Source organism: Endothiovibrio diazotrophicus (genome assembly GCF_054657215.1).
On sequence record NZ_BAAHXB010000015.1, the window covers coordinates 1 to 57114 of the forward strand.

General features: G+C 67.4%; 48 protein-coding genes. 36 read left to right on the forward strand and 12 right to left on the reverse strand.

Features of this window, described 5'->3' with window-relative positions; translation table 11 throughout:
* Nucleotides 1-229: 229 nt before the first annotated feature.
* The 13 genes from ACYQ2W_RS06165 (at nt 230) to ACYQ2W_RS06225 (ending at nt 16205) form a co-directional block, all read left to right on the forward strand.
* Nucleotides 230-1435 (forward strand): DegT/DnrJ/EryC1/StrS family aminotransferase, encoded by a 1206-nt coding sequence (locus ACYQ2W_RS06165; RefSeq protein ID WP_459864308.1) that lies wholly within the window; start codon nt 230-232, stop codon nt 1433-1435.
* Nucleotides 1436-1452: 17 nt separating this feature from the next.
* Nucleotides 1453-2190, forward strand: coding sequence for a polysaccharide deacetylase family protein (locus tag ACYQ2W_RS06170; RefSeq protein ID WP_459864310.1), 738 nt, complete (start codon nt 1453-1455; stop codon nt 2188-2190).
* A gap of 34 nt (nt 2191-2224) precedes the next feature.
* Nucleotides 2225-3397 (forward strand): glycosyltransferase family 2 protein, encoded by a 1173-nt coding sequence (locus ACYQ2W_RS06175; RefSeq protein WP_459864312.1) that lies wholly within the window; start codon nt 2225-2227, stop codon nt 3395-3397.
* 89 nt (nt 3398-3486) lie between these two features.
* Entirely contained in the window at nt 3487-5385 is a 1899-nt protein-coding gene (locus ACYQ2W_RS06180) for a hypothetical protein (RefSeq protein ID WP_459864314.1), read from the forward strand.
* A 30-nt stretch (nt 5386-5415) separates the two neighbouring features.
* Complete coding sequence (rfbG, locus tag ACYQ2W_RS06185) at nt 5416-6516, forward strand: CDP-glucose 4,6-dehydratase (RefSeq protein WP_459864316.1); 1101 nt, start codon at nt 5416-5418, stop codon at nt 6514-6516.
* Nucleotides 6504-6977 (forward strand): hypothetical protein, encoded by a 474-nt coding sequence (locus ACYQ2W_RS06190; RefSeq protein WP_459864318.1) that lies wholly within the window; start codon nt 6504-6506, stop codon nt 6975-6977. Before rfbG ends, ACYQ2W_RS06190 begins: the two co-directional genes overlap by 13 nt.
* Entirely contained in the window at nt 6970-7920 is a 951-nt protein-coding gene (locus ACYQ2W_RS06195) for an SDR family oxidoreductase (protein ID WP_459864320.1), read from the forward strand. Before ACYQ2W_RS06190 ends, ACYQ2W_RS06195 begins: the two co-directional genes overlap by 8 nt.
* 152 nt (nt 7921-8072) lie before the next feature.
* The gene (locus ACYQ2W_RS06200) at nt 8073-9386 is read left to right on the forward strand and encodes a hypothetical protein (protein ID WP_459864323.1); all 1314 of its coding nucleotides are present in this window, start codon (nt 8073-8075) and stop codon (nt 9384-9386) included.
* A complete protein-coding gene (locus ACYQ2W_RS06205) occupies nt 9383-10765 on the forward strand; it encodes an O-antigen ligase family protein (RefSeq protein ID WP_459864325.1) in 1383 nt (460 codons plus the stop codon). Before ACYQ2W_RS06200 ends, ACYQ2W_RS06205 begins: the two co-directional genes overlap by 4 nt.
* Before the next feature lie 118 nt (nt 10766-10883).
* Nucleotides 10884-11897, forward strand: a complete 1014-nt coding sequence (locus ACYQ2W_RS06210; protein WP_459864327.1) for a lipid II:glycine glycyltransferase FemX — start codon at nt 10884-10886, stop codon at nt 11895-11897.
* A gap of 97 nt (nt 11898-11994) precedes the next feature.
* A complete protein-coding gene (locus ACYQ2W_RS06215) occupies nt 11995-13035 on the forward strand; it encodes an SDR family NAD(P)-dependent oxidoreductase (RefSeq protein ID WP_459864328.1) in 1041 nt (346 codons plus the stop codon).
* The gene (locus tag ACYQ2W_RS06220) at nt 13032-14180 is read left to right on the forward strand and encodes an NAD-dependent epimerase/dehydratase family protein (RefSeq protein ID WP_459864329.1); all 1149 of its coding nucleotides are present in this window, start codon (nt 13032-13034) and stop codon (nt 14178-14180) included. Before ACYQ2W_RS06215 ends, ACYQ2W_RS06220 begins: the two co-directional genes overlap by 4 nt.
* Before the next feature lie 60 nt (nt 14181-14240).
* The gene (locus tag ACYQ2W_RS06225; RefSeq protein ID WP_459864331.1) at nt 14241-16205 is read left to right on the forward strand and encodes a polysaccharide biosynthesis protein; all 1965 of its coding nucleotides are present in this window, start codon (nt 14241-14243) and stop codon (nt 16203-16205) included.
* A gap of 168 nt (nt 16206-16373) precedes the next feature.
* On the opposite strand, the gene ACYQ2W_RS06230 is transcribed toward ACYQ2W_RS06225, so the two are convergent.
* Nucleotides 16374-17459, reverse strand: a complete 1086-nt coding sequence (locus ACYQ2W_RS06230; protein WP_459864333.1) for a glycosyltransferase — start codon at nt 17457-17459, stop codon at nt 16374-16376.
* On the reverse strand, nt 17438-18682 hold the full coding sequence (locus tag ACYQ2W_RS06235; protein ID WP_459864335.1) for an oligosaccharide flippase family protein: 1245 nt from the start codon (nt 18680-18682) through the stop codon (nt 17438-17440). The genes ACYQ2W_RS06230 and ACYQ2W_RS06235 overlap by 22 nt, the downstream gene beginning before the upstream one ends.
* Nucleotides 18683-18884: 202 nt before the next feature.
* Between ACYQ2W_RS06235 and ACYQ2W_RS06240 the strand changes: the two genes are divergently transcribed.
* The 13 genes from ACYQ2W_RS06240 (at nt 18885) to ACYQ2W_RS06300 (ending at nt 33618) form a co-directional block, all read left to right on the forward strand.
* Entirely contained in the window at nt 18885-19595 is a 711-nt protein-coding gene (locus ACYQ2W_RS06240) for a glycosyltransferase family 2 protein (protein ID WP_459864337.1), read from the forward strand.
* Nucleotides 19592-19945 carry a DUF2304 family protein gene (locus ACYQ2W_RS06245; protein WP_459864339.1) on the forward strand — a complete coding sequence of 118 codons (354 nt, stop codon included), beginning with the start codon at nt 19592-19594 and terminating at the stop codon, nt 19943-19945. The genes ACYQ2W_RS06240 and ACYQ2W_RS06245 overlap by 4 nt, the downstream gene beginning before the upstream one ends.
* Before the next feature lie 65 nt (nt 19946-20010).
* Nucleotides 20011-21288, forward strand: a complete 1278-nt coding sequence (gene tviB, locus ACYQ2W_RS06250) for a Vi polysaccharide biosynthesis UDP-N-acetylglucosamine C-6 dehydrogenase TviB (protein WP_459864430.1) — start codon at nt 20011-20013, stop codon at nt 21286-21288.
* 35 nt (nt 21289-21323) lie between these two features.
* Nucleotides 21324-22502: a DegT/DnrJ/EryC1/StrS family aminotransferase gene (locus ACYQ2W_RS06255; RefSeq protein WP_459864341.1), complete on the forward strand. Its 1179-nt coding sequence runs from the start codon at nt 21324-21326 to the stop codon at nt 22500-22502.
* Entirely contained in the window at nt 22499-23119 is a 621-nt protein-coding gene (locus ACYQ2W_RS06260) for a sugar transferase (RefSeq protein ID WP_459864343.1), read from the forward strand. The genes ACYQ2W_RS06255 and ACYQ2W_RS06260 overlap by 4 nt, the downstream gene beginning before the upstream one ends.
* 133 nt (nt 23120-23252) lie before the next feature.
* A complete protein-coding gene (gene accA, locus ACYQ2W_RS06265) occupies nt 23253-24215 on the forward strand; it encodes an acetyl-CoA carboxylase carboxyl transferase subunit alpha (protein ID WP_459864345.1) in 963 nt (320 codons plus the stop codon).
* 110 nt (nt 24216-24325) lie between these two features.
* Nucleotides 24326-25654: a tRNA lysidine(34) synthetase TilS gene (gene tilS / locus ACYQ2W_RS06270; RefSeq protein ID WP_459864347.1), complete on the forward strand. Its 1329-nt coding sequence runs from the start codon at nt 24326-24328 to the stop codon at nt 25652-25654.
* Nucleotides 25655-25906: 252 nt separating this feature from the next.
* Nucleotides 25907-27535 (forward strand): CTP synthase, encoded by a 1629-nt coding sequence (gene pyrG, locus ACYQ2W_RS06275; protein WP_459864349.1) that lies wholly within the window; start codon nt 25907-25909, stop codon nt 27533-27535.
* The gene (gene kdsA / locus ACYQ2W_RS06280; protein WP_459864351.1) at nt 27536-28378 is read left to right on the forward strand and encodes a 3-deoxy-8-phosphooctulonate synthase; all 843 of its coding nucleotides are present in this window, start codon (nt 27536-27538) and stop codon (nt 28376-28378) included.
* 252 nt (nt 28379-28630) lie between these two features.
* The gene (gene eno / locus ACYQ2W_RS06285; protein WP_459864353.1) at nt 28631-29920 is read left to right on the forward strand and encodes a phosphopyruvate hydratase; all 1290 of its coding nucleotides are present in this window, start codon (nt 28631-28633) and stop codon (nt 29918-29920) included.
* Between the two features lie 156 nt (nt 29921-30076).
* Nucleotides 30077-30367 carry a cell division protein FtsB gene (gene ftsB, locus ACYQ2W_RS06290; RefSeq protein WP_459864355.1) on the forward strand — a complete coding sequence of 97 codons (291 nt, stop codon included), beginning with the start codon at nt 30077-30079 and terminating at the stop codon, nt 30365-30367.
* A 200-nt stretch (nt 30368-30567) separates the two neighbouring features.
* Nucleotides 30568-31767, forward strand: coding sequence for a formate-dependent phosphoribosylglycinamide formyltransferase (gene purT, locus ACYQ2W_RS06295; protein WP_459864357.1), 1200 nt, complete (start codon nt 30568-30570; stop codon nt 31765-31767).
* Nucleotides 31768-31788: 21 nt separating this feature from the next.
* Nucleotides 31789-33618 (forward strand): ATP-binding protein, encoded by a 1830-nt coding sequence (locus ACYQ2W_RS06300; protein ID WP_459864359.1) that lies wholly within the window; start codon nt 31789-31791, stop codon nt 33616-33618.
* A 175-nt stretch (nt 33619-33793) separates the two neighbouring features.
* On the opposite strand, the gene ACYQ2W_RS06305 is transcribed toward ACYQ2W_RS06300, so the two are convergent.
* From ACYQ2W_RS06305 to rsxA, 7 genes are all read right to left on the reverse strand, one after another.
* Nucleotides 33794-34054, reverse strand: a complete 261-nt coding sequence (locus ACYQ2W_RS06305) for an RnfH family protein (RefSeq protein ID WP_459864361.1) — start codon at nt 34052-34054, stop codon at nt 33794-33796.
* A gap of 124 nt (nt 34055-34178) precedes the next feature.
* Nucleotides 34179-34886 (reverse strand): electron transport complex subunit E, encoded by a 708-nt coding sequence (locus ACYQ2W_RS06310; protein ID WP_459864363.1) that lies wholly within the window; start codon nt 34884-34886, stop codon nt 34179-34181.
* 133 nt (nt 34887-35019) lie between these two features.
* A complete protein-coding gene (gene rsxG, locus ACYQ2W_RS06315; RefSeq protein ID WP_459864365.1) occupies nt 35020-35655 on the reverse strand; it encodes an electron transport complex subunit RsxG in 636 nt (211 codons plus the stop codon).
* Between the two features lie 15 nt (nt 35656-35670).
* Nucleotides 35671-36744, reverse strand: coding sequence for an RnfABCDGE type electron transport complex subunit D (locus tag ACYQ2W_RS06320; RefSeq protein WP_459864367.1), 1074 nt, complete (start codon nt 36742-36744; stop codon nt 35671-35673).
* Nucleotides 36745-37016: 272 nt separating this feature from the next.
* Entirely contained in the window at nt 37017-38504 is a 1488-nt protein-coding gene (gene rsxC, locus ACYQ2W_RS06325; protein ID WP_459864369.1) for an electron transport complex subunit RsxC, read from the reverse strand.
* 150 nt (nt 38505-38654) lie between these two features.
* Nucleotides 38655-39197: an RnfABCDGE type electron transport complex subunit B gene (locus ACYQ2W_RS06330; protein WP_459864371.1), complete on the reverse strand. Its 543-nt coding sequence runs from the start codon at nt 39195-39197 to the stop codon at nt 38655-38657.
* A gap of 134 nt (nt 39198-39331) precedes the next feature.
* Nucleotides 39332-39907, reverse strand: coding sequence for an electron transport complex subunit RsxA (gene rsxA / locus ACYQ2W_RS06335; protein ID WP_459864373.1), 576 nt, complete (start codon nt 39905-39907; stop codon nt 39332-39334).
* A gap of 525 nt (nt 39908-40432) precedes the next feature.
* Here rsxA and nifL point away from each other — a divergent pair.
* Genes nifL through ACYQ2W_RS06350 form a run of 3 tightly spaced genes read left to right on the forward strand, consistent with a single transcriptional unit; the run spans nt 40433 to nt 43946 of the window.
* Nucleotides 40433-42007: a nitrogen fixation negative regulator NifL gene (nifL, locus tag ACYQ2W_RS06340; protein WP_459864375.1), complete on the forward strand. Its 1575-nt coding sequence runs from the start codon at nt 40433-40435 to the stop codon at nt 42005-42007.
* The gene (nifA, locus tag ACYQ2W_RS06345) at nt 42007-43569 is read left to right on the forward strand and encodes a nif-specific transcriptional activator NifA (RefSeq protein ID WP_459864377.1); all 1563 of its coding nucleotides are present in this window, start codon (nt 42007-42009) and stop codon (nt 43567-43569) included. Before nifL ends, nifA begins: the two co-directional genes overlap by 1 nt.
* Nucleotides 43569-43946: a bacteriohemerythrin gene (locus ACYQ2W_RS06350; RefSeq protein WP_459864379.1), complete on the forward strand. Its 378-nt coding sequence runs from the start codon at nt 43569-43571 to the stop codon at nt 43944-43946. The genes nifA and ACYQ2W_RS06350 overlap by 1 nt, the downstream gene beginning before the upstream one ends.
* 107 nt (nt 43947-44053) lie before the next feature.
* On the opposite strand, the gene ACYQ2W_RS06355 is transcribed toward ACYQ2W_RS06350, so the two are convergent.
* Complete coding sequence (locus tag ACYQ2W_RS06355; RefSeq protein ID WP_459864381.1) at nt 44054-44503, reverse strand: NanQ anomerase/TabA/YiaL family protein; 450 nt, start codon at nt 44501-44503, stop codon at nt 44054-44056.
* Nucleotides 44504-45100: 597 nt separating this feature from the next.
* On the opposite strand from ACYQ2W_RS06355, the gene nifB reads away from it, so the two are divergent.
* The 5 genes from nifB to draG all read left to right on the forward strand — a co-directional run bounded on the left by nifB (nt 45101) and on the right by draG (nt 49135).
* A complete protein-coding gene (nifB, locus tag ACYQ2W_RS06360; RefSeq protein WP_459864383.1) occupies nt 45101-46639 on the forward strand; it encodes a nitrogenase cofactor biosynthesis protein NifB in 1539 nt (512 codons plus the stop codon).
* Between the two features lie 100 nt (nt 46640-46739).
* Nucleotides 46740-47003, forward strand: a complete 264-nt coding sequence (locus ACYQ2W_RS06365) for a 4Fe-4S binding protein (RefSeq protein ID WP_459864385.1) — start codon at nt 46740-46742, stop codon at nt 47001-47003.
* A gap of 145 nt (nt 47004-47148) precedes the next feature.
* On the forward strand, nt 47149-47568 hold the full coding sequence (locus ACYQ2W_RS06370; RefSeq protein ID WP_459864387.1) for an ArsC/Spx/MgsR family protein: 420 nt from the start codon (nt 47149-47151) through the stop codon (nt 47566-47568).
* Between the two features lie 113 nt (nt 47569-47681).
* The gene (locus ACYQ2W_RS06375) at nt 47682-48254 is read left to right on the forward strand and encodes a nitrogen fixation protein NifQ (protein ID WP_459864389.1); all 573 of its coding nucleotides are present in this window, start codon (nt 47682-47684) and stop codon (nt 48252-48254) included.
* Entirely contained in the window at nt 48251-49135 is an 885-nt protein-coding gene (gene draG / locus ACYQ2W_RS06380; RefSeq protein ID WP_459864391.1) for an ADP-ribosyl-[dinitrogen reductase] hydrolase, read from the forward strand. The genes ACYQ2W_RS06375 and draG overlap by 4 nt, the downstream gene beginning before the upstream one ends.
* Before the next feature lie 329 nt (nt 49136-49464).
* Here draG and ACYQ2W_RS06385 read toward each other — a convergent pair whose 3' ends face one another.
* Nucleotides 49465-50784: a sensor domain-containing phosphodiesterase gene (locus tag ACYQ2W_RS06385; RefSeq protein WP_459864393.1), complete on the reverse strand. Its 1320-nt coding sequence runs from the start codon at nt 50782-50784 to the stop codon at nt 49465-49467.
* Nucleotides 50785-50833: 49 nt separating this feature from the next.
* Entirely contained in the window at nt 50834-51688 is an 855-nt protein-coding gene (locus ACYQ2W_RS06390; RefSeq protein WP_459864395.1) for an SIR2 family protein, read from the reverse strand.
* 515 nt (nt 51689-52203) lie between these two features.
* Here ACYQ2W_RS06390 and ACYQ2W_RS06395 point away from each other — a divergent pair.
* A complete protein-coding gene (locus ACYQ2W_RS06395) occupies nt 52204-55689 on the forward strand; it encodes a tetratricopeptide repeat protein (RefSeq protein WP_459864397.1) in 3486 nt (1161 codons plus the stop codon).
* The gene (locus ACYQ2W_RS06400; RefSeq protein ID WP_459864400.1) at nt 55661-56986 is read left to right on the forward strand and encodes a hypothetical protein; all 1326 of its coding nucleotides are present in this window, start codon (nt 55661-55663) and stop codon (nt 56984-56986) included. The genes ACYQ2W_RS06395 and ACYQ2W_RS06400 overlap by 29 nt, the downstream gene beginning before the upstream one ends.
* Nucleotides 56987-57114: the final 128 nt, after the last annotated feature.

Consider the following 57114-nt stretch of genomic DNA (forward strand, 5'->3'; position numbering starts at 1 on the left):
GGGGGATCGAGCTGCGGACGCGGGATTGCGGCCCCGCGAGTCGATCCCCCGTCGTCCGCCAGGCTCCGAGATGCGGTGGATTGGCGGTGTTGCTATCATGCGCCTCCCCCATTTCCCGCTTCATGCCCGCCGTGGGATCACCGCTGGACGGGGTTTGGGGACTCGTCGCCGTGGGGTGGGACGAAGAGGGGCGGATGGCTCAAACGCCGACGACGGAGGGTGCTGGAGTATGTTGACGGCCGGGTGCTACCGCGAGCGCTACCTTCGGGCATTGGGCGAGCGTCTGCCCGGTGCGGCGGAGGTGTTCCTGTTTTACAAGGGGCGCGTGGCGCTCTACGCCGCGTTGCGCGCCATGGGCGTTGGTGCCGGCGACGAGGTGGTGGTTCCCGGCTACACCTGTGTGGTGGTGCCCAACGCGGTGATGTACACCGGCGCGACGCCGGTATACGCGGATGTCTCGCCCGGCTCCTACACCCTCGACGTGGAGCGGCTGCGCGAGGCCATCGGCCCGCGCACCAAGGTGATCGTGGCGCAGAACACCTATGGCCTCAGCCACGGACTGGACGCGGTGGCGGAGCTGGCGCGGGAGCGCGGGGTCTTCCTGGTGGAGGATTGCGCTCACGGTTTCGGCGGCCGTTACCGCGGGCGCGCCAACGGCGCCACCGGGGACGCAGCGATCTTCTCCAGCCAATGGAACAAGCCCTTTTCCACCGGCATCGGCGGATTCCTTGCCGTCAACAACCCGGACCTGGTTCCGGCGGTCCGCGAGGCCTGCGCCTCCCTGGTGGAGCCGTCGCGCTCCGAGCGCTGGATGCTGCGCCTGCTGTTCGGCGTCCGCACCCACCTCGTCGGGGACCGCACCTACTGGGCGGCCCGGCGGATCTACCGCCGCTTGAGTGCCCTCAATCTGGTGGTCGGCTCGTCCAGCGGCGAGGAGTTGGTGTCGCCGGAGCTGCCCGACGGGTATTTCAAGGGGATGAGCGGGTTTCAGGCGCAGGTCGGGCTGCGCGCCGTGCGCGGAGTGGACGAGAACATCGCCCTGAGGAAAGCGAACGGCGTTGCGCTGACCCGCTTTCTGCGTGAGCGGGGCAAGAACCACGTCGGTGACGCATTTTTCGCTGACCACTCCTTTTTGACCTATCCGCTGCTGGTGGAGGAGCGGGAGGCGTTCTTCCGTCTGGCCGAGGAGGCCAGGGTTCCGCTCGGCGACTGGTTCGTCTCACCGCTGCATCCGGTGACCAGCGGGCTCGAACGGTGGGGGTTCGATCCCGCCCGCTGTCCGGTGGGGACTCGGACGGCACGGAAAATGGTCAATCTGCCCACGGATCAGCGCGACTTGTCGCGGCTGCTGGGCTTCCTGGAGCGGCACCTGCACCTGATCACCGACCATGACGGGGAGCTCCGGTGTCGGGCGGATGCGGGGCCGGCGGAATGAAGGGGGGGCGTGGAAGGTTGAACGTCCTGGTCCTGCACCGGGTCGCGCGGGGAGAGCCGCAGGCGTGGGCCGACGTCTCGCTGCCGATGTTCGACGCCCTGCTCGACCACCTGGGAGAGGGGGGACTGGAGGTCACCACCGTCGGCCGCGGTACGGGCGGTTCGCGGCCGGCGATCTGTCTCAGTTTCGACGATGGCTGGCGGAGCGACTACGAACTGGTGTTTCCGCGCCTGCTGGAGCGGGGCGTCCGTGCCACCTTCTTCATCACCACCGACTGGGTGGGGCGGGCGGACCACGTGAGCTGGGCGCAGCTGCGGGAGATGGCGGAGGCGGGCATGGAGATCGGTTCCCACAGCGTGACCCATCCCCACCTCGCCACCCTGCCGAGGGCGGAGGCGGAGCGGGAACTGGTGGACTCCAAGTGCCGCCTCGAACAGGCCCTCGGTTCGGCGGTCACGGCCTTCGCCTATCCGTATGGCGATTGTTCACCGCGTACCCACCGCCAGGCGGGCGCGGCGGGCTATCGCTCGATCTGCACCTCGCGGCCGGGATTCGCGGTGTGGGGCGCGCGTACCTATCCGCGCAACTCCGTCAACCGCCACCACGGCCTGGGCGAGTTGGCCACGCTGGTGGCGCCGCCGGCGGGAGAGCGGTTCCGTCGCCAAGCCCACTACTGGTTCCGCGAGTCGCTCAAGCGCACCCTCGGGCACACCGGTTACGTGTGGCTGCGCGACACCTTGTATCGTCGCGGGTGACGAATCTGCATGGTCCATTTTCGGGAGTTGAGCGATGACGATCGACGGCGTGATGGCCGCCATCCTGTGGGGCGGGGTCTTCCTGATCCTCTACACCTGGGTGATTTTTCCACTGGGCGTCGCGCTGTTGGCCCGCGTTCGCCGGCGGGCGCCGCTGCCGACCGAACCGGAGCGCTGGCCGACCCTTTCGGTGATCATCGCGGCCTACAACGAGGAGGCCTCGATCGCGGCGCGAATCGAGAACCTGCGTGAGCAGGACTACCCAGCCGATCGGATCGAGGTCATCGTCGCTTCGGACGGCTCCGGCGATCGAACGGTGGAGATCGCGCGGGGCTTCCCCGAGGTCAAGGTCTTGGCCTACGAGCGGAATCGCGGCAAGGCCAGCGTCCACAACGACGCGGTGCTCGAGGCGAGCGGCGAGATCCTGGTGTTCAGCGACGCGGAGACGCTGTTCGAGTCCGATTTCCTGCGCCGCGCGGTCAGCCATCTGACCGACCCCGCCTATGGCGGGGGGGCGGGGGACTATACCTTCAGACCGCTCGGTTCGATGGGGGAGAGCGAGAACCTCTACTGGCGCATGGAGAAGGCGATCCGGCGTGCGGAGTATGCCGCCGGTTGTCTGCCGTTTACCTCCGGCGGCTGCTTCCTGATGCGTCGGGAACTCTACATGCCGATTCCGCCCCATTCCGATATCGACAACCTGATGCCGCTCCATATCATCGCCAGCGGAAAGCGGGTGTTCCACGCCAGCGATGCCAAGGCCTACGACGTGACGGTGGCGGATGCCGGGACGCACTTCCGCAAGCGTCTGCGCACCGCCCAGCGCAGCTTTACCGACATGGTTTGGTTCCTCCCCCGGTTGTGGCGCGCCGGGGCGGTCGGGATCATCGGGGTGGTGGTCTCCCACCGTTTCATCCGCTGGTTTACCGGTTGGCTGTGGCTGCTGGTGCTGCTGGCGAATGTCGCCCTGGTGGCAGCGCACTCCGCGGATGGCGGGTTGTGGTCCGTGCTGTTGGCGATGCAGCTGGCCGCACTGACGTTCTGCGGGGTCGGCCGGGTGGTGGAACGCCAGCGGATCGAATGGATTCCCATGTCGGGGCTGGCACGGGCGGCCTACAGCTTCCTGCTGGCCATCACCGCGTTCTCGATCGCGGTGTTGCGGGCCGCCCGTGGCCAGCGTATCGAGCGCTGGACCACGCGTACATGAGTCGGGTGGGCGGTCGGGGACGCGCTCCCGGTGCCGCCCCCCCGGCGGGGGTGTTGGCCGCGATGACGCCGTCGCGCGGGAGACGGGAGGTGGCGCCGGCCGACCGGGTTGGCCCAGGCGGGGTGCTGGTCGCGCTGGTCGCGGTGACGCTGCTCGCCCTGGTGAGCTACGGCATCAGTCTGCGCTACCACCATATCTACAACCTCGAGCCGCTGCTATCGGCCGGCATCGCGTCCGATGACCACCTGGGGGGCGGCAACCCCCTGTCGCTCACCTACTACTACCTGCGCCACCTGTCGCCCCTGCTCGAGGGCGACGTGGCGTTCACCGCGGCCTCGCTGCTCCAGCGGCTGGTTCTGCTGGGGTTGTTGTTCGCGGTGGTCCGCACGCTGCTGCGGCGCAACGACGCCGCCCTCGCGGTCACCCTGCTCTTCTCGCTCTCCTATCACTACTATGCCCACGGGCTGGTCCACCTCGGACTGTGGAGCAAGCCGGTCTTCTTTCCGCTGAGCCTGTCGGCGACGCTGCTGCTCGCCGGAACCTGGGCGCTGCTGCGGCGGAGGTTGGCGATCGCCTACGCCGCGTTGATCCTGGCGATGCAGATGCACCCGCTGAATGGGGTGGGCGCGCTGGCCTATCTCCTGCCGGGGGTGTGGCTCCACGCGTGGTCGGAAGGTGAGCGCCGCTGGTCCCATGCCGCCGGCGGGTTGGCGTTGGCCGGGTCGCTCGGTTATATCGCCGTAATCACCATGGGGCATGATCTGCCGACCATGGGGGCCACCGTAGAGGAGTGGTACCGGTACGCCTTCGCGCTGGATGCCGATGACGTGTCGGCGCTCTGGTCGATCGGTTTCGGCGGTTTCGTCTACCTCCCGGTCGGTGTGATCGCGCTGCGCCTGTCGCTGCGGGAGTGGGCCCGCCGTCAACCGCTCGACTATCTGGTGGTCGGCTCCTTCGCCGCGTTGGCGGCGGTCCTCGCGGTGGAGTCGATGCACGGCTTCGGGCTCTTCGCGGGGAGGTTTTCCGAGCTGTTCATCGGTGTCGAGCCACGCCGGGGGATGTGGGTCTTTGCCCTGTTTTCCCTGGCGCGGATCGCCCGGGCGGTGGTCGAGGCGGGGGACGCGGGGTTGCGCGGGGAGCGCCTGGCGGGGTGGGGGCTGTCGGCCGCTACGGCCGCCTACCTGTTTCCCTCCGGTGTCGTGGCATCGCTGTTCCTGCTGGGGGTGGCGCTGGTGCGGCGCGAGCGCTGGTGGTTCGCCCTGTGGCTCGGTGCGGGGGCGCTCGCCGCCCTGCAATGGCACCTCTTCGGCGGGGACTCCAATACCGTCCGCGCCCTCTGGGGATCGTTGGCGCTGTTCGGGGCGACGCTCGTCCTCTACCGCGTGGTCGCCTCCCGTTGCGGTGATCGTGGCTGGGTGGCGCTGGGTGTGCCGCTGCTGCTGTTCGTTTCGCTGGCGCTGGTCAACGGCGTGCGTTCCGGGCGGCTGGAGGCGAGTTTCACCGATGGCGGACGGGGCCTTGCCTACGTTCAGCAGGTGGCCCGGCAGACCCGGCCGGGGTTGCCCGCCGAGGAGGCCGGCGGCTGCGTCGGCGACGATGCGCGCCGGCATCCGGTGGCGCCGGGCGCCAAGGTGGTGGCTCCCCCCAACAGCGGCTTTCGGGACTTCGATTTCGGCATGGAGGTCTTCATCGACGGGACCGATCACGATTACTCGATCTTTACCAAGCCGAGGTACGAGTACTTGAAGGCCAAACTGAGGGCGCTCTACGGCGCGGAGGCGGTTCGGGAGTTCGTCGAGCTGCGGGCGACGGCGGCGACCAAGGGCGAATGGGTGGGGAGGCTGAACCGGATCCACCACCGCGTCGATCCGTTCGCCGAGGCCGGCCGGCTGCGCTCGCTTGGTGTCGCCTATTGGTTGACCGAACGGCCGTTGGTGGGGCATCCGTCCATCTGCCGGGCGGGAAAATATTTCATTTATCGTCTTTGAGATGGGACGGGCATTCGGGGAAGGTTGCTGATGTTTTCCAATATCTATCGAGGCAAGCGGGTCGTCGTCACCGGGCACACCGGTTTCAAGGGGGGGTGGCTGACCAGTTGGCTGCTCAAGATGGGCGCGGAGGTGATCGGTGTCTCCAAGGATATTCCCACCCAGCCGTCGATGTTTGAGGCGCTGGAGCTGGAGGGGCGCATTCGCCACCACGTCGTCGATATCCGGGAGCTGGAGCCGTTGCGCCGGGTGCTGCAGGAGACGCAGCCCGATTTCGTCTTCCATATGGCCGCCCAGCCGCTGGTCTCCGAGGCGTACCGGGATCCGTTGACCACGGTCGGCACCAACGTCCTGGGCACCGTCAACGTGCTCGAGGCGTTGCGCGCGCTGGAGATGCCCTGCGTGGCGCTGATCATCACCAGCGACAAGTGTTACGAGAACGTGGAGTGGCCGTGGGGCTATCGGGAGACCGACGTCCTGGGGGGGAAGGATGTCTACAGCGGGTCGAAGGCCGCGGCGGAGGTGCTGTTCCGCGCCTACCGCCATTCGTTCTTCCAGGGGGAGCGGGCCGAGGGGGTGCGCCTCGCGTCGGTGCGCGCAGGCAACGTGATCGGGGGGGGGGACTGGGCGGCCGACCGGATCGTTCCCGATTGCGTGCGGGCGTGGAGCGAGGGGCGTCCGGTGGTGATCCGCTCACCCCATACCACCCGCCCCTGGCAGCACGTGCTGGAGCCGCTGAGCGGCTACCTGGCGCTGGCCCAGGCGCTGGCCGCCGATCCGCAACTGCATGGCGAGAGCTTCAATTTCGGCCCCTTGTCGGAACAGAACAAGACGGTGCTGGAGCTCCTTACCGGGCTCGCCGGCCAGTGGGGGTTCGGCGCGGACGAGCCGTTCTACGAATACGCCGGCAACACTTCGTTCCACGAGGCCCAACTGCTCAAGCTCAATTGCGACAAGGCGCTGTTCCACCTCAAGTGGCGGCCGACCCTCGGCTATGACGAGGTGGTGGAGATGGTGGCCGAGTGGTACCTCGCCTTCTATCGCGGGGGCGACGTCTTCGACCTCACCCAGCGTCAACTGGCCCGCTACGAAGAGGCGGCCACGGAGCGGGGGCTGCCGTGGACGGCGTGACCATCGACGGGGTGGTGCTCACGCCGCTGCGCCGCATCGCGGGCGAGGACGGCGGCGTGATGCATGCCATGAAGCGCTCGCAACCGGGTTTCCACGGTTTCGGCGAGGCCTACTTCTCCGAGGTGTTCCGGGGGGCGGTGAAGCCGTGGCGCTGCCATCGTCGAATGACCATGAATCTGGTGGTCGCGAGCGGCGCGGTGCGCTTCTCGCTGTATGACGAACGGGACTCCAGTCCGACCCGGGGGGCGCTCCAACAGGTGTGTCTGTCGCCGGCGAATTACCAGCGTTTGACCGTTCCTCCCGGGGTTTGGGTGTCGTTCCGCGGGGAGGGGGAGGCGCCCAACCTGATTCTCAACATCGCCGACCGGGAGCACGACGACGAGGAGGTCGTGAAGCGCCCGCTCGACACGCGGGAGATTCCGTTCGATTGGCGTTCGCTGGAGGAGGTCGTGGATGGATAGGGTATTGGTGACCGGCGGGTTCGGCTACGTCGGCGGGCGCATCGTCGACCATCTGCGGCGTTGCGGCTTCGATGTGGCGGTAAGCACCCGGCGCCCGCAGGCGGCCGCCCCGGAATGGGCGGCGCGGGTCGCGCTGATCGACCACGCGCAGGTCGTCGCTGCCGGTGGCGCCGGGGCGCTGGCGGGCTTCGCCGCGGTGGTCCATCTGGCGGGGATGAACGAAGTGGACTGCGCCGCGCGGCCCGACCAGGCGCTGCTGGTCAACGGGGTCGACAGCGTGCGCCTGCTGGGCAACGCGGTGGAGGCCGGCGTCCGGCGTTTCCTCTATTTCTCCACGGCCCACGTCTACGGGTCGCCGCTGGCGGGCGTGATCGACGAGGAGCGCCGGGCCGAGCCCCGCCACCCTTACGCCATCAGCCACCGGGTGGTGGAGGACTACCTGTTGGCGAGCGCGGAGCGCGGGTCGATCGACGGCATCGTGCTGCGCTTGTCCAATGCCGTCGGGGCGCCCATGGATCCCGCCGTCAATCGCTGGATGTTGCTGGCCAACGATCTGTGTGCCCAGGCGGTGCGCGGCGACACCCTGGTGTTGAAGAGCGGGGGAGTGCAGGAGCGCGACTTCATTCCCCTCGAAGACGTGGCGCGTGCCGTGGAGCACTTCCTCGCGGACGGGCGCGAGGGGCGCCGGGAGCGGCTGTTCAATCTGGGGGCGGGGCGTTCGTACTCGGTCTATGCATTGGCCGAGCTGGTGCGGGATCGCGCGCAACGCGTGATGGCGCGCCAATTTTCGATTACCCGTCCGGAGCCGAAGGCGGCGGAGGCGACCACGCTTCACTACCGCACCGAACGCCTGCTGGCGGACGGTTTTCGGTACACCGGTTCCTTGGAGCGGGAAATTGATGATACCATCCGGCTCTGCCTCAGGTTTCCCCACCCCGCGTAGGGGGTTTTCCCGGTCGAAAAAACGTCATGTTCCGCTCGCTGGGCGGGGTTCGCCCGTGCGTGGGGAGCACGGCGTTTGGAAGGCGGTCTCCCGGACCGCTGCGGCGCACAGGCCGCCCGTAAGAGGCGGAGAGCGATCCCGATCGGCCGAAGATGCATAAGTATAACCACCGGAAACAGACCTACTTGCTGGCCGCGATCGGTGCGATCCTGGTCTACTCGATTTTCACGCGGCTACTGCGCATCCATATCGGCGACGCGGCCTACGTGCCGGCCCTGCTGATGGCCGCGGCGGCAGCCTTGCCGGTATTGCGCGCGATGCTCGTGCCCCATCAGGTGCGCCTGTTCGGGATGGACCTGCTGATGATCGGATTCGCGTGGGGGGTGGCGATCGCCATGTCCCACGCGGTCTACCGCTCCTCCTTCTATACCGAAACCGGAATCATCCTCCACGTCGGGTTGCCGGTGATGTTCTACGTCCTGGCCCGTGACCTGCGCATCGAGCTACGCTGGTTCCTCATGCTGTTCGCGCTGTTTGGTTTGGTCTACGACCTCTACATGATCGCCGAATTTCTGGCCTACGAGTGGATGCCGGAGACCCGCGTCTTCATCCGCAACTACTTCCAGACGGTGGGCGTGGACGGACAGGAGAGTTGCCGCAGTTTCCCGCTGCTTCCCGGGAACAGCCATTGTCGGGCGTTCGGGCCGCTGTTCGAGCAGTCCGCCTCGGCGGTGCCCTCCGTCTGGTTCTTCTTCTTCTATCTGCTGAGCGGGCGTTTGGGTCTGCCGCTGCCCCGCTGGGCGGTGGCGCTCCTGGCGGGGCTGTCGCTCCTCGCCATCTACGTCGGGCTGTCGAAAACCGCGTTTGCGCTGTTGGCGGTATCGCTGTTGGTCTATGCGCTGCTTTTTGCCCCCGAGGGGCGATGGCGGAAATGGGGCCGTACTGCGATATTGGTGGGGACGGTCGGGGCCGTCGCGGGGTTCGTGAAGTTCTTCCTGTTCGATACCGGGCACGGTTTCAACGTGGCGAAGGCCCACCGCTACCTCGAGGGCTTCTTCCTCTTCCCGCTCCAGGGGATGTACTACAACCTCGTCGGCGGGCTCCCTTCGGCGGTGGTCGGTTGCGGGGTCGGGCTGAGCTGCGCGGAGCTGCGGGCCCCGGAGATCGGAATGCTCAAGAACATGGTGAAGTTCGGCGGCATCACGGTGCTGCTGTTCGAGTTCATGATGTTGAGGGCGATCCACCTCACCTGGCATCGTCTGCCGGCCATGGCCTTTCTCCTGGTCGTGATCCTGCTCTCCCAGATGCACTACCCCGTGGTGTTGAAGTATCCCTCCAGTCTCATCGTCTTCGTGTTGCTGGCGGTGATCGTGCATGCGTTCGAGATGCGTCCCGCGGAGATCGCGGGCAGCGCCCGCGCTGAATCCGGGTCCTCTCCCGGTGGCGTGAAGGAGCAACGGGGGTGACCGACCTGCTGCGCGGATATCGGGGGCAGACGTTCCTGATCGTCCTATTCGTCGCCACGTTCCTGCGCCCGTTCGGCGAGCCGGGCTACGACCCCCTGCTCTCCCTGGGGGTGGTCGCCGCGGTGTTCGCCGCGCTCGCCATGGTGTTCAGGGGCGAGTTGTGGCTCGCTTGGCGCCGACTTCGGGGGCGGCCGTTCGAAACGGCGGCGGCGGCCACCGCGGTAGGGTTTCTCATCAGCGTGGGGGAGGCGGTCCAGCGGGTATCGGTCGAGCCCGGCGGTTCCCTGGTCACCCAGGTCGCCTATCCGGCACTGGTCACGCTGGTCTTCATCGGGTTGCTGCTGGTGATTCGCCGCGTGGGGGTTGGTGGCTGGCCCTGGGCGGTGATGGGGCTGGTGGTTGCGGTCCATCTCTTCGCGCTCTGGCTGCTGCTCGATCCCGCAGGGGCGGACGCGATCTACCACTGGACCCGCGGCGGCGAATGGGCGTATCGCCAGCTTTGGCGCTATCCCTCGGTCTTCTCCAATCCGACGGTATACGGTTCGATCGGTGGGATGCTGCTGCTCTTCTGGGTCGCGTGGCTGTCGGAGCGGTCGGCGCTGCCGATGGCGCCCTGGCGGCGTTGGCGCGACGGGGTGGCGGTGGCGATCGTGGTGGTGGCGAGCGGGATCGGGCTTGCCGTATCCCAGTCGGTGGCGGGGGTGGCCGGCGTGGTGGCCGGCCTGGTGGTGATGGCGGCCTCTTCGCGGCGGGGGCGTAGATGGGTGCTGGCGGTCCTCTTCTGCGGGGTGGTCGCGGTTCACATGTATGCGGCGCTCGACCCCTGGTTCGCCTCCCATGCCGGGCGTACCCTCCCCTATTTGCTCGATTTGCGCCAGTATGTCGCCCCGGAGCGACCGCTGCCCGCGGTCGATCTGCCGGTGGACCCATGGCATGGCCGTCTGCGGATATGGGCGGCGGCGCTCGGCTACGTGCGGGACGCGCCGCTGTTCGGTATCGGGTACGGCCAATTCCGGGTCGAGATGGACGGGCTGCACAACGTTCACAACCTCTATCTGCAGGTACTCGCCGAGGGTGGGCTGGTGATGTTCGTGCCGTTCGTCGCGATGCTGTCGATCATCGGCTGGCGCTTGCGCGGGACCGCGTGGCTGGGGGTCTACGTGGGGGTCCTGGTGACCCACGTCCCCAACAACCTTTTTGACTACTCCCTCCCGTGGGCCGTGAGCGCGGCCTGGGTGGCGGCCCACTTTCGTCCCGCACGGGAGGTGGCTGGGACTGGTGAGGAGGAGGGCGCGGGCGGAGGGGAAGGGTTTGCGGTCGCCCGGCGAACGGAGGTGTCCGGCGATGCGGTGGCGCCGGTGGGGCCGCGGAAGGGCTGAATTTTGGCGTATCGCCGGTTGGCGATGCACGTGTTTGACGCCTCGGGTGGAAAGCTGGCAACAACGGTTTCCGCCTTGAGGCCGGTGGGCGCAAATGGTCGAGGGCGTACGGCGTACTATGGTAACGATCGGCGAGTGCGAACCGGAGGTGGCCGCGCAGTGGCGCGGCGAGCGGCAGGAGCGGCGCCTGTTTCAGGAGTCCTGGTGGATGGAGGCGGTTGCCGAGGGGCGGGGGCTGGCGCTGGGGATGCTGCGCGCCGAGCGCGACGGTGAGGTGCTCGCCTATCTGCCCTACTGGGTCCACACCCGCGGTCCGCTGCGGCGCATGGGGAGTCCCTTGCGCGGGACCTTTACCGCCTTCACCGGGTTTCTCGAACCGTCGGTATTGAGCGGTGTCGATCGGGGTCGGATCGGGACGGCGGTGTTGCGTCATTGGCGCGCCCGGGGGGCCAATTGGGTGGAACTCGGCTTCGAGCGGGAAGAGGAGGCGGTGTCCGAGGCGTTGGTCGCCGCCGGTTGCGAGGTCGATCGTCCGTCGACCTTCGTCCTCGACGTTCCCGGCGGAGAGGAGGAGGCCTGGGAGGTGCTTACCGGGCGGGCGCGCAACATGGTTCGCAAGGCGCGCAAGTGCGGCGTGGAGATCCGACGGCTGGAGGGGACGGCGGCGGAGGTCGCGGCGTTCTACGAGGTGTTGGGTGCCACCTTCGCGAAGTCGGGGAGGACGCCGCCCCATTCGCAGCGCTTTTACGAGGTTCTCGTATCGCGTCTGGTGCCGGGCGGGAGGATGCTGTTTCTCGCCGCGGAGTGTGATGGCGAGACCGTCGCCTACGGCATGTTCCCCTTCAACCCGCGAGAGATCCACTACCTCAGCGGGGCCTCCCTCCCCGCCGCCAACAAGGTTGCGGCCAACAGTCTGATCCAGTGGGAGGCGATCCGTGCCGCGGCCGAGAGGGGGATTGTCCATTACGACTTCGGCGGTTCCGGAATCGCCTCGATCGACAAGTTCAAGATGAGCTTCGGCGGGCGCCCCGCCAGCTACTGCCGCTACGTCTGGATGGGGACGTGGGTGGGGTTGGCGTATCGCGGATACATGAGGTGGCGGCCGGTACTGGACCGCTTCATCAAGCCGTGATCCGCGGTCGGCGTTTCAGGCTGCCCGCCCGTCAAGGGCCATTGGTTCTTTCCGCGTCCCTTACCCACTCCGTTCGAACTGGAGGCATCAGATAGCTATGGCGTTCGCCGATTTTTTCAAAGACAAAAACGTACTGGTCACCGGTGTGGCGGGGACCGTCGGACTGGCCTTGGCGAAGCGGCTGAGTGGTCTCGGGGTGGCGTCGCTCGCCGGCCTGGACAACAACGAGTCGGGCCTGTTCATGGTCCAGCATCTGCTCGGTGACGGTTTTCGCGCGGTGCTCGGCGACATCCGTGACCGCGACCGGTTGACCTCCGCCTTTGCCGGATGCGACGTGGTGTTTCACGCCGCCGCGCTCAAGCACGTGCCGCTGTGCGAGCAGCACCCGCTGGAGGCGGTGCAGACGAATATCCTCGGTACCCAGAATGTGGTTCACGCCGCGATGGCCGCCGAGGTCCCGCGGGTGGTTTATACCTCCACCGACAAGGCGGTCAACCCGCCGAACGTGATGGGTGCGTCGAAATTGATGGGGGAGCACCTGATGAAGGCGGCCAACGTCGCCGCCGCGGGGCAGGTGTTCTCCTCCACCCGTTTCGGCAACGTGCTCGGCTCGCGGGGATCGGTGCTGCCGGTGTTCCATCGCCAGATCCGCAGTGGCGGCCCGCTGACGCTCACCTCGCGGGAGATGACCCGTTTCGTCATGACCCTGGAGAAGTCGGTCGATCTGGTGCTGGAGGCGGCCAACATCGCGCGCGGCGGGGAGACCATGATCACCAAAATGGCGACCGTGCGCATCGCCGATCTGGCCGAGGTGATGATCGAGGCGCTGGCGCCGCGCTATGGTCACCGCCCGGAGTCCATCGAAATCATCGAGAGCGGTCCACGCCCCGGGGAGAAGCTGTACGAGGAGCTGATGAACGTCGAGGAGGTGAGGCGCTCGGTGGAGCTGGAGAACCACTTCGTGGTGTTGCCCGCGCTGACCGATTTCTACGAGGTGCAGGCCTCCGACTATCCGGGGCTGCGTCCCGGGGAACTGGTGCGCCCCTACAATTCGGCCAATGAGGTCCCGATGGGCAAGGCCGAGTTGCGCGAATACCTGGAGAACACCGGATTGCTCGATGGGGAGGAGGTCGCATGAAGGTCCTGATTCTCGGCGGCGACGGCTATCTCGGTTGGCCCACCGCGATGCACCTCTCCGCCGCCGGTCACGACGTGGCGGTGGTGGACAACTATCTGCGCCGGAGCATCTCCCGCGACGAGGACGTGGAGCCGCTGTTCGAGGTGCCCAACCTGCATTGGCGAAGTCGGCGGTGGGAGGAGCTGAGCGGTCGCCACATCGGGGTCCATATCGGTGATCTGCGCCGCTGGGATTTCGTCGCCGAGGTGTTCGCCGAGGTTCGGCCCGACGCGATCGTCCATTACGCGGAGCAGCCGTCGGCGCCCTATTCGATGCTCAACCGTCGCGCCTCGATGCTGACCCTCAGCAACAATCTGGAGGTGACCGCCAATACGATCTTCGCGATGCGGGAGTTCGTGCCGGAGGCCCATCTGGTCAAGTTGGGGACCATGGGGGAGTATGGAACCCCCAACATCGACATCGAGGAGGGGTGGCTCGACGTCGAGCACAACGGTCGGCGGGAGCGTTTTCTCTACCCCCGTCAGGCGGGAAGCCTCTATCACACCACCAAGATCATGGACACCGATCTGCTCTGGTATTACGTCCGGGTGTGGGGGCTGAAGGTGACCGATCTGATGCAGGGGCCGGTCTACGGGATCGACACCGACGAGTGCGCGGGACACGACGAGCTGAGGACCTTCTTCAACTACGACGAGCTGTTCGGGACGGTGGTCAACCGCTTCGTCGTGCAGGCGGTGGCCGGGTATCCGTTGACCGTCTACGGCAAGGGGGGGCAGACCCGCGGTTATCTGAACATCCGCGACACCCTGCAGTGCGTGCGCCTGTCGCTGGAGCGCCCCGCGACCGCCGGTGAGCTGCGCATCTTCAATCAGTTCACCGAAGCGTTCAGTGTCAACCAGTTGGCGGAGATGGTGCGCGGAGCCGGCGCGCGGGTGGGGTTGGCGGTGGACGTCGAGCATCTCGAGAATCCGCGCAAGGAGTTGGAGGAGCATTACTACAATCCGGTGCACACCGGGTTGCTTGAGCTGGGGTTGGAGCCCCATTCGCTGACCGAGGAGGTGCTGGCCGGGATGATTGAGATCGTGACCCGCCACCGTGAGACGATCGACCGGCACAAGATTTTCCGGAATTCCCGATGGGCGTGATGTTCGTGGGGAGGCACAGCGGGGGGAGCGGTTCGGCTCCGGAGCGGGGTGGATGCGTCGATGGTTAATGACTTCGTCAGAAAATATCTGAACATCGGCGGGTTTCCACGTACCGTCAAGCGGCTGATTATGGTCGCCGCCGACCTGTTGCTGATCCCGTTTGCATTGTGGAGCGCGGTGGTGTTGCGACTCGGCGAATTCAGCCCGGATGTGCGTTCGTTCGCCGTGCTTTTCCTGATCGCGCCGGTGGTCACCGTTCCGGTCTTTTCGGCCCTCGGGCTCTATCGGGCGATCGTGCGCTTCATGGGCAGCCAGGCGGTGGCCGCGGTGTTCAAGGGCGCGGCGGTGTCGGCAATGGCGATCGCCTCCATCACGCTGATCCTCGGCGTTCAGGGCGTTCCCCGTTCGGTCTTCTTTATCTATGGTGGGTGCCTGGTGCTCTACGTCGGCGGCAGTCGCTATCTGGTGCGCCGCTATTTCGATCTGCTGCGCACCGCCCCGCTCTCCCGTGTCGGGGTGGCGATCTACGGGGCAGGCCACTCGGGCCGCCAGTTGGCGACCGCCCTGGCCAATGAAAAGGTGTACAAGGTGGCGGCCTTCATCGACGACAACCCCGCGCTGCACGGCAGCTCGATCAACGGCATACGGATCTACCACCCCGCCGAGCTGAAGTCGTTGATCGGTGAGTGGCGGATTCAGCAGGTGCTGCTGGCGATGCCGTCGATCAGTCGGGGGGCGCGCAGGTCGATCGTGGATCGGCTGGAGCCGTTGCCCGTGCTGGTGCGTACCATCCCGGGCGTCGGTGAGCTGATGTCGGGGGAGGTGTCGGTGGAGCAACTGCGCGACGTCGACATCGAGGATCTGTTGGGGCGCGACACGGTCGCCGCGGACAGTGGACTGCCCGGTGCCTTCATCAGCGGCAAGTCGGTGATGGTGAGCGGGGCGGGCGGCTCCATCGGGGCGGAGCTGTGTCGCCAGATCGTGCGCCTCGGTCCCGCCCGCCTGGTACTGATGGAGATATCCGAGTTCGCCCTCTATCAGGTGGAGCGCGAGCTGCTGCAACTGATCGGCGGTGACGGTCTTGACGTGGAGATCGTCCCGCTGCTCGGTACGGTGGTCGACCAGCGCCGGATGGAGGAGGTGATGAGGGTCTTCGAGGTGAGCACGGTCTACCACGCCGCCGCCTACAAGCACGTCCCACTGGTCGAGCACAATGTTATCGAAGGGGTGCGCAACAATATCTTCGGCACCCTCAGCGCGGCGCAGGCGGCGAAGGCGGCCGGGGTGGAGCTGTTTGTCCTGATCTCCACCGACAAGGCGGTGCGTCCCACCAACGTCATGGGGTGCACCAAGCGTTTTGCCGAGCTGATTCTGCAGGGGCTGAGCGAGGAGAGCTCGGGAATGCGCCTGTGCATGGTCCGTTTCGGCAACGTGCTCGGTTCCTCCGGCTCGGTGGTACCGCTGTTTCGCAATCAGATCCGCAGGGGCGGGCCGGTGACGGTTACCCACCCGGAGATCGTCCGCTATTTCATGACCATCGCCGAGGCGGTGGAGCTGGTGCTCCAGGCGGGTTCCATGAGTCAGGGCGGGGAGGTGTTTCTGTTGGATATGGGGGAGCCGGTCAAGATCCTGGATCTGGCGCGCCGCATGATTCACCTGATGGGGTTCGAGGTGCTCGACGAGAGCAATCCGGGGGGGGATATCGCCATCCAGTTCACCGGGTTGCGGCCGGGGGAAAAGCTCTATGAGGAGTTGCTGATCGGCGACAACGTCGCCGGTACGGCGCATCCGAGAATCATGCGCGGGTTGGAGGCGATGATCCCCAACAAGGAACTCAACCGGCGGATCGAGACCTTGCGCGCGATCTGTGAGCGGGGCGATTGCGCCGAGCTGCGGGAGTTTCTGATCGAAACGGTGAGCGGATATACCCCGCGGGGCGACATCCAGGACCTGCTGTGGCAGCGCAAGGGGATCGATCGCGCGGGGATGGCGGCGGAGGAACGGAGTTTGCGGGAGGAGGACTAAGGGCCCGCGAAAGAATAACTTCCTGTTTTGGAACACCGAGCCACTCCGCCCGGCGGCGTTGCGCAAAGGGTTGCATACAACGAGTATGCGCCCCTTTGCGCGCCTTGCCGGACGGACGTCTCGACGCCCCAAAACAGGAAGTTATTCTTTCGCGGGCCCTAAGGGCGATCAGTCCTCGATCACACTGCGCATGCCCGCGAGGAACGCTTCGGTGCGGAACTTTTGCGCCCGCTCCTCGCAGGCGGCCCGCATGGTTCCGGCACGTTCGGCATCGAGTCGGTGCACCGCCTCGGCGATCGCCTCGGGGGTGGGGGGCGCGGGCAGCAGGATGCCGGTCTCGCCGTCGGTAATGGTTTCCCGCAGGCCGCCCTCGTCGACTCCGATGACCGGTTTTCCCGCCGCCATCGACTCCACCGGCGCCATGCCGAAATCCTCCTGCGCAGGGATGTAGATCGTGGCAATGGCGTGACCCACTAGTTGGCGCAGTTGCGGCTCGTCGACCCAGCCGGTGAATTCGATGTTCGGCGCGCCGGCGGCGATGCGTTTCAGCCGCTGCAGCTCCGGCCCCCCCGAGGTGACGATCAGTCGCCTGTCCAGTAGTTCGCGGAACGCGCGGACGATACGATCGACCCGCTTGAGTCCGTCCAGTCTGGCGGTAGAGAGGTAGTAGTCTCCGTTGCCGCCCCAGCTGAAACGCTCGGTATCGCACGGCGGATAGACGACCGTGGAGTTCCGCCCGAGGTAGTGTTCGACGCGCTGCCGAATGTTCTCCGAGTTGACGATGATCCGATCCATTTTCGCGATCGCCGCTTCATAGCGCGGTCGCAGGTAGGCGATCAGTGCGTGGAGCACCGGCCTTTGCCATGCGGGGGTCTGCGCCATGAAATAGTCGCGCTGGTCGTAGATGAAGCGAGGCGGCGTGTGGCAGTAGTGGAGGTTGCGCCCCCGCGGGTGATTCTCCACCGCGAGGGGCGTGACCACACCGCTGTAGATTGCGGTGTCGTAGTTGTCGAGGAACTGGGTCCGACGACGATAGGCGTGCGCCAGGGCGAAACTGCGTAGTCCGGGGTGGTGCAGGCGCACGCCGAGATCGTGGATGGCGAGTCCGTGAAACGCCTCCGGCGGGTAGCTCTCCTCGGTACGGTAGCCGTAGCAGAGGTCCAACCCGAGGCCTTGGGCCATCAGCAGGCAGAGGCGCTCTCCGCCACCGCGGATGGCGAAATAGTCGTGGATCAGGACTCCGTGCGAGGCCACGCGATACTCCGGAAGATGGTTGCGCCTAGGATCGCGAATAATACCAACTCCCTTACCACCAGCCCACCGACTGCGCCCAGTGCCCCCCAGGCGGGGATCAGCGCCAGGTCAACGGCGACGTTGGCCAGGATGGCAATCAGCTGGGCGAAGATGAACGGACGGACCTGCCCCATGGCGACCAGGGCGTGGGCGAACAGTCCGGAGAGCAACAGCATCGGCAGGGACAGGAACAGCCCACGCAACAGCGGGACCGCCGGGGCGTAGGCGCTGCCGTACAGCAGGGTGGTGAGCCAGGGGGCGGCCAGCGCACCGGCGGCGGCGGCGGTCACGCCGCCGGCGGCGAGCAGGCGGGTGGCGCCGGCCACCAGCGGCGAGAGCGACCCGCCCTGGCGGGCGACCTTCACCAGGTTCGGGAACAGCGCGGTGACGTAGGCCGTCGCGACGATGAAACCCCCTTCGGCGAGTCGCCAGGCGGCGGAGAAGTGCCCGACCTCGTCGCTTCCGCGCAGCGCGTCGAGCAGGAACAGGTCGAGGCGGCCGAGGGTGGCGGCAAGCAGCGCGGTCATCCACAGCGGCAGCGCCTCCAGGGCGATCTCCTTTACCCGCCGTGAGGGCGGAGGGGAAAGGCGGGTGGAATGGCGGAGGGCGAGCGCGCTGACGGCGCCGAGGGTGAGCAGGTGGGTCAGGAGGTAGAGCGTGGCCACCGCGGTGAGGCCCCCTCCGTCGCGCACCACGAGCGCGGAGGCGACGAAGAACAGGGTCTTCTGGGCCAGGCCGGCCTTGGCCTCCAGGTCGAGTCGTCCGATCCCGCGCAGCAGCCCGTTGACGAAGCCGGTCGCCGACAGGGCGGTGGCGCCGCAGAGCAGAAGCGCGGTTTCGGCGATGGGGAATCCGAGCAGCGGGGCCGCGGTGAGAAACGACGCCAGCGCGGCGCCACTGGTGAGCAGTTTCAGGCGGATCGCCGCGGCGGTGATGCGCTCCCCATGGCCGGCGACGTGGCGTGTGATCAGTACATCGAGGCCGAAGTCCGCGATGATCCCGTTGATCGCGGCGTAGGCGAAAAGGACGTTGAATTGCCCGAAACGTTCCGGTTCCCAGTAGCGGGCGAGCAGCAGCCACGTGCCCATCAGCAACAGCCCGCCGCCGGCCAGGTGGGCCGCTTGCCAGGTGACCAGTGCCCAGTGGCGGCCGGCGGTGGGGGACGAGTGGGGGGGGTGTTGCATGCCGGGGAAGGAGGGGCGCGGTTTCCGAACTTGGCGAGTCGTGGAATGGCGCGAGGCGATGCCGTTGCTCGCCTCCGCGGTCGCTTGCACAAGCGCGCAAGTATAGCGTAGAGCCGGCTGAGGATACCCCGCTGCCTATCGCGGGGGAGGGAGATTCAGTACAATGGCCCGCCGTTTTTCGGACGCCCCTTCGGTCAGCGCCATGATTGCTTCGCGTGTGGTAGTGATTGTTCCGGCCCACAACGAGCAGGACAGCGTTGCCGGGGTCGTCTCCTCCGTTCGTCGGTGTTACGGATTTCAAGTGGTGGTGGTCGACGACGGGAGTCACGACGCCACCGCCGAGCGCGCCGCCCTCGCGGGCGCACGGGTGATTCGCCACGCGGAGTGCATCGGGGCCTGGGGAGCGATGCAGACCGGGCTGATCCTGGCGGCGCGGGAAGGGTTCGAGCTGGCGATTACCATGGATGCCGACGGACAGCACGACCCGCGGGCGGTGGAGTCTCTGCTCGCGGCCCGGGACGCCTCCTCGGCCGACGTCGTAATCGGCGCCTGCACCGGGCGGGGTGGTTGGGCCCGGCGTCTGGTGTGGATGGCGTTTCGCCGGTTGACCGGGCTGGATGTGCGGGACCTGACGTCCGGCTTCCGCCTGTACGGACGTTCGGCGATTGAGCGGCTGGTGGCGGAGGATGCCGCCTTTCTCCAATACCAGGATGTCGGGGTGCTGATGTTGCTGAGGGCGAGTGGCATGTCGGTGGTGGAAGTGGGGGTGTCGATGTCTCCGAGACTCCACGGGGAATCGAAGATATTCGGCTCCTGGATGGCGGTGGTGGGCTACCTGTCCCACACGCTGCTGCTCAGCGCCTGCAAGTGGGGACGCCAGGGCGGCGATGGACGGGTGGGGGACGGCCGGTGATCGACTACCGCTGGGTGTCGCTGCTGATGGGGCTGATGGTCTCCGGCGTGATCGTGTTCCTGGTGCGCCGCGATCGGCTGCACACGCGTTTCGCCGGGTGGTGGGTGATGATCGCGCTGGTGGTGGCGGCGACCGGGGCGTTTCCCGGAATCGTCGATTGGATCGCCTCCAGGCTCGGTATTCACTACCCGCCGGTGTTGGCGCTGGTGACCGGTATGGGGTTGCTGTTGATCAAGCTGCTGCTGATGGATATCGAACACTCGCGCACGGAGTTGCGGCTGCTCCGGCTGACCCAGCGATTGGCGCTGCTGGAGGAGTCGTGTCGTCGCGGGAAGGGTGGTGACGAGTAGCCGTTCGGTGCCGAATGGCCGGCGGCCGACTCGAAGATGAATTTTTCTCGAATTGGGGGATGCCAGTGTTGAAGGTGGCAAATGCGCGGATCGCGGTGGTCGGTCTGGGGTATGTGGGGCTCCCGCTCGCCCTGGAGTTCGGTCGTCGCTATCCGACGGTGGGTTTCGATATCGATCAGGCGCGCGTCGAGGAGCTGCGGCGGGGGCGGGACAGCACCCTGGAGGCGTCTCCCGAGGAGATGGCCGCCGCGACCCAGCTCGGATATACCGCCGACCTGTCGGCGATCGCCGAGTGCAACGTCTATGTGGTCACGGTACCCACCCCGGTGGACAAGAACCGGCGCCCGGACCTCTCGCCGCTGATCGACGCCAGTCGCGCGGTGGGCGGCGTGCTGCGCCAGGGGGACGTGGTGATCTACGAATCCACCGTCTATCCGGGGGCCACCGAGGAGGAGTGCGTCCCGATTCTGGAGCGGGAGTCGGGGTTGGTGTTCAACCAGGGATTCTTTGTCGGGTACAGCCCCGAGCGGATCAATCCCGGCGACAAGCAGCACCGCCTGACGAACATCGTCAAGGTGACCGCCGGCTCCACCGAGGCGGCGTCGGTGTTCGTCGACGAACTCTATCGCTCGGTGATCACGGCGGGGACGCATCGCGCCAGCTCCATCCGCGTCGCCGAGGCGGCAAAGGTGATCGAGAACACCCAGCGCGACGTCAACATCGCCCTGGTGAACGAGCTCGCACTGCTGTTCGGGCGTTTGGGCATCGATACGCTGGAAGTGCTGGAGGCGGCGGGAACCAAATGGAATTTCCTGCCCTTTCGCCCCGGGCTCGTGGGTGGCCACTGCATCGGTGTCGATCCCTACTACCTCACGCACAAGGCCCAGGAGGTCGGCTACCACCCGGAGATCATCCTCGCCGGTCGTCGGATCAATGACGGCATGGGCGGTGTCGTGGCGGGAGACGTGGTCAAGCTGATGACGCGGCGGGGTATTCGGGTCGCCGGTTCGACGGTGCTGGTACTCGGTTTCTCCTTCAAGGAGGACTGTCCGGACGTACGCAACACGCGGGTGATCGATATCATCGACGAGCTGGGGGAATACGGCGTCACGGTCGAGGTGTGGGATCCGTGGGTCGATCCCGCCGTGGTGGAGCGGGAGTACGGTTTTCTGCCCGTCGAGGCGGCGGCGGTGGGGCGGTACGACGCGGTCGTCGTCGCCGTCGCCCACCGGCAGTTCGTCGAATTGGGTGTCGGCGGTGTGCGTGTCTTCTGTAAGCCCGACTCCGTTATTTACGACGTCAAGGGGCTCTTCCCCGCCGAGACGGTGGATGGCCGCCTGTAGCGTGGGCGAGGGTTGGATAATGGAGTGGCAGGGTGGTGAACGACGTGGATGATCGAGAGTTCCTGGCGTTCGCGCGGCCGTCAATCGGAGAAGAGGAGATCGAGGAGGTCGTCCGGGTGCTGCGTTCCGGCTGGCTCACGACCGGCAAGGTGGCGCGTTCGTTCGAAGAGGCGTTTGCCGAGAAGGTGGGGGCAAAATATGCCGCCGCCGTGAACTCCGCCACGGCCGGCCTCCACCTTTCGCTGGAGGCCTTGGGGGTTGGCGAGGGGGACAAGGTGGTCACCACTCCCTACACCTTCACCGCCACCGCGGAGGTGGTTCATTACCTCGGCGCGGAGGTGGTGTTCGTCGATGTGGACTCCGAGACCTGCCTGATGGATCTCGATCGGGTGGCGGAGATTGCCGACCAGCCGGGGGTTCGGGTCGTCCTTCCGGTCCACTTCGCGGGGCAGACCGTGGATATGGGGGCGCTGTGCTCGATGGCGGCATCCAGCGGTTGGCGGGTGGTGGAGGACGCGGCCCACTCCTTTCCGGCCACTTGCGGCGATCGTCCGGTGGGCAGTATCGGTGATGCGACCGTATTCAGCTTCTACGTGACCAAGACGATCACCACCGGGGAAGGGGGCATGGTCACCTGTGACGATCCGGAGGTGATACGGCGGATCCGTACCATGCGCCTCCATGGGGTGGATCGGGATATCTTCGATCGCTACAGCTCCAGGCGTCCGTCGTGGTACTACGAGGTCGTCGCTCCCGGCTTCAAATACAACATGACCGACATCGCGGCGGCGATCGGTGTCCACCAACTGGCTCGCGCCGACGAGTTTCGACGTCGGCGTGCGGCCATCGCCGAGGCCTACTCCCGGGAGCTGCGCGGGTTGCCGTTGCGCCTCCCGTCGACGCGCGCCGACGGCGACATGCATGCGTGGCACCTCTACGTCGTGCAGTTGGAGCTGGAGCGGCTCGATATCGATCGTGACCGCTTCATCGAACTGATGGTGGAGCACCGAATCGGGGTCAGCGTCCACTTCATTCCCCTCCATCTGCAGACCTATTGGCGTCAGCGGTATGGCTTTACCCCCGACTCGTTTCCCGTCGCCACCGACGTCTACCATCGAGCGGTCAGTCTGCCGATCTATCCGGCGATGGATGATGGTGATGTTGCGCGAGTGATCGAGGCGGTGAGGGATATCCTCGAAGCGCACGGGCGATGAAGCGGTTGTTCGATCTGGTGAGTGCGGTCACCGGACTCGTGATGCTCTTTCCGGTTCTGCTGCTCGTCGCGTTGTGGATCAAGTTGGACTCGCCTGGCCCGGTGTTTTTCCGCCAGTGGCGGGTGGGGCGGCGGGGGCACCCGTTCAGGATCTGGAAATTCCGCACGATGGTCCGCGACGGTGAACGTCAGGGATTGCGGATCACGGTGGGGGGGGATGCCCGTATCACCCGCAGCGGGAGGTTACTGCGAAAGTTCAAGTTTGATGAGTTGCCGCAGTTGCTGAATGTGGTCAGCGGTGACATGAGCTTGGTCGGTCCTCGTCCGGAGGTGGCGGAGTACGTCGCCCACTACCCCGACGATCTGCGGGAGCTGGTCCTTTCGGTGCGTCCGGGAATCACCGACTTGGCGTCGGTCGAATATCGCGACGAGAACGAGCGGCTGGCCCGTGCCGCCGATCCCCATAAGGAGTACATCGAGCAAATCCTGCCGATCAAGCTCGAGTACTATCGGCGGTATGTCGAGGAGCGCTCCTTCTGGCGGGATCTCTGGATCATCGCGCTGACCGTGGGGGCGATCTTCACCGAGCGCAGTGGAGCGGGCGATGGTGGAGAGTGAGCGGTGCCGGTGGTTGCGTGGTGCGGCGTCCCGCTCCCTCCCCGTCGTCGCAGCGCATCGTGGCGCGCGCGCGGGGACACGGCGGCGTGGCCTACGATATACTCCTCCCGGTAATCGTGCGGATTTTTTTCTTATGAGTCTCAGTTTTCTCGAATTCGAAAAGCCCATCGCAGAGCTGGAAGCGAAGATCGAAGAGCTTCGCTATCTGGGCAACGACAACGGCGTCAATATCGCCGAGGAGGTGGCCCACCTGGAGAGCAAGAGCCGGGAGCTCACCGAGCAGCTCTTCACCAACCTCTCCTCCTGGCAGATCTCCCAGTTGGCGCGCCATCCCCAGCGCCCCTACACCCTCGACTATGTCGAGCGTATCTTCACCGGCTTCGAAGAGCTGCACGGCGATCGTGCCTTCGCCGACGATCCGGCCATCGTCGGCGGGGTTGCGCGCCTCGACGGCCGGCCGGTGATGGTGATCGGCCACCAGAAGGGGCGCGACACCAAGGAGAAGCTCAGGCGCAACTTCGGCATGCCCCGTCCCGAGGGGTACCGCAAGGCGTTGCGTCTGATGGAGATGGCCGAGCGCTTCAAGTTGCCGATCCTTACCTTCATCGATACCTCCGGTGCCTACCCCGGGGTCGACGCCGAGGCCCGCGGCCAGTCCGAGGCGATCGCCCGCAACCTGCGGGTGATGGCCGAGCTGAAGGTACCGATCATCTGCACCGTGATCGGTGAGGGAGGGTCTGGCGGGGCGCTGGCGATCGGCGTCGGCGACCGCCTGCTGATGCTGCAGTATTCCACCTATTCGGTGATCTCTCCCGAGGGCTGTGCATCGATCCTGTGGAAGAGTGCGGAGAAGGCCGCCGACGCCGCCGAGGCGCTGGGCATTACCTCGGATCGGCTGAAGGAACTGGGACTGGTCGACGAGGTGATTCCGGAGCCGCTCGGTTCCGCCTATCGCAGCGTCGATGCCATGGCCGCGGCCTTGAAGAGTGCCCTGGTCAGCAATCTGGAGACACTGGAGCGGCTCTCCGCCATCGATCTGGTGGAGAGCCGCTACCAGCGGTTGATGAATTACGGCTCCTTCAAGGAGATCGATTGATCGGAAGCGCGTGGCGCGTCCCGATTGTCGGAGCACCCCGTCGGAGGGACGGCGCCCGCAGTGGGAGGCGGGCAGGAAATGCAGGCTAGGGCGGGTGCGGGAGAGGGGCTGTGAACTTCGAGGTCCCCGCGCTGCTTGATCAGCTTCTTCGGCTACCGCCGGTGCGCCGTTTCGTCGTCGCTTTTAGCGGTGGGCGGGACTCCCACGTCCTGCTCCACGCGATCACCTCCCTCGCTCCCCTTCCCGGCGACGTCTCCGTCGTTGCGGCCCATGTCGACCACACCCTTCACCCCGATTCCAGCCGTTGGTCCGCGCACTGCGAGGCGGTCTGCGGCGAGCTGGGTGTTCCCTGCGAGACGATCCGGGTCGATGCCCGACCGCTGCCGGGAGAGAGTCCGGAGTCGGCGGCGAGGGAGAAACGTTACGGGGTGTTGCGCCGGATCGTGGGGGAGGGGAGTTGTCTGCTCACCGCCCACCACCGCGACGATCAGGCGGAGACTTTTCTGATCCAGCTTTTGCGGGGCGGAGGTCCCCGGGGACTGGCGGCGATGCCGCGGGTTGTTCCCTTCGGCGGTGGCTGGCTGGCCCGCCCGCTGCTTCCCTTTTCCCGTGACGAGCTGGCCGCCTACGCCGAGGAGCACGCCCTTCGCTGGATCGACGACCCCTCCAACTTCGACACCGATTTCGACCGCAATTATCTACGCCACCGCGTGATGCCGTCCATCGCCGAGCGTTGGCGCGGCGCCCCGGAGACCCTGGCCCGCGCCGCCGGTCACAACGCCGAGGCGGCCGAGCTGCTCGCGCAACTGGCGGCGATCGATCTGGCCGGTGTGGCGGGGAGTCGCCCCGACACCCTGTCGGTGAGCGGGTTGCAGGCGTTGGATTCGCCCCGTCGCCGCAATGCGCTCCTGGTCTGGTTCCGTCGCCGCGCCCTGGCGAGCCCCAACGCCCGCCATCTGGAGCGGCTCGAAAACGATGTACTGCTTGCCGCCGTGGGTGCCCAGCCGCTGTTGCGCTGGGCCGACGTCGAGGTGCGCCGCCACCGCGACGACCTCTACGCCGCTGCCCGCTCGCCGGGGATTCCGTTGCCGGAGGTGATCCCATGGTCCGATCTCTCCATCCCGCTGCGGCTTCCCGACGGCCGTTGCCTTCACTTCGCTCCCGGGGGCGAGGGGGATATTCGCCTTGCCGCCTTCGAAGGGGCTCGCGTTTCCCTCCGTTTTCGCCGTGATGGGGAGCGTTGCCGCGTGGCGGGGCGTGCCCACGGCCGGCCGCTGAAGAAGCTCCTCCAGGAGAGCGGCCTCCCCCCCTGGGAGCGTGATCGCCTGCCCCTGCTCTTTCTCGATGACGAGCTCGCCGCGGTGCTTGGTCTGTGGTCCTGTGAACCGTTCGCCGCCCGCCCCGGCGAACCGGCCGTACGGATCGTCGAGGAATCGTAGGGCGGGTCGACAAAGGGGGGCATGCCAGTATCCGTGCCCCTCCCGGCCCTTCGTCGAAGTGTCGCTTCAGCGGCCAAGTGACGTGCCGCCGTTGATGGGTCAACGCATTGAATTGGAAGATAAAATCTGGATTTTCGGCGGCAAGCCGAAAATCCTCCCGATTGCCCTGCAAACCGCCTTTTGCTACCCTTCGCCCGGATTTTCGCGGCTACTCCCGGGCCGTGGACCCTACCCCCCCTCGCGAAGCTCCGCATGACTAGATTCGTCTTCATCACCGGTGGCGTGGTCTCCTCCCTTGGCAAGGGGATCGCCTCGGCCTCGCTGGCCGCGATCCTCGAGGCGCGCGGCCTCAAGGTCACCATGCTCAAGCTCGATCCCTACATCAACGTGGATCCGGGCACCATGAGCCCGTTCCAGCACGGCGAGGTGTTCGTCACCGAGGACGGCGCCGAGACCGACCTCGACCTGGGTCACTACGAGCGGTTCATCCGCACCACGATGACCCGGAAGAACAATTTCACCACCGGCCGGGTCTACGAGAACGTCATCCGCAAGGAGCGTCGCGGCGACTACCTGGGCGGCACGGTGCAGGTGATCCCCCACATCACCGACGAGATCAAACGCTCCATCTGGGAGGGAGCGGGCGATGCCGACGTGGCGATGGTGGAGATCGGCGGCACCGTCGGCGACATCGAGTCGCTCCCGTTCCTGGAGGCGATCCGCCAGATGGGGGTCGAACTGGGCCACGAGCGGGCGCTGTTCATGCACCTCACCCTGGTCCCCTTCATCAAGACCTCCGGCGAGATCAAGACCAAGCCGACCCAGCACTCGGTGAAGGAGCTGCGCTCCATCGGCATCCAGCCGGACATCCTGTTCTGTCGGGTGGAGGAGGAGATCCCCGAGGACGCCAAGCGCAAGATCGCGCTGTTCACCAACGTCGAACCGAAGGCGGTCATCTCGGGGGTCGATGTCGACACCATTTATAAGATTCCGCTGCTGCTGCATGAGCAGAAGCTGGACGAGATCGTCTGCGGCAAACTGAAGCTGGAGACCAAACCCGCCGACCTCTCCGAGTGGCAGCGGGTGGTGGATGGCATCCGCAACACCGATCTGGAAGTGACCGTTGCCATGGTCGGCAAGTACATCGACCTTACCGAGTCCTACAAATCGCTCAACGAGGCGCTGATCCACGCAGGGTTGCACACCGGCACCCAGGTGAAGATCGCCTACATCGATTCCGAGGAGCTGGAGCGGGAAGGCACCGCGTCGTTGGCGGGGATGGATGCGATCCTCGTTCCCGGCGGTTTTGGCTCCCGTGGCGTGGAGGGCAAGATCAAGGCGGTGCGTTACGCCCGCGAGAACCGGGTCCCCTATCTTGGTATCTGCCTCGGTATGCAGGTGGCGGTGGTCGAGTACGCCCGTCACATGGCCGGTCTGGAGGGGGCGCATTCGACCGAATTCAAGAAGGACACCCCTCATCCGGTGATCGGCCTGATCACCGAGTGGCGCACCGCCGAGGGTACGGTGGAACGGCGTAGCGCCGACTCCGACCTGGGGGGCACGATGCGTCTCGGTGCCCAGCAGTGCCGGCTGGAGCAGGACAGCATCGCCCACGATCTATACAAGAAAGACGTGATCGTCGAGCGCCACCGCCACCGTTACGAGTTCAACAACCAGTACCTGGAGCGCCTCCAGGCGGCGGGGCTGAAGGTCTCCGGCAAGTCCATCGACGGCTCTCTGGTGGAGGTGGTGGAGCTCGCCGATCACCCCTGGTTCCTCGGCTGTCAGTTCCACCCCGAGTTCACCTCCCGGCCGCGTGATGGTCATCCGCTGTTCGAGGGTTTCGTGCGGGCTGCCCGCGCCCACAAGGGTGGTGTCTAGATGGATCTGTGCGGTTTCGAGGTCGGTCTCGACCGCCCGCTGTTCCTGATCGCCGGGCCCTGCGTCATCGAGAGTGAGGCGCTGGTGCTGGAGACCGCGGCGACCCTGAAGGCGATCACCGAACGGCTCGCCATGCCGTTTATCTTCAAGTCCTCCTTTGACAAGGCCAATCGCTCCTCCCACGACAGCCCCCGCGGGCCGGGGATGGAGAAGGGGTTGCGCATCCTCGAGCGGGTCAAGGAGGAGTTGGAACTTCCGGTGCTCACCGACGTCCATGAGGATACCCCGCTCGACGAGGTGGCCGCGGTGGTGGACGTGTTGCAGACCCCCGCCTTCCTCTGCCGCCAGACCAACTTCATCCAGGCGGTGGCGAGCCAGGGGCGGCCGGTGAACATCAAGAAGGGGCAGTTCCTCGCCCCCTGGGACATGAAGAACGTGGTGGAAAAGGCGCGCGCGGTGGGCAACCATCGGGTGATGGTCTGCGAGCGGGGGGTCTCCTTCGGCTACAACACCCTGGTCTCCGACATGCGTGCGCTGAAGGTGATGCGCGAGACCGGTGCGCCGGTGGTCTACGATGCCACCCACTCGGTGCAGCAGCCCGGCGGGTTGGGCGGCGCCTCCGGCGGCGACCGGACGATGGTGCCGGTGCTCGCCCGCGCTGCGGTGGCCGCCGGGGTGGCGGGTCTGTTCATGGAGACCCACCCCGACCCGGAGCGCGCGCTGTCCGACGGCCCCAACATGTGGCCTACCGGGCGGATCGAGCCCCTGCTGACCACGCTCAAGACGATCGACGAGGCGGTGAAGGGTGCCGGCCTTGTCGAAGAGGAGTCCCTATCCTCGTAAAGAGACCTGAACCGCAGATTTCGCAGATGAACGCAGATTTGGGATTCGATAGTCTGCGCCAATCTGCGAGTTCTGGGGTTCGTCCTCCTCCCCTTCGGAGTGAAGTGAATTATTCGTAACGTAACAAGCCCGCCATAAGCTGGGCAGAATGCTGCGGATAAGCACACTCGGCGAGCGTGCTTATCCGCGCACTCTGTGTCCCGTCGCGGCGGGTTGCCCCTCAACCACAGACCAGAAAATTTGGAGACAACGATGTCCAAGATCATCGACATTCGCGGCCGGGAGATCATCGATTCCCGCGGCAACCCCACCGTCGAGGCCGACGTCACCCTGGAGTCCGGCGCCTTCGGCCGCGCCGCGGTCCCCTCCGGTGCCTCCACCGGCACCCGTGAGGCGGTCGAGCTGCGTGACGGCGACAAGGCCCGCTTCGGCGGCAAGGGCGTACTGAAGGCGGTGGCCAACGTCAACGGCGAGCTGCGCGACGCGCTGCTCGGCCAGGAGGCGGTGGACAACCAGGAGGCGATCGATCGCGCGATGATCGCGCTCGACGGCACCGACAACAAGGGGCGCCTCGGCGCCAACGCGATCCTCGCCATCTCCCTGGCGGTGGCCAAGGCCGCTGCCGCCGAGAAGGGCGAGCCGCTCTACCGCTACCTGGGCGGCGACAATGCGGTGACCATGCCGGTGCCGATGATGAACATCATCAACGGCGGGGCGCACGCCGACAACAGCGTCGACGTGCAGGAGTTCATGATCCTGCCGGTGGGCGCCCCCAGCCTCTCCGAGGCGCTGCGCTACGGCGCCGAGGTGTTCCACAGCCTGAAGAAGGTGCTCCACGACCGCGGCCTCAACACCGCGGTGGGTGACGAGGGCGGCTTCGCCCCCGACCTCTCCTCCAACGAGGAGGCGATCGAGGTGATCCTCGAGGCGATCGCCAGCGCGGGCTACAAGGCCGGCGAGGAGATCTTCATCGGCGTCGACGTCGCCGCCTCCGAGTTCTACAAGGACGGTGTCTACGACCTCGCCTCCGAGGGGCGCAAGCTCTCCTCGGCCGAACTCAACGACTATCTCGCCGACTGGGTCGCCAAGTACCCGATGCTGATCACCATCGAGGACGGCATGGCGGAGAATGACTGGGACGGCTGGAAGCTCCACACCGACGCCCTCGGCGGCAAGCTGCAGCTGGTCGGCGACGACATCTTCGTCACCAACACCCGCATCTTCAAGGAGGGGATCGAGAAGGGGATCAGCAACTCCATCCTGATCAAGCTCAACCAGATCGGCACCCTCACCGAGACCATCGAGGCGATCGAGATGGCCCGCGCCGCCGGCTTCACCGCGGTGGTCTCCCACCGCTCCGGCGAGACCGAGGACTCGACCATCGCCGACTTCGTGGTGGCGATGGGCACCGGCCAGATCAAGACCGGCTCGATGTCCCGCTCCGACCGCATCGCCAAGTACAACCAGCTGCTGCGCATCGAGGGCGAGCTGGGTGAGCGGGCGGTCTACGCCGGGCGTGGTGCCTTCAGCCGTCTGGGTTGAGGCAAACCCCGGTTGTGAGCATGAAAAGGGCAGGGTAACCTGCCCTTTTTTCGTCGCTGACGAAAAAAGTATTTTATGGATCATCCAATGCCTGAAGAGATCCTTTCCTCGTGTTCCACCCGTGCGTGATCGGGTGAGCGGTTTCTCCCTCGTTCAATGAAATACCTGGTCGCCATTTTGGTTCCACTGTTGTTGATGCTGCAGTACGCTTTGTGGTTCGGCGACGGCGGCGTGCTGGAGCTGTGGCGGCTGAAGCAGTCGATCCAGGCCCAGGTGGCGGAGAACGAGAAGCTGCACGAACGCAATGCCGCCCTGGCGGGGGAGGTGCGCGACCTCAAGCAGGGGCTCGATGCCCTGGAGGAGCGCGCCCGCTCCGAGATGGGGATGATCGGCAAGGACGAGACCTTCTACCAGATTGTCGATGAGACCCGGGCGACCGGCCAGTAGGTCGGCGCTACCGCGCCGACGGGAACGGAAGCAGCGGGGTGTGGGTTTTATCCGCTATTGCCGAATGCGACCTCCCGCCCGGCATGGTGCAGTCGTGAATCGAGCCCTGCTGCCCCCGTTTTCGTCGGCGCGGTAGCGCCGACCTACCCTCTGCCGGCATTCGTCGCTACCATCTACGCCAACCCACACGAGACTCCCCCATGAAGATCGGCACCCCCCTCTCCCCCTCGGCCACCCGCGTGATGCTGCTCGGTTCCGGTGAACTGGGCAAGGAGGTGATCATCGCCCTGCAGCGGTTCGGCGTGGAGGTGATCGCGGTGGACCGCTACGGCGATGCACCCGGCCACCAGGTGGCCCACCGGGCGCACACCATCGACATGGCCGACGGAGCCGCCCTGCGGGCACTGATCGAGAAAGAGCGGCCGCGGCTGGTGGTGCCGGAGATCGAGGCGATCGCCACCGAGACCCTGGTGGAGCTGGAGGCGGAGGGGGTGGCCGAGGTGATCCCCACCGCGCGCGCCGCGCGGCTCACCATGAACCGCGAGGGGATCCGTCGGCTGGCCGCCGAGGAGCTGGGGCTGCCCACCTCCCGCTACGCCTTCGCCGAGTCCCTGGAGGAGGCGCGGGCGGCCATCGACGACGGCATCGGCTACCCCTGCATCATCAAACCGGTGATGTCCTCCTCCGGCAAGGGGCAGTCGACGGTCGACGGTCCCGACGACCTGCAGGCCGCCTGGGACTACGCCAGGAGCGGCGGCCGGGTGGACCGCGGGCGGGTGATCGTCGAGGAGATGATCCGCTTCGACTTCGAGATCACCCTGCTGACGGTGCGTGCCCGCGGCGCCGGCGGCGAGGTGGAGACCCGTTTCTGCGAGCCCATCGGCCACCGCCAGGAGAAGGGCGATTACGTGGAGAGCTGGCAGCCCCAGCCGATGAGCGCGCGGGCCCTGGAGCGCTCGCGGGAGATTGCGGCGAAGGTGACCGGGGCGCTGGGCGGCCACGGGTTGTTCGGCGTCGAGCTGTTCATCCGTGGCGACGAGGTGTGGTTCAGCGAGGTGAGTCCGCGCCCCCACGACACCGGCATGGTCACCATGGCCACCCAGTGGCAGAACGAGTTCGAACTCCACGCCCGCGCCATCCTCGGCCTGCCGGTGGACACGGCCCTGCGCAGCGCCGGGGCCAGCGCGGTGATCTACGGTGGACGTGAGGCGGCGGGGATTGCCTTCGAGGGGCTGGAGGAGGCGCTGGCGGTGCCGCACACCGAGCTGCGGCTGTTCGGCAAGCCGGAGTCCTTCACCCGCCGCCGCATGGGGGTGGCCCTGGCCTACGGTGAGGAGCCCGGCGAATGCCGGGAGCGGGCCCGCCGCGCCGCCGCCCTGGTTCGCCCGGTCGCCGGCTGATCCGGCCCTCCGTCACTCGCGATGGAAGTCGACAACCGCTCCCAGGTCCAGCGCGAGCAGATCCAACTGCTGCTCGACAATCTGCCTCTGGCATTGGCGGTGAGCCTGTTCAACGGCGCGGTGCTGGTGCTGGTGCAGTGGTCGGTGGTCCACCCCCTGGGGGCCTTGCTCTGGTACGGCGCCCTGGGGCTGGTCAGCGCCTTCCGCTTCGTGCAGATCCGGCGTATCGGCGGCGCACCCCTCGCCGATGTGTCCTTCGAGTTCCGTCGCGACCGCTTCATGGTGGGGGTGATGCTGGCGGGTGCGGTGTGGGGGCTTGCCTCGCTGCTGCTCTTTCCCGCCGGCGACCCCTCCCACCAGGCGTTCGTCGCCTTCGCCATCGCCGGCATGAGCGCCGGCGCGGTGAGCACCCTCTCGCCGGTGAGGCGTGCGGTCAACACCTTCCTGCTGCTCGCCCTGCTGCCGCTGATCCTCCGCTTCCTGATCGAGTACGCCCTCACCCTGAGCGGCTTGGCACTGGCCATGGCGGGGATGGTGACGCTGTTCCTGCTCGGGGTGATGACGAGCGCCCGCGGCATTCACGCCAACATCGTGCAGAACATCGAACTGCGGGTGGAGGCGGTGCAGCGGGAGGCGAAGCTGGCCCACGCGATGCGTCAGGCGGAGTCGGCCAACCGGGCCAAATCGGCCTTCCTGGCCAACATGAGCCATGAGATCCGCACCCCGATGAACGGGGTGATCGGCGCCCTCCAACTGATGGCGGAGGGGCCCCTGGAGGCGCAGCAGCACGACTATCTGGAGGTGGCGCTGGAGTCGGCGCGGCTCCAGGTGGAGGTGATCAACGGGATCCTCGACTTCTCGCGGATCGAGGCGGGGCAGATGCAGTTGGAGGCGATCGAGTTCTCCCCGGAGGCGGTGGTGGAGGAGGTGTTGCGCCAGTATCGCCTGCGTGCCGAGGAGCGGGGGTTGGAGTTGCGCCGGGTGTTCGATCCCAACTTCCCTGCGCGGGTGATCGGCGACCCCGGCCGGCTGCACCAGGTGCTGGTCAATCTGGTGGGCAACGCGGTGAAGTTCACCGAGCAGGGTGAGGTGACGGTCTCCGCCTGGCCCCAGGCCGACGGTTTGCGCTTCGAGGTGGCCGACACCGGCATCGGCATCGAGCGCGAGGCGTTGCCCAGGCTGTTCCGTCCCTTCAGCCAGGTGGACGACTCCACCACCCGCCGCTTCGGTGGGACCGGGCTCGGCCTGGTGATCTGCAAGGAGCTGGTGGAGGCGATGGGGGGCAACATCGGCGTCGACAGCTTCCCCGGCCGCGGCAGTCGCTTCTATTTCACCCTGCACTGCCCGATCGTGGCGTCCGGCACGGTGGGGGAGGAGGGGGGGCTGGTGGTGGAGGTGGCGCGCCGGCCGCCCCATCCGTTGAGTTCGCCGGCGCCGCCCGCGAAGGGGGGGCTGGCGCCCCGGGGGCGGGTGCTGCTGGTGGAGGACAACCGGGTCAACCGGATGGTCGCCGAGGGGATGCTGGTGCAGTGCGGGTTGACCGTGGAGTGCGTCGACAACGGCCACGACGCGTTGGCCTGCCTGGAGGGGGAACACTACGACGCAGTGCTGATGGACGTGCAGATGCCCGACCTGGACGGCTTCAGCGTCACCCGCCGCTACCGGCGCTGGGAGGCGGGGCGGGTGGGGCGGCGCCTGCCGATTATCGCGATGACCGCCAACGCCCTGCCCGGCGATCGGGAGGCGTGCATCGAGGCGGGAATGGATGACTACCTGGCCAAACCGGTGCAGATGGAGGCGCTGCGCGAGACGCTCGATCGCTGGCTGGGCGTTTCGCCTCGACCCCTGTAGGAGCGGCCCTCAGGCCGCGATGGTGCGGAGTGACTAATTTTCCGTTGCTTGCCGAGGTCGGTGGAGCGGGCGCCCGGCTTCCGCATCCTGCTCTGTAGGCAATCGCGGCCTTGGGGCCGCTCCTACAGGGACGGCGTAGGGGCCGAGTTCGAAGCCGCGGCGGGCACACAGGGGGCTAGCGGTCGCGGCGCTCCACGGTTTCGGGATCGCAGGTGATCGGGCGATAGATCTCCACCCGGTCGTTCTCCTCCAGCTCGCGGTCGAGCGGGGTCAATTTGCCGAAGATGCCGACTTTCTGGTTCTCCAGGTCGATGCCGGGGAAGCGCTTGAGGATCCCGGACATCTCGATCGCATCGCGCACCCGCGCACCCTCCTCGATGTCCAGTTTGAGCCAAGCGGAGTCGCTGCCGTCGCTGTAGGCCACACCGATTTTCATCTTCGTCTCTCTCCGTATCGTCCCCCGTGGCGCATGACCGGGGGGAGGTCAGTCAGGGTCGTCTTTTCCGTCACCCGATGGTGGGAAGGGATGCATTCTCCCCAGCGCGGGTTACCGTCGCGTGTCAGGCGGTTGCGGCCACCTCGTCGTCGGCCTCCCGCATCGCCTCCTCCAGTGCCTTGCGCTCGGCGCGGGCGGCGGCACGGCGGTCGAGGATGCGTTTGCCGGCGAGGATGAAGCCGAGCACCAGGAAGCCGCCGGGCGGGAGGATCATCAGCAGGAAGCCTCTGTAGTCGGGGATCAGGGTCAGCTCCATGAAGGAGAAGAGGTCACCTAGCAGCAGCGAGGCGTTGGCGAACAGCGTGCCGCTGCCGATCATCTCGCGCACCGCGCCGAGCAGCACCAGGGCGAAGGTGAAGCCGCCGCCCATCGCCAGGCCGTCGGCCATCGCCGCGCGCACGTCGTTCTTCGAGGCGAACGACTCGGCGCGGCCGAGGATCGCGCAGTTGGTGACGATCAGCGGGATGAACAGGCCAAGCACCTTGTGCAGCTGGTGCAGGTAGGCGTTCATGAACATGTCGACCAGGGTCACCACGGTGGCGATCAGCAGGATGAACACCGGGATGCGCACCTCGTTGGTGATGATCTTGCGAAAGAGTGCCACCACCAGGGCGGAGATCACCATCACGAAGGTGGTCGCCAGCCCCATGCCGAGGCCGTTGGTGGCGGTGCCGGTGACCGCCAGCAGCGGGCACAGTGCCAGCATCTGGGCCAACACCACGTTGTTGTCCCACAGGCCGTCTTTGAAGATGCGTTTGTAGTCGTTTGCCATCGTGCCATTCCTGTGAACTGTTTGCGGTTTCCCGTAGGAGCGGCCCCTAGGCCGCGATGACGCCGTTTCGGTTCACCACCGCCGCCGTCGTCGGGCGATGGTGCTTCGCCCGATCGCGGTCTGGGAGCCGCTCCTACGAAGCGTCTTTCACGGTCAAGAGTTCGTCGCGGTGCTGGGCGAAGAAATCGAGGCCGCCCTTGATCGACTTGACCACCGCGCGGGGCGTGATGGTGGCGCCGGAGAACTGGTCGAACTGGCCGCCGTCCTTTTTCACCTTCCACTTCTCCACCGGCGGATTGCCGAGCGAGAGGCCGTCGAAGCCGAGGATCCAGTCGTCCTTGGCCGCCTCGATCTTGTCGCCGAGGCCGGGGGTTTCGGCGTGCTGGAGCACCCGCACGCCGAGGATCGCACCACTGCGGTCGATGCCGATCATCGACACCACCGGGCCGGCGTAGCCGACCTCGCTGATCTCGAAGGCCACCGCGGTCACCTCGCCGCCCATGCGCGCGCGGTAGACGGTGAGCGGTTCGCCGTGGGGACCGGCGAGGCTCAGGCTTCCCTCCAGCAGGTTGTTGTCGTGGACCGTATCGGGGACCACCTGGGAGAGCGAGGCGCGCAGATCCTCGGCCTGACGCAGGGCGATGTCTTCGCTGGTCTGGTTGGCGCCGATGGTCAGCAGCATCGAGGCGAGCAGCGCGATGCCGCCGAGGAGCATGGCGTGGTAGCCGATGCGCTGGCGATAGCTGGGGACGAGGACACCCTGGGCCATGATGGGCTGCTCCTATTACGAATTGGGCTTGACCGTCAGCGGCTCGCCACGGCGGGTACGGCCGTAGATCCGCGGACGGGTGTAGTGGTCGATCAACGGGGTGGCGGCGTTCATGATCAGCACCGCGAAGGCGACCCCCTCGGGATAGCCGCCCCAGGTGCGGATGACCCACACCAGGGCGCCGCACACCGCGCCGAAGATCAACTGGCCGAGCGGGGTGCTCGGACTGGTCACCGGATCGGTGGCGATGAACAGCGCGCCAAGCATCACGCCGCCGCTGAAGAGGTGAAAGAGCGGCCCGGTGTAGTGGCCCGGGTCGATCAGGTGGGCGAGCGTCGCCACGGCGAACACCGCGCCGAGGAACGAGGCGGGGATGCGCCAGGAGATGATGCCGCGGGCGATCAGCACGATGCCGCCGGCGAGGATCAGCAGCGCCGAGGTCTCGCCCAGCGAGCCGTTGACGGTGCCCAGGGCTGCGCTCTGCAGGGCGAAGCCGAAGTCGTGCAGGGCGCCGTCGGCGGTGGCGCCGATGCCCAGCGAGGTCTTCACGTGACCGAGCACCGAGGCGCCGGTGATGGTGTCCGGCGGCAGCTGGCCGAGGAAGGTGACCGCCAGCCCGTCGAGGAAGCCGGGGGCGCCGGCGTCGCTCAGGGGGAGCGGCGCGGTCCAGGTGGTCATCTCCAGCGGGAAGGAGATGAGCAGCGCCACTCGGGCCACCATCGCCGGGTTGAAGAGATTCTGGCCGAGGCCGCCGAACACCGCCTTGCCGATCAGGATGGCGAGGATCGCACCGACCACGCCGATCCACCACGGGGCCCACGGCGGCAGGGTGAGGGCGAGCAACAGACCGGTGAGCAGCGCCGAGCCGTCGGTGAGGAAGAAGCCCAGCGGCTTGCCGGCGATGCGCAGGGTGGCCGCCTCGACCGCATAGCAGGCGGCGATGGTCACCACCAGCAGGTTGAGCGCCGGCCAGCCGAACTGCCAGACGCCGAAGGCGGTGGCCGGCGCCAGGGCCAGGCTCACCGTGTACATCACGCGGCCGATGGAGCCGCCGCCGTGGGCGTGGGGTGCGCTCGATGGGATGTTCATGGTCTCTGCTCGGTAGTCGGTGAGGTGCGGGTCGGTTTCGATCAGGCTGCCAGGAGGGCGATGGTGATGAACACCATCACGCCGACGGAGAAGTAGAAATTCGCTTTCGGATCGACGGTCGCGGTACGCATGACGTTTACCTCGTCTAAGGTGACTCATAGGGCGGGTCGTGCCCGCCGTGGTTGGCGAAGGCACCGTTCGGATCGCCCGGTGCATCGCCTCAGGTCGCTGCCTTCGTTCCGGCGGGCGCGGCCCGCCCTATATCCGATGCCTCAGGCGGCCTCGCCGTCGGCCTTCTTCTTGGCCGCCTCTTCGGCCGCCTTCTTGGCGGCGCGCTCGGCCTTTTTGCGCGCGGCCTCGGCTTTCTTGCGCTCGGCCTCCTTGACCAGACGCGCGGCGCGCACCTCGGCGAGATGCTTGTGCTCGTCGCGCTTGCGCTTGTCGAGGTCGCGGGCCACCAGCTCGCCCTTGGCGAAGTTGAAGTAGTGGACCAGCGGGATGTGTGCCGGGCAGACGTAGGCGCAGGAGCCGCAGGCGATGCAGTCGCGCAGGCCGAGGCCGAGGGCGCCGTCGAGGTCGTGGTTGCGCGAGCGGTTGGCCAGCTCCAGCGGCAGCAATCCCACCGGGCAGGCGGAGACGCACTGGCCGCAGCGGATGCACGGGGCCGCCTGGTGGCGGCGGCTCTCGGCGGCGGTGAGTGCGAGCAGGCCGCTGGAGCCCTTCACCACCGGGGCGCGCAGGTCGGGCAGGTCGAGGCCCATCATCGGGCCGCCCATCAGCACCCGCTTCGGCGTGCCGACGAAGCCGCCGGCGAACTTCACCAGCTCCTCGAAGGGGGTGCCGACCAGGGCGTGGATGTTCTTCGGTTCGGCGATGGCGCCGCCCGAGAGGGTGACGATGCGCGAGACCAGGGCGTGGCCGTAGCGCAGCGCCTCATGCACCGCGAAGGCGGTGGCGACGTTGTGCACCAGGATGCCCAGCTCCACGGCCAGCTTGCCGGCGGGCACCTCGCGGCCGGTCACCGTCTGGATCAGCTGCTTCTCCGAGCCCATCGGGTAGCGGGCGGGGACGTTGACCACCGCGACCTCGGGGAACGGCTCGGCGGCCTTGCGCATCGCCGCGGTGGCGGTCGGCTTGTTGTCCTCGATGGCGATGATCACCTGTTCGGTCTGCAGGGCGTGGGCCATCAGCCGCACCCCCTCCAGCACCTCGTCGGGCTTCTCCTGCATCAGTCGGTCGTCGCAGGTGAGGTAGGGTTCGCACTCGCCGCCGTTCATCAGCAGGGTGTGGATCTTGCGGCTCTCGGCCATCCCCAGCTTCACCGCCGAGGGGAAGGTGGCGCCGCCCATGCCGACGATGCCGGCGTTGCCGACGCGCTCGGCGACGTACTCGGGCTCCAGCTCGAAGGGGTCCTTGGCGATCGGCACCTCGAACCACTCCTCCTCGCCGTCGGCCTCGATCACCACCGAGAGGATCGGCAGGCCGGAGGGGTGGGGGGCGGGGTGATCAATGACGTCGAGCACGGTACCCGAGGTGGGGGCATGGATAAACGACGAGATCGCCCCGCGCGGGGTGGCGATGGGCTGACCCTTGAGCACCCGGGTGCCGATCTTCACGTTCGGCTCGGCCGGTGCGCCGATGTGCTGCAGCATCGGCACGTAGAGCCGTTCCGGCAACGGCATGGTCGCCGTCGGCGTGGCGCTGGTCAGCGCCTTGTGGCCCTCGGGATGGACACCGCCTTTGAAGGGGAACAGTTTCATGCGCTCGTACCGCTTTTTCTGTGGGGTTGCTTGGTAATGAAGAGTTGCCACGGAGCTACGGAGGACACGGAGCGCAGAGGTGGTCTGCACCGTGATTCCGCAGATGAATTCGAGAACCTCCGTGCCCTCCGTGTCTCCGTGGCCAATTCTCTAGGCCGCCACAGGCAACGCTTGGGGCTTCGGCCAGCGCCAGTCGTGGAGGGTCACCGGGATCGGCTCCATGGTCAGGCACTCGGTGGGGCAGACCTCGACACACTTGGCGCAGCCGGTACATGCGCTGGCGAAGATGGTGTGGATCTGCTTCGGCGCGCCCATCACTGCATCGGTGGGGCAGACCTTGACGCACTTGCCGCAACCGATGCAGGTGGCCTCGCTGATCTGCGCCACCATCGGCTCCTCGTCGTCCAGGTCGCTGAGCACCAGCGGGCGATTGAGCTTCGCCGCCAGCGCCTCGGCCAGCGCCCGGCCGCCGGGGGGGCAGAAGTTCAGCGGGGCCTCGTCGTTGGCCACCTTCTCCGCGCCGGCCGAGCAGCCGGGGAAACCGCACTGGCCGCAGTTGGTACCGGGGAGCAACTCCTCGATCTCCGCGGCGATCGGGTTCTCCTCCACCGCCAGATAGCGCCCGGCGAGGCCGAGAGCGAAACCGAGGAAGAGCCCCAACAGGGTCAGACTGGCAACGGCACCGATCATCATGGCGTTATCTCCTCTAAGGCTTTGAACATCCAACGCAAAGGCGCGAAGGCGCAACGGGGGCTGGGCTGGAGGGACGCGCTCCCTTGCTTTGCGTCCTTCGCGCCTCTGCGCCTTTGCGTTGAGAACTCCGGATCTCAGGCCAGTCCCGCGAAGCCCATGAAGGCGAGCGAGAGCAGGCCGGCAACGATGAAGGCGATCGGGGTGCCGCGGAAGGTCTCGGGGACCTGGGCCAGAGCGAGCCGCTCGCGCAGGCCGGCGAAGATCACCATCACCAGGGTGAAACCGAGCGCCGAGCCGAAGCCGTAGATCACGCTCTCGACGAAGCCGTGACCCTCCTGGACGTTGAGCAGCGCCACCCCGAGCACCGCGCAGTTGGTGGTGATCAGCGGCAGGAAGATGCCGAGCATCTGGTAGAGCACCGGGCTCACCTTGCGGATCACCATCTCGGTGAACTGCACCGTGGCGGCGATGATCAGGATGAAGGCGAGGATGCGCAGGAACTCGATCCCCAGCGGCACCAGCACGAACTCCTCGATCAACCAGGCGGCCACCGCCGCAAGGGTGAGCACGAAAGTGGTGGCCAGCCCCATGCCGACGGCACTGTCGAGTTTGCCGGAGACCCCCATGAAGGGGCATAGACCCAGGAATTTGACCAGTACCACGTTGTTGACCAGCGCGGTGCCCAGCAGAAGAAGCAGATATTCGCTCATGGCGACCCCCAATCGTTCGTCGCCTCTAGCGGTGCAGCTTGTGTGCCATGGGGTTTTTATGCCTTATCTATATGAATATAAAGCTGTTTTACGTTTTTTTTAACGTCGTGATTGTACGCATGTGGGGATCGCGGTAGGGGGCTTTGTCGCATATCGAACAGACACCTCGTGAGGAGGTGTCGGGCGCTTGGGTAATTTTCAACGCAAAGGCGCAAAGGCGCGAAGGACGCAAAGATGTCTTTGCGATCTCTGCGCCTTTGCGTCTTTGCGTTGGATGTTCCAGCGCCGGTGAAGTAACCGTCGCCGGTTCGGTGGGGGGGCTCTTGGTGCTGTGGTGTTTTTTTCGCCCTAGGTCTTCATTCTGCGTGCGGGAGGGGCGTGAAGGGCGGCGTGGTGGGTTTCGCTGCGCTCTTCCCTCCCTACGCCTATACAATAGGGCGTTTGACGGGGCGGAACGCGGGCATGCCGTTTGCACCGTCTCGCCGATATTCGATCGATTTGCACGCCGAGCAGGCGGGGGTCTCCATGAAAAAGAGTGTTCAGCCCAAGCGCGCCAAGGCTCCCGGGGAGGGTGACGCCCCATTCCGGGGCGCTCGCGCCATGATGGGGCGGGGTGGTGAGCTCCCCCCGGAACTCTTCTATGAGGTGGTGGAGCAGGCGCCGGTGGCGGTGTCGATCACCGACGAGTCGGCCAACATCCTCTACGTCAATCGCACCTTCGTCGAGGTGACCGGCTACGACGGCGAGGAGGTGATCGGCCACAACGAGTCGATCCTCTCCGACAAGAGCACCCCGCGCGAGCAGTACGAGGCGCTGTGGAGCACCATCCAGAGCAACCGGGTGTGGACCGGCCAGCTGATCAACCGGCGCAAGGACGGCAGCCGCTATCTGGCCAACCTGACCATCACCCCGGTCAACGACGGCGCCGGCAACATCAGCCACTTTCTCGGCATGCACCGCGACGTCACCGAGGTGCGCACGTTGGAGCAGCAGGTGCGCAACCAGACCGCGCTGATCGAGTCGGTGGTGGAGTCGGCGCCGGTGGTGATCGTGCTGCTCGACGAGGCGCATCGGGTGGTGAAGAGCAATCGCGCCTACCAGCAACTGCGCGACGCCTGCGGCCAGGAGCCCGCCGGGCTGCTCCTCGAGGGGGTCGGCAGGCGGGCCCGCCACGGGCTGTTCAACGACGTCGAGGTGGCGTTGCGCTTCGATCCCGCCCGCCCGGTGTGGTACTCCTGTTCGGCGGTGCCGGTGAGCGAGGCGGACGTCGCCGTCGAGCGCTATTTCGAGCACGGCGAGCGGCGCTATCTGCTGCTCACCGCCCATGACATTACCGGCCTCAAGGAGCGCGAGGTGGAGCTGCGCACCGCGGCGCTGCGCGCGCTGACCGCCGAGCAGGAGCTGGTGCACAGCCTGCGCGAGACCCTCAACGGTGCCATCTTTCAGGTGGAGGGGCCGTTCAACCTGCTCGCCGCCGCGGTGGGCATGCTCGCCCGCCGCGGCGAGAGCTGGCCCGGTGCCGAGCCGTTGCTGGAGGTGCTGCGCGAGGCCGACGAGGCGGGGCGCCAGGCGTTGCGCCTGCTGCGCGACTCGATGCCGATCCCGCCGCGCGAGGCGTTCGTGCCGGTCAACCTCAATCAGGTGCTGCGCGACGTGCTCTCGCTGTTCACCGGGCGGATGCTCGGCGAGGGGGTGGTGGTGGAGTGGGAGCCGGGGGAGATCCCCCACTGCCGGGCCCGCGAGGGGAGCCTTCGCGGGATGTTCAAACAATTGATCGAAAATGCACTGGACGCCATGGGCGACAGCCCCGCCGAGCGGCGGGTGCTGCGGGTGGCGAGCCGGGCGGATGGAGACGAGTTGGTGGTGGATGTGTGTGACCAGGGGCCCGGGGTGCCGGAGGAGCAGCGCTTGAAGATCTTCGAACCCTTCTTCAGCACCAAGGTGCCCTACGGGCGGGGTACCGGCATGGGCTTGGCGATGGTCCAGGAGGTGGTCAACGAGCATCACGGCACGGTGGAGCTGGTCAGCGGCACCGCCGTCGGCGCGCAGTTCCGCGTGCGCCTGCCGGTCGACGCCCACATCGGCGAGGAGGAGGCCTGATGAGTTATCCCGCCACCGAACGGGTGCCGACCCGCTCCGAGTTGCTGGAGACCGAACTGGAGACCCTCTACCGGGTGAGCCACGTGCTCAACCGTTCGCTCGACCCCAACGAGACGGTCAAGGACGTGCTGAAGATCCTCCACCAGCAGGGCGGGATGCAGCGCGGCATGGTCACCCTGCTCGATCCGGAGAGCGGCGAGCTGCTGCTCAACGCCATCTACTGCGAGCGCGAGGATGTGAAGCCCGAACCGGTGCGCTACCGCCCCGGCGAGGGGATCATCGGCGCGATCCTCTCCCATGACCGTACCGTGGTGGTACGGCGGATCGCCGACGAGCCGCGTTTTCTCGATCGCCTCGGTCTCTACGACCTGGAGCTGCCGTTCATCGGCGTGCCGATCCACATCGGCCCCGGCGAGCCGGTGGGGGTGGTCGCCGCCCAGCCGAAGATCGCCGCCGACGAGCTGCTCGGCGAGTGGTCGCGGTTCATGGAGATGGTGGCCAACCTGATCGCCCAGTCGCTGCGCCTGTCGCGCCAGGTGGAGAAGGAGAAGCAGGACCTCACCCAAGAGCGCGACCGCTTGCGCCGCACCGTGCGCGGCAACTACGGCTTCGACAACATGGTCGGCCACACCCAGGTGATGCGGCTGGTCTTCGACCAGGTACGCCAGGTGGCGAAGTGGAACACCACGGTGCTGATCCGCGGCGAGTCCGGTACCGGCAAGGAGCTGATCGCCAACGCCATCCACTACAACTCGCCGCGGGCCAACGGGCCCTTCGTCAAACTGAACTGTGCGGCGCTCCCTGACAACCTGCTCGAATCCGAGCTGTTCGGTCACGAGAAGGGGGCCTTCACCGGCGCGGCGAGCCAGCGCAAGGGGCGCTTCGAGCAGGCCGACGGCGGCACGCTGTTCCTCGACGAGATCGGCGAGATCTCCGCCACCTTCCAGGCCAAGCTGCTGCGGGTGTTGCAGGAGGGCGAGTTCGAGCGGGTCGGCGGCACCCGCACGCTGAAGGTGGATGTGCGCATCATCGCCGCCACCAACCGCAACCTGGAGCGCGAGGTGGAGGAGGAGAAGTTCCGCGAGGACCTCTACTACCGGCTCAACGTGATGCCGATCCAGATGCCGCCGCTGCGCGACCGCATCGAGGACGTGCCGCAGCTCTCCCGCCACCTGGTGGAGAAGATCGGCAAGAGCCAGGGGCGGCCGCTACTGATCAGCGACAGCGCGGTGCGCATGCTGATGCGCCACAACTGGCCGGGCAACGTGCGCGAGCTGGAGAACACCCTGGAGCGCGCCGCGGTGATGAGTCCCGAGGGGGAGATCGACGGCGACACCGTGGTGCTCACCGGGCTGGAGGAGAAGATCCTCGGCGGCGCCCGCCCGGCGGTGGCGCCGACGGTGGACCTCGACGACCCGGAGATGGACGAGCGCGAGCGGGTGATCGCGGCGTTGGAGCAGGCCGGCTGGGTGCAGGCGAAGGCGGCGCGGCTGCTCAACATGACCCCGCGGCAGATCGCCTACCGGATCCAGACGCTGAACATCAAGGTGCGCAAGATCTGATGATTGAATGGAACGATGAGCAGTTTCTTCTCGGGGTCGAGGAGATGGATGAGACCCATCGGGAGTTCGTCGAGCGGGTCAACCGGCTCGACGGGGCGAAGGGGGAGGCGTTCGCCGCCGCCTTCGGCGAGCTGCTGGCGCACACCCGCGAGCACTTCGCCAACGAGGACCGGTTGATGGAGGAGAGCCGCTTTGCCGCCACCACCGAGCACCGCGGGGAACACCGCCGGGTGCTCGCCGACCTGGAGCGGCTCAACGGCCGGGTTGCCGCTGGCCGGCCGGCGATGGCCCGTGCCTATCTCGCCGAGGTGCCCAACTGGTTTCGCCACCACGCCGCCACCATGGACTCCGCGCTGGCCGCCCATCTCAAGCGGTAACGGCAAGAAGAAGAGTGAACCGCAGATTGCGCAGATGAACGCAGATCTGGAAGACCAATAATCTGCGTCAATCTGCGAAATCTGCGGTTAAAGCCTCCTCTTCCGCCTCACTCCACCGCCACTTTCACCACCACCTTGTGGATCTCGCCGCTGCCGGTCATCGGTGCGTGGGCATCGCCGGGCAGGAACAGCGCGTAGTCGCCGGGACGTACGGTGAACCAGGCGCGCGGGGCGTCGCGGAAGAAGAGCAGGTCGCGCTCCTCGTCGTAGGCCCCCGCCGGATCGGTGCAGTCGCCCAGCGGACGCCAGCCCATCTCGTCGTTGCCGGCGATCACGTACTGGATGTCGATGTAGCGCCGGTGGACCTCCAGCGGCGCCTCCTCGCGGGGTCGTGCCGCCCCCTTGGCGACGATGGCGAAGAGCCGCTCGCCCTTGATCGGGTGGCGCCCCTCCGGCAACTGCGCCAGGTCGGGGTGGGCGAGGAAGCGGAACGCCTCGGCGAACAGCGGGTGGAGCGGGGCGTAGCGGGCGGCGTCGGCGAGGGTGGCGAGGATCACGGTGGTCTCCGGTGGGTGGGAACGGGCGCCCGTTATACCGCAACCTCGCTGATGTCCCAACGGGGTCGATCAGTTGTAGGGGGGCAGTAGAGCACCGAGAGATTAACGTTGACGGTGACGAAGCCGCCGTGGACGTGAAAGGAAGCCTTCCCGTAGGTTGGCGCTACCGCGCCGACGCGAACGGAAGCACCGTTGTCTGATTCCACGCCGAAACCGTCCGAACGTCGCGGCTCGTTCGGAAAGAACGCTTCCGTTCACACCCCGCTGCCTCCGTTCCGTCGCGGCGGTAGCCGCGACCTACGGGGTTGGAACCTGCTCCCGTGGGTTACTGTCCTTCGTTCCTCTTTGCCCGCCCTTCATGGCCAATCATCCAACGCTGAACCAGGCACTTGGTGAAAACCCGACAATCCCCCCTGCCCCGAACCCCGCAGTCCTTGTCGCATCCGTCACAAAACTGCCCCCGAAGGTGCCATGCAATACACGGGTAGCCTACGCGGTTAATTGCTAAGTCAATGAAAAAACAATAAAACGCTACCCTGCCGGACAGGGCACGCCCCTTGCTCTACCCCCTCCCATACGAAACTTGGGGAGAAAACCATGGCCTGTTCCACCCAGCTCACTCCGATCGAATCCGCCGGCGGCTGCTCCGCCTCCTCCTGCGGCGGCAGCGAAGACCAGTTAGGGTCAGGAGGACCTGTATGCGGCGAGAGGGCAGGACGCCCGGAGCCGCTCGCCGGTCTGCCCGAGCACATCCGCGACCAGGTGCGGGATCACCCCTGCTACTCCGAGAAGGCCCACCACCACTTCGCCCGCATGCATGTGGCGGTGGCCCCGGCCTGCAACATCCAGTGCAACTACTGCAACCGCAAGTACGACTGCTCCAACGAGTCGCGCCCCGGCGTGGTCTCCGAGGTGCTCACCCCCGATCAGGCGGTGCGCAAGGTCAAGGCGGTGGCCGCCGAGATCCCGCAGATGACGGTGGTCGGCATCGCCGGCCCCGGGGATGCCATGGCCAACCCCGAGCGCACCTTCGAGACCTTCCGCCGCCTCGCCGCGGAGACCCCGGACATCAAGCTCTGTGTCTCCACCAACGGCCTCAACCTGCCCGAGCACGTCGAGGAGCTGGCCAAGTACAACATCAGCCACGTCACCCTCACCATCAACGCCATCGACCCCGAGATCGGCGCCAAGATCTACCCCTGGATCTTCTGGAACCACCGCCGCATCCGCGGCGTGAAGGGCGCCAGGATCCTCCTCGAACAGCAGATGAAGTCGCTCGAACTGCTCGCCGAGAAGGGGGTGCTGGTGAAGGTCAACTCAGTGATGATCCCCGGCGTCAACGACCAGCACCTGAAAGAGGTGAACCAGGCGGTGAAGGCGCGCGGCGCCTTCCTCCACAACATCATGCCGCTGATCGCCGAGGCCGAGCACGGCACTTACTACGGCGTGATGGAGCACCCCAGCCCGAGCGACGCCGAGCTGGCCTCGCTGCAGGACGCCTGCGCCGGCGACATGAACATGATGCGTCACTGCCGCCAGTGCCGCGCCGACGCGGTGGGCATGCTCGGCGAGGATCGCGGTTCCGAGTTCACCACCGAGAAGGTGGAGCTGATGGAGATCGATTACGGCGCTGCCATGGAACGGCGGGCCAAGGTCCATGAGGAGATCAAGCAGCGGATGGACGACAACGCCGCCGTCGCGGTGATCTCCCTGGATCAGCTCAAGCGCAGCGCGCCGCAGGTGGCGACCCGCCCGGCCTTGATCGCGGTGGCGACCAAGGGCTTCGGCGTGGTCAACGAGCACTTCGGTTACGCCAAGGAGTTCCTGGTCTACGAGGCGAGCCCCGAGGGGGTGCGCTTCATCGGGCCGCGCCAGGCCACCAACTACTGCACCGGCAGCGACGAGTGCGGCGCCGAGAGCCGTCTCGATCAGATCATCCGCTCGCTGGACGGGTGCGAGGCGGTGCTCTGCTCGCGGGTCGGCCTGGAGCCGTGGACCGGCCTGGAGGCCGCCGGCATCCAGCCGATGGTGGAGTTCGCCATGGAGGAGATCGACGCCGCGGTGGCCAAGGCCTACCGGACCCTTGCCGAGAGCGGCAAGCTGGCCGAGTCCGCGGCTCACGCGTCGGTCGCTTAGGAATTCGCCACGGAGCCACGGAGGGCACGGAGGCGGAAGAAGAGGTCTGCTCCGTGTCCTCCGTGGCTCCGTGGCCAATCTTAATCTGAAGAGGTGAATCATGGCCCTGAAGATCATCGAGTCCTGCGTCAACTGCTACGCCTGCGAGCCGCTCTGCCCGGAGCAGGCGATCAGTGAGGCGAAGCCGCATTTCACCATCGATGCGGGCAAGTGTACTGAGTGTGATGGCCACTTCAGCGAGCCGCAGTGCGCGGCGATCTGCCCCATCGAGGGGGCGATCCTCGACGCCGCCGGTGAGCCGATCAACCCGCCGGGGAGCCTCACCGGCATCCCGCCGGAGAAGCTGGCGCTGGCGGCGGCCTGAGGATCGCCGAACCCTGTAGGAGCGGCCCCTAGGCCGCGATGGGGCGGAGTGCGGCGCATCGGTTTGGTTTGCGGGGGAACGGGAAACGGCGTCATCGCGGCCTAGGGGCCGCTCCTACAGGGTGATGCGGAGTTAGAGAGTGCCGATGGCGACAGTGACCTTTTACGAAAAAACCGGGTGTATCAACAACACCAAGCAGAAGCGGTTGTTGGCCGCCTCCGGGCATACGGTGATCGCCCGCGATCTGCTCAAGGAGCCGTGGCGGCCCGATACCCTGCGCCGCTTCTTCGGCGACCGGCCGGTGGTCGAGTGGTTCAACGTCACCGCCCCCTCGGTGCGTGACGGGATCATCGACCCGGCGACCTTCAACGAAGAGCAGGCGCTGGCCGCGATGGTCGCCGAGCCGCTGTTGATCCGCCGGCCGCTGATGGAGGTGGAGGACGAGTGCCGGCAGGGCTTCGACGCGGCGGCGGTGGCCGCCTGGATCGGACTTACCACGTTGCCTGAAGAGAACGTCGAGGCGTGTCCCAAATCGCACCGGGACGCGCCGTGCGAACCGGCTTGAACAGAGATTTTGTCCGCAAATGAACGCAAATTGTAATAGGGCTATTTCACTATTATTCGCGTCAATTTGCGTTCATTTGCGGACCCTCCAGACACAAGGAGCGAGCGATGTTGATGAAGAGCCGAACCTCCTCGACCATGCGTGACACCGTCTACGGGCGGCTGATCCCCCAGCGTGCCGGGCGCCCCAACGACGAGTGGCTGGCGCGGATGATCGACTCCTGGTGGGGCGACGAGGGGGTGCTGCCCGCCTGGCTCGGCCTCGACTACGGCGCCTTCATGGCGATGCTCGCCCACCACTTCCCCGGCGTGGTGCTGCCCGACGCGCCGCTCAAGGAGAGCGGCGACCCCGAGCGTACGCCCGAGCGCGAGGAGCTGGTCAAACTGTTCCTGCTCCATACCGCGGGCGAGGACGCCGCGGCCGAGGGGTGGATGGCGGAGATCCTCGCCGCCGGCTGCATGGGCGGCGACCACCTGTGGCAGGACCTCGGGCTGTGGTCGCGCAAGGACCTCTCGGCGCTGATCCGCGGCAACTTCCCGACGCTCTTTGAGAAGAACGACCGCGACATGAAGTGGAAGCGCTTCTTCTACAAGCAGCTCTGCGTGCAGGAGGGGATCTACACCTGCCGCGCGCCGTCGTGCGAGGCGTGCGCCGAATACGCGGTGTGCTTCGGGCCGGAGGAATGAATCTCGAGCAGCGGGCGGTCGGGGCCTATCTGGGGATGGCGGTGGGGGACGCCCTCGGCGCCACCGTGGAGTTCCTCACCCCGCGCGAGATCCAGGTCAAGTATGGTACCCACGACGCCATCACCGGCGGCGGCTGGCTCGGCCTGAAGGCGGGGCAGGTGACCGACGACACCACCATGGCGCTGGCCCTCGGTGCGGCGATCGTCGAGGAGCAGGCGGTGGAGGCGGAGGCGGCGGCCTGGGCCTTCGACTGCTGGATGCGCGGCAAGCCGGTGGACATCGGCAACACGGTGCGCCGCGGCATCGTCCACTTCCGCCGCACCGGCGACCCCGAATCCCCGCTCAGCGAGCACGATGCCGGCAACGGCGCGGCGATGCGCACCCTGCCGGTGGCGCTCTTCACCTACGGCCGGCGCGACGAGCTGATGGTGCGCGCCTCCCGCGCCCAGGCCCACGTCACCCACCACAACCCGCTCTCCGATGCCGGAACCGAGTGCGTCAACCGGATGATCCAGCTCGGCCTGGGCGGGGTGGAGAAGCTCGACCTGCTCTACGGGCCGGTGCAGGAGCTTTCCACCGCCCAGCCCGCCCTCGCCTTCCGCCAGCGGCGCGAGGAGAACCCCAGCGGCTTCATCGTCGACACCTTGCGCGCGGTGTTCCAGGCCTTTTTCGATACCGACGACTTCGAGCAGTGTCTGATCGACGTGGTCAACCGCGGTGGGGACGCCGACACCACCGGCGCCATCGCCGGCATGATCGCCGGTGCCTACTACGGCCTCGACGGCATCCCCGAGCGCTGGCTGAAGTCCCTCGATCCCGGCGTGCGTGCCCACTGCGAACGGCAGGCCGTGGCGCTCCTCGCCGCGGGTGGGGGGCGTTGAGGGTGATCTCTTTGATCCCCAAAGCATTTTTTTCGCCATGGATCATGGAGCGTGAGGGCGCTGCGACCTCGTAGGTCGCGGCTACCGCCGCGACGAATCGGAAGCAGCGGGGTATCGGTGGATGCGCTCTTTACCGAGCAAACCGTGCCGTTCGGACGGTGCGGCGCGTGACTGGGCGATGGTGCTTCCGTTTGCGTCGGCGCGGTAGCGCCAACCTACGGCCAACGGAAGGACGAGGGAGGTGACGAGCGAACGAGGAGCCTTCATGCCCTTCATGTCTTCACCTTATGTCTGACATTTCACGGTCAAATCTTCCGTCGACCCCGGTTTCAGGCCCCGGTCGCAGGCCCGTCGGGATCGAGGGCGTCCCAGTCCAGGTCGCAGCACAACACCAGCGTCTCGCCGTCCAGCGGCAGCGCCATCGACAGCGTCACGCAGAGGTGCACGCCGGTGAGCGAGAGGTAGGGCGGCGAGGTGTACTGCTGCCCCGGCCTGGCCAGCGCCCGGCGGAAGTAGCGGCGGCGGAACCACGACGAGGCGTCCTCGTTGGCCAGCGGGGTGAAGCGCTCGTCCTGGTCCCACGCGGGGAGGATCGCCGCCACCTGATAACCACGGGCATCGAGCAGGTAGCAACGCTTCACCGCCGGCTGGTTCATCAGCCGGTAGGCGGCCACCTCCAGCTCCACCCCGGCGCCGAGCGAGGCCGCGGCGTGGTCGAAGGCGAGCCGGTAGGGGGCGAGCGCCCGCTGGCGCCGCTCCTCGCCGGTGGCCGCAAGGCCGCGGAAGGTGTCGCACAGCTCGGTCAGCCGCGGGTGCTTGGCCATCGTCTGCGGGGTGGCGGGGGCGGGGCGGGCGAAGTGGTAGCCCTGCACCATGTCCACCTCGGCGTCGATCGAGAGCAGTGCCTCCTCCTCGGTCTCCACCCCCTCGGCGAGCACCAGACTGCCCGCCTCGTGGATCAGCGAGACCAGATTGGGCAGCATCCGCCGGGCGTGGCGGTTGCTGGTCGACTGGACGATCACCGAGCGGTCGAGCTTGACGATGTCCGGGGCGAGCCGCCAGATGCGGTCGAAGTTGGAGTGGCCGGCGCCGAAGTCGTCCACCGCCACCAGACATCCGAGCCCGCGGTAGTACTCCACCGCCGCGGCGAGCCGCCCCTCGTCGTCGATCGCCCCCTCCAGGATCTCCACCACCACCCGCCGTGCCGGCAGCCCATAGTGTTCGAGCATCTCGGCGAAGAAGCTGCCGTAGCGGGCGCCGGGCAGCACCACCCGCGGGTCGGTGTTGAGAAACAGCCACCCCTCGTCGGTGGCCAGCCGCCGATGGTTGTCGACGTGCATGGCGCGGCAGACCCGGTCGAGGCGAATGATCTCCTCCTCCCCCTCGGCGCAGGCGAACACCTCCAGCGGCGAGACCGGCTCGCCCCCATCGTTGCGCGCCCGCAGCAGCGCCTCGAAGCCCACCGCGCGGTGGTGGGCCAGGCTGTAGATGGGCTGGAAGGCACTGCCCAGGCGGTAGGACTTGAAGCGGCCGTAGGCCCCCTCGGCGTCATGCTCGATGGAGCGGAACAGCCGCTGCGCGGGGGCGCCGGGGGCCGCCTCCGGCGAGGCGGGCGGGGTGGCGTCGAGGATCGGGTCGGGGTGAATCAAGGGGTCGTTCCAGCTATTGATCGGGACGGCGGCTTCCCTGCCTTCCGTGTCAGGCGGCGGCGGAGGTGGTCGCGGCGTACTCGATGAGATCGCTCCAGTCGGCCTCCACCACGCTCAGCCCCCGCTTTTCGCAGAAGCGGCGCTCCTTGGCGGTGGGCTCGGGGATCAGCACCCAGCCGGATGGCCGGGCGGCGTCGTAGATGATATCCGAGAGTACCATCCGCTGGGTGTCGCGCAGCAGACGCATACCGAGCAGCAGGTAGCGCTTGTCCTTGCGCTGCTGCTTGAGGAAGGGGGGGATCGAGAAGCCGCCCATCAGCTCGGTGATGTAGTCGACGAAGTCGGCGTCCGAGGCGATGTAGTTGGCCTCGGGCTGCGGTGAGCCGTGGGGCTTGAAGAGCACCGGCAGGGAGGTGTCCACCTCGTCGAGGCTGACCTCGCGGTAGGCGGTGCCGTCGGAGTGGAACAGCTTGAAGCGGTATTCGGTGCCGCCGATGCGGGCGACGCCGAGGATCAGGGTGTGCGGGCGGCCGCTATAGAGGTTTTGCAACTGCAGGTCGCGGTTGATGTCGACGATGTAGGGCAGTTCCCGCCCGGCCAGCCAGCGGTGCAGTTCGCTCACCGTCCATTCGGTTTCGCCGTAGAGCTTGGTGAGGAAGCGGGTGATGAATTTGCGCCCCTTCTTCAGCTCCAGGTTCATCGCCGCGCGGGGGAATTCGTACATCAGCTTGGGGGCCATCGGCCGGCCGTTGTTCATGGCGAGGATCAGGCTGTCGCTGTCGGCGGGGATCGGCTGGCCGTCCGCCACGCCGGAGACTCCGCGCAGGGCGTCGGCGCCGAGATAGGGCACCACGTCTCCGGCGTCGAGGCCGGCGAGGATCGAGTCGAAAGCGGCGTTGGTCATGGGTTCTTCTCCTGATCGGGATGGCTCCCCTGGATCCGGCTTGACAAGGCAAGCAGCGGGCCAATCGGGGAACGACTGGAAGATCGCCGGGGGACGTCCGATCCCCCGCACGGCTTTACGGCGTTGCCGACAAGCGCCGGCAGAGTGACGCACCGTTTCGGTGCGAGATGCCGATGCTTTATCCGTGCAGCTTTATCAACTTTTGGGCCAAGTCGGGGGGACGCATCGAATCAATAACTTATCGTGTTTGTCGGGATAGGTCGAGGGTGGCGGCTGTAGAGAACGCGACAGACGGAGGGGTGGGTTGTGTCGAATCGTTCGTCTCGCTCCGGGAAGGGATTCAGAAAACACCCCGGGAGGTGGTCGCCGGATCGTTTCCCGGCTCGTAAGCCCTCTCCTACGTGACTCTACCGGCTTGACGCCGCGTGTTCGATCCCGTGACATGAACGGGTGTTCACGTCCCGCAACGAGGCGTGGAGCCGATCCATTCATAACAATTGTGCGAGGGAGCCGCGATGGCGGAGGAGCGCCAGGGGCGTGTGGTGCTGGAGGGGGCGGCGGGCGCAGAGGTGCGGCGGCGGGTGATCGAATTCCTGCTGCGCCACGCCCGCGACGCCGATCGGGAGCAGCTGGAGCGGGGGCTCAGGCGCCTGCCGGCGATGTTGACCCGGCCGATGGGGGAGCGGCAGGCGGAGCGCATTGCCGAGGCGTTGCGTGGCCTCGGCGCGGAGGCCACGGTGTGGCCGGTGGTTCCCGCCTCCTCGCTCGCGCGGCGGGAAGTACCGCCACCGCCGGAGAGACCGGTCGCCCCGCCATCGACCGCCGCCGACCCCTCGCCCGTGCGGCGGGGGCCGGCCTTCCTGCATGTCGGTGGCCGCCGCCAACTGGCCATGGTCGCGCTGTTGCTGATCGTGGTCGGGGTGGTTCTCGGCTCCGACGTCTTGCGCTACCGGTTGCTCCTGCGGCTCGGTCTGGTGGATACGGTGGAGGCGGTCACCGGCAGGCGGGTGGTCACCGAGAACGAGATCCACGGCAGCTGGTACTACACCCGCGGCAATGCCGACGATGCGCCTCCCGCCGCCCCGGGGACGATCACCGCGGCGGCGCTGGTGCGCGAGGCCGAGGCGCCGTTCCGCGTCCCCGCCGACCGGCGGTTGACTGCCGGCATGGTCGAGGGGGTGCGCGCCTTCAGCCGCCTCTTCGCGCCGCAAGCGCCCCTCCCGGAGGTGAGCGAACAGAGCGAGCCGCTCGGCGAGGGGCGCTACCGGATCACCCTCACCGAAGGGGCGGCGCACTACCCGCTGGAGCTCTCCAACCGTCCGCCCGCGGTGGCGGCCAACCTGACGGCGGTGGAGGCGGCCTTTGCCAAGCTCCTCGCCGGCGATGGGCGCGACGCGCTGAGCCACCACCTCGCCGACCAGCAGGCGGTAGTGGGGGCGGAGGTCTACTTCGACTACGGCCGGCTGATCGAGCACTCCCTTGACCTCGACCAGGCGCTGCGCAGCGGCGAGCAGGGGGCGGGGGCGCTGCTCGGGCTCTCCCGCCAGTGGGCCTGGGCGGCGCTGTTCAAGCAGCCGCTGTTCGGCGGCGAAAACGCCGAACTGGCCGCCCGCCAGGCGCTCGCCTACTACCTGCTGGGGGCCACCTTTGCGCCGGCGGCGGCGGCCGAGGTGCGTCCCACCTTGCTGCTTGCCCTGGGCTACCCGGACGCGGCGCTGCGCCAGTTGGAGCGTGACGGCCGGCAGGACTACGAGGCGCGGCTGCTGCGTGCCTACATCACCCGCGACGTCGACGGCCTGGCGGCGCTGTGGGCGAGCGGCGAGGGCAAGCCGCGGCTCAACGGTTTCCTCCTCGCCGCCGCCTGTTACGACACCGAGCTGACCGAGCGGGCGCGGGCGCTGTTCGATCTGTTGGCCGATGCCTTTCCCGAGGCGCGCCCGCTCCAGCTCTATTACGGCGCGCGGGGCTCGGTGGCGCAAAACCGCCGCGGGCTCACCGACTATCCGCTGGATGTGGTGGAGGATCACCTCGTCCTGGCACAGCGGCTGTTCGACCTGTCGGCGGTTACCGCGGAGGCGGGGTTCGAGACGCTGGCGCGCAGTCAGGTGGACTCGGATGACGCCGCGGAGAAGTGGGTGGCGGTCCACCAGCGGTTGTTCGCCGATGCGCCCCACCTCAAGCGCGGCGGCGCCTTGCTGGCGGCGGCGACCCTGGGGCGGTGGTTGCGCGGGGAGATGGCCGAGGCGCTCTACTACCGCCATCAGCTGGAGTCGCGGGTGCTGTCCCGCGGTGCGGAGGCACGCAAGTGGCGCGAGCGGGTGGCGCGAATCTACGGCGACAGCCCGCTGACCCGCACCCTGACCCTGATGGAGCACCATCAGCAGGGGGACTACCAGGCGGTGCGCAGCGGCCGTGACGATGGTCGGCTGGCGGCCGCCACCGGCATGGAGCTCGAGGCCGACGTGGTGGCCGACCTGAAGTGGCTGCGCGATGTCGTCGACTACCCCTACCGACTGCGCATGCTGGAGCGGTTGCACCAACGCCTGCTGCCCAACGCCGAGGGGTGGCGGCGGCTTGCCGGCTACTACCGTCAGCTGCTCCTGCGCCCGCTGGCGGCACGCGCGGAGCGCAACGCCATCGCGCTGTTCCCGAGCGACCCCGCCGCCTACGTCGAGTGGCTGAAGGACGATGGCGCGGCGGCGGAGGCGGCCGGGGTCGGGCCGGTCGAGCGGCAGCCGTGGGTACTGGTGGCGCTCGGCAATCGGCGTTGGGACGCCGGGGACAAGGCGGCGGCGGAGGCGCGTTTTCGCGAGGCGCTGCGCCTCGCCCCGGAGGATTCGGCCGCCTACTGGCAGCTCGGCGAGCTGCTGGAGGGCGAGGGGCGCCTCGACGAGGCGGCGGCGGTGTGGAACCGCTACCTGGAGAACGGCGACCAGTCGCTGACCGGTGGGCGGGCGGCGGGGCACGTCGCCGACATCTATCTCAAGCAGGGGAAGATCGAGGAGGCCCTTGCACTGTGGGGCGAGGCCAAAGAGAACGGCTCCGGCGGCGCCATGAACGGCTTCGCCCGCGCCAGCGAGGCGGCGGGCAACGTGCTGGAGGCGGAGCGCTGGTTTCAGCAGGCCGCCGAGCGCTACCCCACCTCGGTCGCGCCCGGCCGGCTGGCCGTCTTCTATCTGCGCCAGGGCGACCGGGCGAGCGCGTTGAAGGTGTTGCGCGCCTTCCGCCGCTACAACCGCGACGACCTCTATGCCGGTGTGCTGATCGACCACTTTGCCGAGCGGGGCGAGCCGGGTGGTGCGCTCGCCCTCGCCCTGGAGGCGGACGGCGGAGAGTACGCGCAGGGGGTGATCCCGCGTTTCTATGCCGCCTACAGCCGGCGCGGGCTGCATCGCGAGGCGGCCGCGGCCTACAAACGCCTGCTCGATGCGCAGGGGCACCCCGACGTCAACCAGGCCTACTTTTACGGCGCGTTTTACCTGAAGTCGCTGGCGCAGAGCGATGGCGGCATCCCGCCGCAGGCGCTCGCCGGGCTGCTCGACCGCCTCGCCGTCAGTCCCCGGGTGGTCGAGTACCTGGGCATCAACCTGCTCAAGCTGGGGGTCTACGACGCCGCCTACGAGACCTTCAAGCGGCGCTTCGAGATCTCCCCCCAGCGGCGCGACATCGAGGTGATGATGATGGCCCTTGCGCGCCGCCTCGGCGACCTCCAGCGCGACCGCAGCGAGATCCTCGAGCGGCTGGCGCAGTCCGGCGCCGACGCCTGGATCGACACCCGCGTCCACTACCTGCTGGGCGACCTGGAGGAGGACGCGCTGCTGCCCTACGCCAACACCCCCAACCGCCGCTGCGAGGTGCTCTACCTGCTCGGCGCGGTGCGCGCCGAATCCGGCGACCCCGCCGGCGGCATCCCGCTACTGGCCGCGGCGCTGGCCACCGGCGCCCATCGCAACGTGGAGATCGTCTATGCCCATGAGATGCTCGAACGGTTCGGCGGCTGAGCGCGCCGCGCCGCGGGGAGGGAGGGCGCGGCTCGGCGGCGCGCTGCTCGCGCTCGCGCTCGCCGCTCCGGTGCAGGCCCTCGACGGCGACGCGCTGCTGGAGTACTTCCGCAACGATACCCACCGTCTGCGCCCGGCCGACAACAGCGCGCGCCTCGCCAAGGTGGTGGCGCGGGTCACCGGCCTGCCGCTGGGCCCGCCGGTGGCGATCGTCGAACTGCCGCGGGAGGAGGCGCGCGGGCGCCTCGACGCGCCGCGCATCGACGACCCGGAGGCGGCACGGGTGGCCGAGGGGGAGAGCCGGCTGCTGCGCCACTTCGGCCTGCTCGGCGACGGGGAGAGCTACGGCGACTGGTTCCAGCGGGTCGGCAGCCGCGGTACCCAGGGGCTCTACCTCCCCGACGCCGGCCACATCCTGCTGGTGAGCGGGATCGGCTCGCGCGCCCAGACCCGGGTGCTGCTCCACGAACTGGTCCACGCCGCGCAGGACCGCTCCACCTCGCTGGTCGCGCTGCAGCGCGACCACGCCGCGACGCTCGACCAGACCCTCGCCCTCTCCGCGCTGGTGGAGGGGCAGGCGGAGCTGGCGCCGGTGCTGATCCAGGTCGATCGCGCCCGATCACAGCTCGAAGGGCAGGACCCGGTCGCGCTCCTCAGCGCGCGCTACGAGGAGCTGCTGGGCGGTCTGGACGACGGCCTCGGGACACTCGATGCGCTGGTCGGTTTTCCCTATTCCTTCGGCCCCTACCTGGTGATCAACCGTCTCGGTGAGAAGGGAACGGCGGGGTTCGCCGGCATGCTGCGCGACCCACCGGCGACCACCGAGCAGGTGCTCCACGGGGAGAAGCTGGCGCGGCGCGAGGCGGCGCTGCCGGTGCGGCTGAGCGCGCGTGCCGATGCCCTGGCCAGGGCCCTCGGCGCCGACAGCCGGTATGGCACCAGCGCCGGCGAATACTTCATCCGCACCCTGTTGGCGCCGCTGGCGCCGGAGCAACGGGCCGCGGCGGCGGCGGGCTGGGGCGGCGACCGGCTGTTGCTGGTGGGGCGCAAGGGGCGCGGCGACCTGCTGGTGTGGGACACCCGCTGGGACAGCCCGGCGGATGCCGAGGAGTTCCGCCAGGGCTACCTCGCCTGGGCCAAGGAGCGCCTCGGCGTCGCCGCAGGGGAGCGGGTCGCACCCTTTGACTTCGTCGCTCCCGGCCTGCTGCTGCATGCCGCAGGGGACCGGGTGCTGATCGTCGAGGGGGAGGGGGCGGAGGAGGAGCGGACCCGGCGGGCGGTCGCCGGCGTCCTATAGGGCGGCCCGTGGCCGCCGTGCCGAGCGAAGGCACTTCGCAGGCCGTTCGGCGGGATGCGTCGAGGATGGCCGCTTCGATTACCACGGCGCGCATGGCGCGCCCTATAGGGCGGCCTGTGGCCGCCGTG

What these genes read in the sequence shown, in the direction of transcription:
- pyrG (WP_459864349.1), top strand. Translation starts at nt 25,907, where the DNA reads ATGACTAGATTCGTCTTCATCACCGGTGGCGTGGTCTCCTCCCTTGGC.
- eno (WP_459864353.1), top strand. Translation starts at nt 28,631, where the DNA reads ATGTCCAAGATCATCGACATTCGCGGCCGGGAGATCATCGATTCCCGC.
- ACYQ2W_RS06215 (WP_459864328.1), top strand. Translation starts at nt 11,995, where the DNA reads ATGGCGTTCGCCGATTTTTTCAAAGACAAAAACGTACTGGTCACCGGT.
- nifL (WP_459864375.1), top strand. Translation starts at nt 40,433, where the DNA reads ATGAAAAAGAGTGTTCAGCCCAAGCGCGCCAAGGCTCCCGGGGAGGGT.
- ACYQ2W_RS06300 (WP_459864359.1), top strand. Translation starts at nt 31,789, where the DNA reads ATGGAAGTCGACAACCGCTCCCAGGTCCAGCGCGAGCAGATCCAACTG.
- ACYQ2W_RS06375 (WP_459864389.1), top strand. Translation starts at nt 47,682, where the DNA reads ATGAAGAGCCGAACCTCCTCGACCATGCGTGACACCGTCTACGGGCGG.
- purT (WP_459864357.1), top strand. Translation starts at nt 30,568, where the DNA reads ATGAAGATCGGCACCCCCCTCTCCCCCTCGGCCACCCGCGTGATGCTG.
- ACYQ2W_RS06200 (WP_459864323.1), top strand. Translation starts at nt 8,073, where the DNA reads ATGCATAAGTATAACCACCGGAAACAGACCTACTTGCTGGCCGCGATC.
- nifA (WP_459864377.1), top strand. Translation starts at nt 42,007, where the DNA reads ATGAGTTATCCCGCCACCGAACGGGTGCCGACCCGCTCCGAGTTGCTG.
- ACYQ2W_RS06175 (WP_459864312.1), top strand. Translation starts at nt 2,225, where the DNA reads ATGACGATCGACGGCGTGATGGCCGCCATCCTGTGGGGCGGGGTCTTC.
- ACYQ2W_RS06395 (WP_459864397.1), top strand. Translation starts at nt 52,204, where the DNA reads ATGGCGGAGGAGCGCCAGGGGCGTGTGGTGCTGGAGGGGGCGGCGGGC.
- ACYQ2W_RS06195 (WP_459864320.1), top strand. Translation starts at nt 6,970, where the DNA reads ATGGATAGGGTATTGGTGACCGGCGGGTTCGGCTACGTCGGCGGGCGC.
- ACYQ2W_RS06350 (WP_459864379.1), top strand. Translation starts at nt 43,569, where the DNA reads ATGATTGAATGGAACGATGAGCAGTTTCTTCTCGGGGTCGAGGAGATG.
- ACYQ2W_RS06225 (WP_459864331.1), top strand. Translation starts at nt 14,241, where the DNA reads ATGGTTAATGACTTCGTCAGAAAATATCTGAACATCGGCGGGTTTCCA.
- rsxC (WP_459864369.1), bottom strand. Translation starts at nt 38,504, where the DNA reads ATGAAACTGTTCCCCTTCAAAGGCGGTGTCCATCCCGAGGGCCACAAG.
- rsxG (WP_459864365.1), bottom strand. Translation starts at nt 35,655, where the DNA reads ATGGCCCAGGGTGTCCTCGTCCCCAGCTATCGCCAGCGCATCGGCTAC.
- ftsB (WP_459864355.1), top strand. Translation starts at nt 30,077, where the DNA reads ATGAAATACCTGGTCGCCATTTTGGTTCCACTGTTGTTGATGCTGCAG.
- ACYQ2W_RS06370 (WP_459864387.1), top strand. Translation starts at nt 47,149, where the DNA reads ATGGCGACAGTGACCTTTTACGAAAAAACCGGGTGTATCAACAACACC.
- ACYQ2W_RS06400 (WP_459864400.1), top strand. Translation starts at nt 55,661, where the DNA reads ATGAGATGCTCGAACGGTTCGGCGGCTGAGCGCGCCGCGCCGCGGGGA.
- ACYQ2W_RS06260 (WP_459864343.1), top strand. Translation starts at nt 22,499, where the DNA reads ATGAAGCGGTTGTTCGATCTGGTGAGTGCGGTCACCGGACTCGTGATG.
- ACYQ2W_RS06330 (WP_459864371.1), bottom strand. Translation starts at nt 39,197, where the DNA reads ATGATGATCGGTGCCGTTGCCAGTCTGACCCTGTTGGGGCTCTTCCTC.
- ACYQ2W_RS06320 (WP_459864367.1), bottom strand. Translation starts at nt 36,744, where the DNA reads ATGAACATCCCATCGAGCGCACCCCACGCCCACGGCGGCGGCTCCATC.
- ACYQ2W_RS06310 (WP_459864363.1), bottom strand. Translation starts at nt 34,886, where the DNA reads ATGGCAAACGACTACAAACGCATCTTCAAAGACGGCCTGTGGGACAAC.
- draG (WP_459864391.1), top strand. Translation starts at nt 48,251, where the DNA reads ATGAATCTCGAGCAGCGGGCGGTCGGGGCCTATCTGGGGATGGCGGTG.
- nifB (WP_459864383.1), top strand. Translation starts at nt 45,101, where the DNA reads ATGGCCTGTTCCACCCAGCTCACTCCGATCGAATCCGCCGGCGGCTGC.
- ACYQ2W_RS06240 (WP_459864337.1), top strand. Translation starts at nt 18,885, where the DNA reads ATGATTGCTTCGCGTGTGGTAGTGATTGTTCCGGCCCACAACGAGCAG.
- ACYQ2W_RS06210 (WP_459864327.1), top strand. Translation starts at nt 10,884, where the DNA reads ATGGTAACGATCGGCGAGTGCGAACCGGAGGTGGCCGCGCAGTGGCGC.
- ACYQ2W_RS06220 (WP_459864329.1), top strand. Translation starts at nt 13,032, where the DNA reads ATGAAGGTCCTGATTCTCGGCGGCGACGGCTATCTCGGTTGGCCCACC.
- ACYQ2W_RS06365 (WP_459864385.1), top strand. Translation starts at nt 46,740, where the DNA reads ATGGCCCTGAAGATCATCGAGTCCTGCGTCAACTGCTACGCCTGCGAG.
- ACYQ2W_RS06235 (WP_459864335.1), bottom strand. Translation starts at nt 18,682, where the DNA reads ATGCAACACCCCCCCCACTCGTCCCCCACCGCCGGCCGCCACTGGGCA.
- accA (WP_459864345.1), top strand. Translation starts at nt 23,253, where the DNA reads ATGAGTCTCAGTTTTCTCGAATTCGAAAAGCCCATCGCAGAGCTGGAA.
- ACYQ2W_RS06305 (WP_459864361.1), bottom strand. Translation starts at nt 34,054, where the DNA reads ATGAAAATCGGTGTGGCCTACAGCGACGGCAGCGACTCCGCTTGGCTC.
- ACYQ2W_RS06165 (WP_459864308.1), top strand. Translation starts at nt 230, where the DNA reads ATGTTGACGGCCGGGTGCTACCGCGAGCGCTACCTTCGGGCATTGGGC.
- ACYQ2W_RS06390 (WP_459864395.1), bottom strand. Translation starts at nt 51,688, where the DNA reads ATGACCAACGCCGCTTTCGACTCGATCCTCGCCGGCCTCGACGCCGGA.
- rfbG (WP_459864316.1), top strand. Translation starts at nt 5,416, where the DNA reads ATGTTTTCCAATATCTATCGAGGCAAGCGGGTCGTCGTCACCGGGCAC.
- rsxA (WP_459864373.1), bottom strand. Translation starts at nt 39,907, where the DNA reads ATGAGCGAATATCTGCTTCTTCTGCTGGGCACCGCGCTGGTCAACAAC.
- kdsA (WP_459864351.1), top strand. Translation starts at nt 27,536, where the DNA reads ATGGATCTGTGCGGTTTCGAGGTCGGTCTCGACCGCCCGCTGTTCCTG.